Origin of the sequence: Streptomyces seoulensis (assembly GCF_004328625.1) — a bacterium.
Taxonomy (GTDB): domain Bacteria; phylum Actinomycetota; class Actinomycetes; order Streptomycetales; family Streptomycetaceae; genus Streptomyces; species Streptomyces seoulensis.
On the sequence record NZ_CP032229.1, the window covers coordinates 4,241,401 to 4,297,795 of the forward strand.

57 protein-coding genes and 1 tRNA gene (2 of these 58 running past the window's edge) are annotated in these 56,395 nt (G+C 71.5%); 42 read left to right on the plus strand and 16 right to left on the minus strand.

Annotated elements, in window-relative coordinates; translation table 11 throughout:
• The 5 genes in view from D0Z67_RS19820 to D0Z67_RS19840 are tightly spaced (at most 30 nt apart) and all read left to right on the plus strand, a layout consistent with a single transcriptional unit that may run on beyond the window.
• Positions 1-566, plus strand: the 3' portion of a protein-coding gene (locus D0Z67_RS19820; RefSeq protein WP_031181187.1) for a sensor histidine kinase. The gene continues 2,173 nt to the left of window position 1, outside the view; only the last 566 of its 2,739 coding nucleotides appear in the window; the start codon falls outside the window, past its left edge; its stop codon occupies positions 564-566.
• Positions 563-1,063 carry a roadblock/LC7 domain-containing protein gene (locus tag D0Z67_RS19825; RefSeq protein WP_031181188.1) on the plus strand — a complete coding sequence of 167 codons (501 nt, stop codon included), beginning with the start codon at positions 563-565 and terminating at the stop codon, positions 1,061-1,063. The genes D0Z67_RS19820 and D0Z67_RS19825 overlap by 4 nt, the downstream gene beginning before the upstream one ends.
• On the plus strand, positions 1,060-1,482 hold the full coding sequence (locus D0Z67_RS19830; RefSeq protein WP_031181189.1) for a DUF742 domain-containing protein: 423 nt from the start codon (positions 1,060-1,062) through the stop codon (positions 1,480-1,482). The genes D0Z67_RS19825 and D0Z67_RS19830 overlap by 4 nt, the downstream gene beginning before the upstream one ends.
• A complete protein-coding gene (locus tag D0Z67_RS19835; protein ID WP_031181190.1) occupies positions 1,463-2,119 on the plus strand; it encodes a GTP-binding protein in 657 nt (218 codons plus the stop codon). Before D0Z67_RS19830 ends, D0Z67_RS19835 begins: the two co-directional genes overlap by 20 nt.
• 30 nt (positions 2,120-2,149) lie before the next feature.
• Positions 2,150-3,406, plus strand: coding sequence for a styrene monooxygenase/indole monooxygenase family protein (locus D0Z67_RS19840; RefSeq protein ID WP_031181191.1), 1,257 nt, complete (start codon positions 2,150-2,152; stop codon positions 3,404-3,406).
• A 35-nt stretch (positions 3,407-3,441) separates the two neighbouring features.
• On the opposite strand, the gene D0Z67_RS19845 is transcribed toward D0Z67_RS19840, so the two are convergent.
• The 8 genes from D0Z67_RS19845 to ligD form a co-directional block, all read right to left on the minus strand.
• Positions 3,442-4,488, minus strand: a complete 1,047-nt coding sequence (locus D0Z67_RS19845; protein ID WP_031181192.1) for a C40 family peptidase — start codon at positions 4,486-4,488, stop codon at positions 3,442-3,444.
• A 114-nt stretch (positions 4,489-4,602) separates the two neighbouring features.
• Positions 4,603-4,914 (minus strand): hypothetical protein, encoded by a 312-nt coding sequence (locus D0Z67_RS19850; RefSeq protein WP_031181193.1) that lies wholly within the window; start codon positions 4,912-4,914, stop codon positions 4,603-4,605.
• A gap of 5 nt (positions 4,915-4,919) precedes the next feature.
• Positions 4,920-5,579 carry a TetR/AcrR family transcriptional regulator gene (locus D0Z67_RS19855; protein ID WP_031181194.1) on the minus strand — a complete coding sequence of 220 codons (660 nt, stop codon included), beginning with the start codon at positions 5,577-5,579 and terminating at the stop codon, positions 4,920-4,922.
• Between the two features lie 45 nt (positions 5,580-5,624).
• Positions 5,625-6,563, minus strand: a complete 939-nt coding sequence (locus D0Z67_RS19860; protein WP_031181195.1) for an AurF N-oxygenase family protein — start codon at positions 6,561-6,563, stop codon at positions 5,625-5,627.
• A gap of 120 nt (positions 6,564-6,683) precedes the next feature.
• Entirely contained in the window at positions 6,684-8,135 is a 1,452-nt protein-coding gene (locus D0Z67_RS19865) for a penicillin-binding transpeptidase domain-containing protein (protein ID WP_031181196.1), read from the minus strand.
• A 32-nt stretch (positions 8,136-8,167) separates the two neighbouring features.
• A complete protein-coding gene (locus D0Z67_RS19870) occupies positions 8,168-9,529 on the minus strand; it encodes an FtsW/RodA/SpoVE family cell cycle protein (RefSeq protein WP_031181197.1) in 1,362 nt (453 codons plus the stop codon).
• Between the two features lie 25 nt (positions 9,530-9,554).
• Positions 9,555-9,962 carry a hypothetical protein gene (locus D0Z67_RS19875; protein WP_031181198.1) on the minus strand — a complete coding sequence of 136 codons (408 nt, stop codon included), beginning with the start codon at positions 9,960-9,962 and terminating at the stop codon, positions 9,555-9,557.
• Between the two features lie 104 nt (positions 9,963-10,066).
• Entirely contained in the window at positions 10,067-10,948 is an 882-nt protein-coding gene (gene ligD, locus D0Z67_RS19880) for a non-homologous end-joining DNA ligase (protein ID WP_031181199.1), read from the minus strand.
• Between the two features lie 85 nt (positions 10,949-11,033).
• Here ligD and ku point away from each other — a divergent pair, with 85 nt between their 5' ends.
• From ku to D0Z67_RS19895, 3 genes are all read left to right on the plus strand, one after another.
• Complete coding sequence (gene ku, locus D0Z67_RS19885; protein ID WP_031181200.1) at positions 11,034-12,089, plus strand: non-homologous end joining protein Ku; 1,056 nt, start codon at positions 11,034-11,036, stop codon at positions 12,087-12,089.
• Between the two features lie 195 nt (positions 12,090-12,284).
• Positions 12,285-13,352 carry a hypothetical protein gene (locus tag D0Z67_RS19890; protein WP_037774949.1) on the plus strand — a complete coding sequence of 356 codons (1,068 nt, stop codon included), beginning with the start codon at positions 12,285-12,287 and terminating at the stop codon, positions 13,350-13,352.
• Positions 13,353-13,482: 130 nt separating this feature from the next.
• Entirely contained in the window at positions 13,483-13,977 is a 495-nt protein-coding gene (locus D0Z67_RS19895) for a DUF3761 domain-containing protein (protein WP_078873296.1), read from the plus strand.
• Between the two features lie 116 nt (positions 13,978-14,093).
• On the opposite strand, the gene D0Z67_RS19900 is transcribed toward D0Z67_RS19895, so the two are convergent.
• A tRNA-Arg gene (locus tag D0Z67_RS19900) sits at positions 14,094-14,165 on the minus strand.
• A gap of 290 nt (positions 14,166-14,455) precedes the next feature.
• Between D0Z67_RS19900 and D0Z67_RS19905 the strand changes: the two genes are divergently transcribed.
• From D0Z67_RS19905 to D0Z67_RS20025, 25 genes are all read left to right on the plus strand, one after another.
• On the plus strand, positions 14,456-14,863 hold the full coding sequence (locus D0Z67_RS19905; protein ID WP_078873298.1) for a response regulator: 408 nt from the start codon (positions 14,456-14,458) through the stop codon (positions 14,861-14,863).
• Between the two features lie 146 nt (positions 14,864-15,009).
• On the plus strand, positions 15,010-15,987 hold the full coding sequence (gene nrtL, locus D0Z67_RS19910) for an ArgS-related anticodon-binding protein NrtL (RefSeq protein WP_031181204.1): 978 nt from the start codon (positions 15,010-15,012) through the stop codon (positions 15,985-15,987).
• A gap of 16 nt (positions 15,988-16,003) precedes the next feature.
• Positions 16,004-17,395 (plus strand): diaminopimelate decarboxylase, encoded by a 1,392-nt coding sequence (gene lysA / locus D0Z67_RS19915; protein ID WP_031181205.1) that lies wholly within the window; start codon positions 16,004-16,006, stop codon positions 17,393-17,395.
• A gap of 133 nt (positions 17,396-17,528) precedes the next feature.
• Positions 17,529-18,878, plus strand: coding sequence for a homoserine dehydrogenase (locus tag D0Z67_RS19920; RefSeq protein ID WP_031181206.1), 1,350 nt, complete (start codon positions 17,529-17,531; stop codon positions 18,876-18,878).
• 6 nt (positions 18,879-18,884) lie between these two features.
• Entirely contained in the window at positions 18,885-19,943 is a 1,059-nt protein-coding gene (gene thrC / locus D0Z67_RS19925; RefSeq protein ID WP_031181207.1) for a threonine synthase, read from the plus strand.
• A 261-nt stretch (positions 19,944-20,204) separates the two neighbouring features.
• Positions 20,205-21,122 (plus strand): homoserine kinase, encoded by a 918-nt coding sequence (gene thrB, locus D0Z67_RS19930; protein WP_031181208.1) that lies wholly within the window; start codon positions 20,205-20,207, stop codon positions 21,120-21,122.
• Between the two features lie 405 nt (positions 21,123-21,527).
• Positions 21,528-23,528, plus strand: a complete 2,001-nt coding sequence (gene rho / locus D0Z67_RS19935) for a transcription termination factor Rho (protein WP_031181209.1) — start codon at positions 21,528-21,530, stop codon at positions 23,526-23,528.
• A 370-nt stretch (positions 23,529-23,898) separates the two neighbouring features.
• Positions 23,899-25,029 (plus strand): LCP family protein, encoded by a 1,131-nt coding sequence (locus D0Z67_RS19940; RefSeq protein WP_031181210.1) that lies wholly within the window; start codon positions 23,899-23,901, stop codon positions 25,027-25,029.
• A 160-nt stretch (positions 25,030-25,189) separates the two neighbouring features.
• Positions 25,190-25,408, plus strand: coding sequence for a 50S ribosomal protein L31 (rpmE, locus tag D0Z67_RS19945; RefSeq protein ID WP_030815934.1), 219 nt, complete (start codon positions 25,190-25,192; stop codon positions 25,406-25,408).
• Between the two features lie 108 nt (positions 25,409-25,516).
• Entirely contained in the window at positions 25,517-26,593 is a 1,077-nt protein-coding gene (gene prfA, locus D0Z67_RS19950; protein WP_031181211.1) for a peptide chain release factor 1, read from the plus strand.
• Between the two features lie 84 nt (positions 26,594-26,677).
• A complete protein-coding gene (prmC, locus tag D0Z67_RS19955) occupies positions 26,678-27,517 on the plus strand; it encodes a peptide chain release factor N(5)-glutamine methyltransferase (protein WP_030815940.1) in 840 nt (279 codons plus the stop codon).
• A gap of 52 nt (positions 27,518-27,569) precedes the next feature.
• Complete coding sequence (locus tag D0Z67_RS19960) at positions 27,570-28,217, plus strand: L-threonylcarbamoyladenylate synthase (protein WP_031181212.1); 648 nt, start codon at positions 27,570-27,572, stop codon at positions 28,215-28,217.
• 52 nt (positions 28,218-28,269) lie between these two features.
• A complete protein-coding gene (locus tag D0Z67_RS19965) occupies positions 28,270-28,929 on the plus strand; it encodes an arsenate reductase/protein-tyrosine-phosphatase family protein (protein ID WP_031181213.1) in 660 nt (219 codons plus the stop codon).
• Between the two features lie 115 nt (positions 28,930-29,044).
• A complete protein-coding gene (locus tag D0Z67_RS19970; protein ID WP_031181214.1) occupies positions 29,045-30,283 on the plus strand; it encodes a serine hydroxymethyltransferase in 1,239 nt (412 codons plus the stop codon).
• A 141-nt stretch (positions 30,284-30,424) separates the two neighbouring features.
• Positions 30,425-31,777 carry an MraY family glycosyltransferase gene (locus tag D0Z67_RS19975; RefSeq protein WP_031181215.1) on the plus strand — a complete coding sequence of 451 codons (1,353 nt, stop codon included), beginning with the start codon at positions 30,425-30,427 and terminating at the stop codon, positions 31,775-31,777.
• 277 nt (positions 31,778-32,054) lie between these two features.
• Complete coding sequence (locus D0Z67_RS19980; protein ID WP_031181216.1) at positions 32,055-32,495, plus strand: Cg1360 family ATP-synthase-associated protein; 441 nt, start codon at positions 32,055-32,057, stop codon at positions 32,493-32,495.
• Positions 32,496-32,705: 210 nt separating this feature from the next.
• A complete protein-coding gene (atpB, locus tag D0Z67_RS19985) occupies positions 32,706-33,542 on the plus strand; it encodes a F0F1 ATP synthase subunit A (RefSeq protein WP_031181217.1) in 837 nt (278 codons plus the stop codon).
• Positions 33,543-33,616: 74 nt separating this feature from the next.
• Complete coding sequence (atpE, locus tag D0Z67_RS19990; RefSeq protein ID WP_031181218.1) at positions 33,617-33,850, plus strand: ATP synthase F0 subunit C; 234 nt, start codon at positions 33,617-33,619, stop codon at positions 33,848-33,850.
• A 41-nt stretch (positions 33,851-33,891) separates the two neighbouring features.
• Positions 33,892-34,437: a F0F1 ATP synthase subunit B gene (locus D0Z67_RS19995; protein WP_031181219.1), complete on the plus strand. Its 546-nt coding sequence runs from the start codon at positions 33,892-33,894 to the stop codon at positions 34,435-34,437.
• On the plus strand, positions 34,434-35,249 hold the full coding sequence (locus tag D0Z67_RS20000; protein ID WP_031181220.1) for a F0F1 ATP synthase subunit delta: 816 nt from the start codon (positions 34,434-34,436) through the stop codon (positions 35,247-35,249). The genes D0Z67_RS19995 and D0Z67_RS20000 overlap by 4 nt, the downstream gene beginning before the upstream one ends.
• A gap of 134 nt (positions 35,250-35,383) precedes the next feature.
• Positions 35,384-36,976: a F0F1 ATP synthase subunit alpha gene (gene atpA, locus D0Z67_RS20005; protein WP_031181221.1), complete on the plus strand. Its 1,593-nt coding sequence runs from the start codon at positions 35,384-35,386 to the stop codon at positions 36,974-36,976.
• Between the two features lie 21 nt (positions 36,977-36,997).
• Positions 36,998-37,915: a F0F1 ATP synthase subunit gamma gene (locus D0Z67_RS20010; protein ID WP_031181222.1), complete on the plus strand. Its 918-nt coding sequence runs from the start codon at positions 36,998-37,000 to the stop codon at positions 37,913-37,915.
• Positions 37,916-39,352 carry a F0F1 ATP synthase subunit beta gene (gene atpD / locus D0Z67_RS20015; RefSeq protein WP_031181223.1) on the plus strand — a complete coding sequence of 479 codons (1,437 nt, stop codon included), beginning with the start codon at positions 37,916-37,918 and terminating at the stop codon, positions 39,350-39,352.
• A gap of 111 nt (positions 39,353-39,463) precedes the next feature.
• Positions 39,464-39,841 carry a F0F1 ATP synthase subunit epsilon gene (locus D0Z67_RS20020; protein ID WP_030815967.1) on the plus strand — a complete coding sequence of 126 codons (378 nt, stop codon included), beginning with the start codon at positions 39,464-39,466 and terminating at the stop codon, positions 39,839-39,841.
• A gap of 171 nt (positions 39,842-40,012) precedes the next feature.
• Positions 40,013-40,459, plus strand: coding sequence for a DUF2550 domain-containing protein (locus tag D0Z67_RS20025; RefSeq protein WP_031181224.1), 447 nt, complete (start codon positions 40,013-40,015; stop codon positions 40,457-40,459).
• Between the two features lie 87 nt (positions 40,460-40,546).
• Here D0Z67_RS20025 and D0Z67_RS20030 read toward each other — a convergent pair whose 3' ends face one another.
• The gene (locus D0Z67_RS20030) at positions 40,547-42,373 is read right to left on the minus strand and encodes a glycoside hydrolase family 18 chitinase (protein ID WP_031181225.1); all 1,827 of its coding nucleotides are present in this window, start codon (positions 42,371-42,373) and stop codon (positions 40,547-40,549) included.
• 195 nt (positions 42,374-42,568) lie between these two features.
• Between D0Z67_RS20030 and D0Z67_RS20035 the strand changes: the two genes are divergently transcribed.
• Genes D0Z67_RS20035 through D0Z67_RS20050 form a run of 4 tightly spaced genes read left to right on the plus strand, consistent with a single transcriptional unit; the run spans position 42,569 to position 45,387 of the window.
• A complete protein-coding gene (locus tag D0Z67_RS20035) occupies positions 42,569-43,264 on the plus strand; it encodes a response regulator transcription factor (protein ID WP_031181226.1) in 696 nt (231 codons plus the stop codon).
• Complete coding sequence (locus D0Z67_RS20040; protein ID WP_031181227.1) at positions 43,261-44,709, plus strand: sensor histidine kinase; 1,449 nt, start codon at positions 43,261-43,263, stop codon at positions 44,707-44,709. The genes D0Z67_RS20035 and D0Z67_RS20040 overlap by 4 nt, the downstream gene beginning before the upstream one ends.
• A gap of 55 nt (positions 44,710-44,764) precedes the next feature.
• Positions 44,765-45,181, plus strand: coding sequence for a hypothetical protein (locus D0Z67_RS20045; RefSeq protein ID WP_031181228.1), 417 nt, complete (start codon positions 44,765-44,767; stop codon positions 45,179-45,181).
• On the plus strand, positions 45,178-45,387 hold the full coding sequence (locus tag D0Z67_RS20050; RefSeq protein ID WP_031181229.1) for a hypothetical protein: 210 nt from the start codon (positions 45,178-45,180) through the stop codon (positions 45,385-45,387). The genes D0Z67_RS20045 and D0Z67_RS20050 overlap by 4 nt, the downstream gene beginning before the upstream one ends.
• A gap of 56 nt (positions 45,388-45,443) precedes the next feature.
• Here D0Z67_RS20050 and D0Z67_RS20055 read toward each other — a convergent pair whose 3' ends face one another.
• Complete coding sequence (locus D0Z67_RS20055; RefSeq protein WP_031181230.1) at positions 45,444-46,016, minus strand: cob(I)yrinic acid a,c-diamide adenosyltransferase; 573 nt, start codon at positions 46,014-46,016, stop codon at positions 45,444-45,446.
• 189 nt (positions 46,017-46,205) lie between these two features.
• On the opposite strand from D0Z67_RS20055, the gene D0Z67_RS20060 reads away from it, so the two are divergent.
• The 3 genes from D0Z67_RS20060 (at position 46,206) to D0Z67_RS20070 (ending at position 50,329) form a co-directional block, all read left to right on the plus strand.
• Positions 46,206-47,054 carry a 3-hydroxyacyl-CoA dehydrogenase family protein gene (locus D0Z67_RS20060; RefSeq protein WP_031181231.1) on the plus strand — a complete coding sequence of 283 codons (849 nt, stop codon included), beginning with the start codon at positions 46,206-46,208 and terminating at the stop codon, positions 47,052-47,054.
• A 179-nt stretch (positions 47,055-47,233) separates the two neighbouring features.
• A complete protein-coding gene (locus tag D0Z67_RS20065; RefSeq protein ID WP_031181232.1) occupies positions 47,234-47,557 on the plus strand; it encodes an STAS domain-containing protein in 324 nt (107 codons plus the stop codon).
• Positions 47,558-47,815: 258 nt separating this feature from the next.
• The gene (locus D0Z67_RS20070) at positions 47,816-50,329 is read left to right on the plus strand and encodes an ATP-binding protein (RefSeq protein ID WP_037774955.1); all 2,514 of its coding nucleotides are present in this window, start codon (positions 47,816-47,818) and stop codon (positions 50,327-50,329) included.
• 22 nt (positions 50,330-50,351) lie between these two features.
• Here the strand turns inward: D0Z67_RS20070 and nucS are convergent, their stop codons facing one another.
• Entirely contained in the window at positions 50,352-51,023 is a 672-nt protein-coding gene (gene nucS, locus D0Z67_RS20075; protein WP_031181234.1) for an endonuclease NucS, read from the minus strand.
• A 298-nt stretch (positions 51,024-51,321) separates the two neighbouring features.
• Between nucS and D0Z67_RS20080 the strand changes: the two genes are divergently transcribed.
• Positions 51,322-51,714 (plus strand): SCO5389 family protein, encoded by a 393-nt coding sequence (locus D0Z67_RS20080; RefSeq protein WP_031181235.1) that lies wholly within the window; start codon positions 51,322-51,324, stop codon positions 51,712-51,714.
• Positions 51,715-51,742: 28 nt separating this feature from the next.
• Here the strand turns inward: D0Z67_RS20080 and D0Z67_RS20085 are convergent, their stop codons facing one another.
• Positions 51,743-52,771: an LLM class flavin-dependent oxidoreductase gene (locus tag D0Z67_RS20085; protein ID WP_031181236.1), complete on the minus strand. Its 1,029-nt coding sequence runs from the start codon at positions 52,769-52,771 to the stop codon at positions 51,743-51,745.
• A gap of 243 nt (positions 52,772-53,014) precedes the next feature.
• Here D0Z67_RS20085 and D0Z67_RS20090 point away from each other — a divergent pair, with 243 nt between their 5' ends.
• Positions 53,015-53,347, plus strand: a complete 333-nt coding sequence (locus tag D0Z67_RS20090) for a hypothetical protein (protein WP_031181237.1) — start codon at positions 53,015-53,017, stop codon at positions 53,345-53,347.
• Between the two features lie 12 nt (positions 53,348-53,359).
• Here the strand turns inward: D0Z67_RS20090 and D0Z67_RS20095 are convergent, their stop codons facing one another.
• The 3 genes from D0Z67_RS20095 to D0Z67_RS20105 form a co-directional block, all read right to left on the minus strand.
• A complete protein-coding gene (locus D0Z67_RS20095) occupies positions 53,360-54,214 on the minus strand; it encodes an ABC transporter permease (protein WP_031181238.1) in 855 nt (284 codons plus the stop codon).
• On the minus strand, positions 54,211-55,338 hold the full coding sequence (locus D0Z67_RS20100; RefSeq protein ID WP_031181239.1) for an ABC transporter ATP-binding protein: 1,128 nt from the start codon (positions 55,336-55,338) through the stop codon (positions 54,211-54,213). The genes D0Z67_RS20095 and D0Z67_RS20100 overlap by 4 nt, the downstream gene beginning before the upstream one ends.
• 208 nt (positions 55,339-55,546) lie before the next feature.
• Positions 55,547-56,395, minus strand: partial view of a coiled-coil domain-containing protein gene (locus tag D0Z67_RS20105; protein ID WP_031181240.1) — the 3' portion only. The gene runs 87 nt beyond the window's last position; 849 of the gene's 936 nt are visible here — the last part of the coding sequence; the start codon falls outside the window, past its right edge — the gene reads right to left on this strand; the stop codon is at positions 55,547-55,549.

The following is a 56,395-nucleotide window of genomic DNA, read 5'->3' on the forward strand; positions in this document are numbered from 1 at the left end:
TGCTGCGCGGCCGTCCCAAGGGCGCCGACCCGCTGGTGGCCCTCGCCGAGAAGGCCGTGGCGGACAGCGAGAGCGCCGAGAAGGCCGCCCCCGCCGACGCGGTGATCCCGCGTCAGGCCACCCGTGAACTGCCGCCCGAGCCGGCGCCCGCCGCGCCGCCGGCCCCCGAGACCACGATGGAGCTGCTGCTCCCGCCGGCCGCCCCCGCCGACGGGAACACGGCCGCCACCCCTGAGGCCGTCACTCCCGAGCCCGCCGCCCCTCTCCCCGCCGAGGCCACGCACGACCGCGCCCCGGACGAGACGGAGGAGAAGCTGACGAGCAAGGGCCTGCCCAAGCGCACCCCGAGGATCACCGCGCCCGAGGCCCCGGTCCGCCCGCGCGCCACCGGTGTCGACGCCGAGGCCCTGCGCCGCAGGCTCGGCGGCTTCCGCCAGGGCGCACAGGCCGGGTACCGCGACGTCGAGGCGGAGATCGCCCAGCACACCGCGCAGAACCAGCGGCCCGCCACCAGCGCGAACGCCGAAGAGTCCACGGGGGGACACGCCGAGGAGGCAAGCAGTTGACCACGCCCAGTACCTACGGACTGAGCAGTGAAGCCCGCAACCTGCATTGGCTGCTGACCAACCTGGTCGAGGAAGTACCCGGTATCCAGTCGGTCGCGGTCGTCTCCTCCGACGGCCTGCTCCTGCTGTCGTCCGACCCGCACCGCGCCGAGGCGGACCGGCAGAACCGGCCGGTCACGAAGGGCCCCCGCGGCTCGGCCGCCGACCTCGCCACCATCGTCTCCGGCATCGGCAGTCTCACCGTGGGCGCCGCCAAGCTGATGGACTTCGGCTCGGTCAAGCACACCATGGTCGCCATGGACGAGGGCAGCCTCTTCGTCATGTCGATCAGCGACGGCTCGCTGCTCGGCGTGCACGGCTCCGCCGAGTGCGACATGAGTGTGATCTCGTACCACATGGCGCTCTTCGTCGGCCGGGCCGGGCATGTGCTCACCCCGGAACTCCGCAGCGAGCTGCGGAAATCCATGGAGTCCGAACCGAGCGGGAGCGTCCGATGAGCGCCATCGCCAAGAAGACGCAGCTCCCCACGCGCGGCGGCGACCGCAAGGCCGCCCGGGTGCGCCCCTACTCGCTCACCGGCGGCCGCACCCGCTTCGGCCACGTCCTCCTGGTGGAGACGTTCGTGGCCAGCACCGCGGCGCTGGACGCCCCGGAGGAGCGCAAGGAACTGGCGAACGGCACCGCTCCGCGCGTGATGCCGGAGATGGTCGCCATCGTCGAACTGTGCCGCCGTATGCGCACGGTGGCCGAGATCGCCGCGCTGCTGAGAATGCCGCTCGGCGTGGTCCGGGTGCTCCTGAGCGACCTCGCGGACCAGGGAAAGATCCGTGTTTACGGCACCGGGACCGGTCACGGCACCGGCCGTCCGGACCGCGCGCTGCTGGAAAGGGTGCTGAGTGGACTCCGCCGTCTCTGACGCGACCGCCCCCGTCGGGAACGCTCCCCTCGTCGACGGCCTGGCCGAGCCTGTCGAGGAACTGAAGTCCTGGCAGCAGGACCGCAGCCGGGCACCCGTCGCCACGAAGATCGTGGTGGCGGGCGGCTTCGGCGTCGGCAAGACCACCCTGGTCACCGCGGTCTCGGAGATCACCCCGCTCCAGACCGAGGCGCTGATGACCCAGGCGAGCGAGGAGACCGACGACCTCACCGCCACGCCGGGCAAGACCTCCACGACCGTGGCCATGGACTTCGGCCGCATCACGCTCGACGACGACCTGGTGCTCTACCTGTTCGGCACACCGGGCCAGCAGCGGTTCTGGTTCATGTGGGACGACCTGGTGCGCGGCGCGATAGGCGCCGTGGTGCTGGCCGACACCCGCCGGCTCAAGGACTGCTTCCCGGCGCTGGACTACTTCGAGAGCTGCGGCCTGCCCTACGTCGTCGCGGTCAACCACTTCGACGGCAGCGAGATGTTCGGGCCGGAGGACGTGCGGGAGGCACTGACCATACCGGCGCACATCCCTGTCATGATCATGGATGCGCGGCGCCGGATCTCAGCGATCGAGACCCTCCTGGCCCTGGTGGGCCACGCGCTCGACGTAACCCCCGAGTAGCCCGAAGCCCCCCGTAGGAGACACCCCCGCATGCGGAAGATACTCGTCGTCGGAGCCGGCCAGTCCGGTCTCCAGCTCGCCCTCGGCCTCCAGTCGCACGGCTACGAGGTCACCCTGATGTCCAACCGGACGGCGGACGAGATCCGTTCCGGCCGGGTCATGTCGACACAGTGCATGTTCGACACCGCGCTCCAGCACGAGCGCGACCTCCAGCTCAACTTCTGGGAGTCCCAGGCCCCGAAGATCGAGGGGCTCGGCGTCTCGGTCGCCGCCCCCGGCTCCTTCGACCCCGGCCCCTCCCAGCGGGCCATCGACTGGGTCGGCAAGCTGGACGGCTACGCCCAGTCGGTGGACCAGCGGGTCAAGATGGCCGGCTGGATGGAGACCTTCGCCCAGCGCGGCGGCCAGCTCGTCATCCACGGCGCGGCCGTCGGCGACCTGGACTACTTCTCCCGCACCTACGACCTGGTGCTGGTCTCGGCCGGCAAGGGCGAGCTGGTGTCGATGTTCGCCCGCGACCCGGAGCGCTCCCCGTACACCGAGCCGCAGCGCGCGCTCGCGGTGGCCTACGTGCACGGGCTCGGCCCGCGCCCCGAGCACCCGGAGTTCGACGCGGTCCGCTGCAACCTGGTGCCCGGCGTCGGCGAGATGTTCGTGATGCCGACCCTGACCACCTCCGGCCGCGCCGACATCCTGTTCTGGGAGGGCATACCCGGCGGCCCGCTCGACGTGTTCAACGGCGTCAAGGACCCCGCCGAGCACCTCTCCCTGACCCTGGAACTGATGGAGAAGTTCCTGCCCTGGGAGTACGCGCGCGCCACCAAGGTCGAACTCACCGACGCCGGCGCCACCCTGGCGGGCCGCTACGCGCCGACCGTGCGCAACCCCATCGGCCGGCTCCCCGGCGGCGGCCTGGTGCTCGGCGTGGCCGACGTGGTCGTGGCCAACGACCCGATCACCGGCCAGGGCTCCAACTCGGCGTCCAAGTGCGCGGCCGCCTACCTCGCCTCCATCCTGGAGCGCGGCGACCAGCCGTTCGACGAGGAGTGGATGAAGGCCACCTTCGACCGCTACTGGGACACCGCCCAGCACGTCACCAAGTGGACCAACGCCATGCTGGCCCCGCCGCCGGAGCACATCCTCAACCTCATCGGCGCCGCCGGCCAGCTCCAGCCGGTCGCCGACCGCTTCGCCAACGGCTTCGACAACCCGGCCGACTTCGAGAACTTCTTCTACGACCCCGCGAAGGCGGAGGCGTACGTCGGCTCGGTGGCCGCCGGCGCCTGACGCACGCCTGCTCCTCCCGGCCCCGTGCCCGCCTCTCACAGGCGGCGCGGGGCCGCGTCGGGTCGTACGGCGCCCAGCACCGGGTTGGCCGCGATGGGCGAGATCTTGACCGTGTCGCCGGTGCGGGGGGCCTGGACTACCTTGCCGTCGCCCAGGTAGAGGGCGACATGGGTGGCCTCGGGGAAGTAGATCACCAGGTCGCCGGGGCGCAGGGCGTTCAGCGGGACGTGGGGGAGCCGTGCCCACTGCTCCTGGCTGGTGCGGGGGATCGGGGTGCCCGCGCGGGCCCAGGCGCGGGAGGTCAGGCCCGAGCAGTCGAAGGAGGCCGGGCCCACGGCGCCCCAGCGGTACGGCTTGCCGAGCTGGTCCAGGGCGTAGCGGATGGCCCGGCCGCCCTCCGCCGAGGCGGGCCGGTCGTCGTCGCCGAGCGCGCCGGAGCCGGTGAGGCGCCGCTGCGCCTCCGCCACCCCGTCCTGCTCCAGCTGGGACACCTCGCCCCGCTGCTCGGGGGTGAGGGAGGCCAGCAGCCGCTCCACGTCGGAGAGGCGCCGGGTGACGTCGTCGCGCTGCTTCTTCTGCTTCCCGGCCAGGGTGAGCTGGGTGTCCAGCGCCTTGCGGGCCGACGTGGCGAGGGCGTCCGCCCGCTTTTCGGCGCCGGTCAGCCGGTCCAGGGTGGCGGCGCGCTCACCGGCGACACGGCCGATGACATGGCCCTCGTCGAGCGCCTGCTGCGGGTCGCGGGCGAGGAACACGCGGACGTAGACGGAGAAGTCCGAGCTGTTCTGGTACTGCTCGCGGGCGAGGCGCCCGGCGTCCCCCTGGCTGCCCTTCAACGCCAGCCTGGCCTTGGCCAGTTCACCGTCCAGCCGCTTCACCTCGGCGCGCTGGGCGGTGAGCTTCTCGGCAGTGGCGTTGTAGGTCTCGGTGGCCTGCTCGGCCTGCCGGTACAGCTGCTGAAGGTCCGTCAGCAGCTCGGCCATCGGCCGCTGGGGTTCCGGCGCGGCCAGGGCGGGCGCGGGCGCGAGGGCGACCTGGGCCGCGATCGTGGCCGTACAGGCCAGGCGCAGCAGAATTCCTGACACGACATCACCTCCGGTGCGCGGGGCGGGCGGACGTTCCGCGCGCCTCCGTACCGCGAGCTTGTGCCGCGCTTCGCCGGTCCGCGCGCCGAACGTGCGCGGACCGGCGCAACGAAGTCACCCGGTCGGGTCGTCCGGCTTGCCGTGCGGCGTGTTGTCCCGCCTCGGCCGGGACCAGGGCCAGCGCAGCCGGTCGGCGTCGCCGAGGCCCTCGGGGTCGTGCACGTACTTCCACCCCCGCACCAGCCCCAGCCTCCGGGTGTGCCCGCGCGGGGTGCGCCGGTAGACCAGCACGGTGGGCGGGCCGCCGGCCGCGTCGGGGACCGGGATGCGATACGTCTTCGGGGGGTGGCCGGTCGGGCCGAGCAGCACGGGCAGCACCCGGCCGTCCATCGGTCCGCCCTCGAAGGGGGTGTCCTGACTCTTCACGCCCTTCAGTCTCGTTCATCCCCGGCGAGCGCGGCGACGACGGCCGCCGTCTGCGGGTCGCGTCCGGCGGTCACCACCAGGACGGCGGTGAACTGCTCGACCAGCCAGTCCCGCAGCTCGTCCCGGGGCGGCCGCTTGTCCTCGTCCAGCCAGATCAGCGACGACGCCTCGACCGCCGCGATCCACATCCGCACCGTCATCCGCAGCCGGGGACCCGGCTCATCGACCCCAAGGTGGCGGTAGAGGTGCTCGGCGGCGTCCCGGCGCACCCCGTCCACGATGGCCGTGGTCCGGGAGGTCTCCACCACGCTGCCGCCCTGGAGCAGGGCGCTGAAGCCGGTGTCGTGCTCGTCCACGAAGGCCAGATAGCGGTCGAGGGCCCGCCCGAGCCGGGGCACGGTCGGCCCCTCGCGGGGCTCGTCGAAGCAGAGCCGGAGCGCCTCGGCGGCCGAGGTCAGCGCCGCCTCGTACAGCTGCTGCTTGCCGCCGGGGAAGTAGCGGTAGACCAGTGGGCGGGAGACCCCGGCCGCCTCCGCCACGTCGTCCAGCGAGACGTCCTCGGGGGCGCGGTGCGCGAAGAGGGCCAGCGCCGATTCCAGGAGCTGGCTGCGGCGCTGTTCCACACTGAGGCGTCGGTAGGCGGGGGTGGCGGCCTGCGGGGTCATGCCCCGCAGCGTAATCGCCCGCCCCGTTCCGCGCGTCGGCCCCCGCTAGGCCAGCAGCCCCGACGCCTTCCACAGCCGGCGCCCCGCGCCGCGCAGGACGCCGATCTCGTCCAGGAACTCGGTGAGGCGGCCCGCGCCGGTCTGCATCACCTCGCGCCGGTGCCCGCTGGCCTTCACCTGGGCCAGTGCCTCGCGCTTGTCGAGGCCGACGTTGGTGTACACGTCAGGGTTGATGAAGGCGATGGAGAAGACCCGCGCGAACTCGCCGGAGGTGACGCGGGTGAACTCCCGCGACCACTTCGGCGCCGTCACCATCTGGCGGCGCAGCTCCTCACGGGCATACCGGACGTGCCGGGCCTCCTCCACCACGTGGATGCGCGTGACGCCCCTGATCAGGGGCTGCACCCGCTCGTCGGGGAAGGTGAGCCGCTGCATCCAGTCCAGCACCTCCTCGCCGAGCAGGGTGGCGGTGAAGGAGCCCGGGGTGGTGGAGATGGTCTTGAACAGGCGCCCGAGGTTCTGGTGGGCCCGGCTCACCGGGTAGTACGGGGTGCCGCCGCGGGTGATCACGCGGGCGAACATCTTGGAGTGCCGGCACTCGTCCTCGATCTCGGTGAGCGCGTACCGGACGTGGGCGCTGGTGGCCGGCTTGTCGTAGATGTGCCGGACCAGCAGCTGCATCAGGATCAGCTCGAACCAGATGCCCAGCGAGGCCAGCGCGGCCGCCTCGTGCCGGGACAGGTCGATGCGCTGCTCCTCGCTCATCCTGTGCCACAGCGGCGTGCCGTACAGGGACACCAGCTCCGGGGGCCAGAACCACTTGCCCTCCTCGAAGGGGGCGTCCCAGTCCAGCTCCTTGTCCGGGTCGAAGGAGTGCTTGGCGGAGGAGACGAGCAGTCGCTCGGCCACCTGCTCCCGGTCCTTGAGCGCGCCCAGCGCGTCGCGCAGCCCGTCGAGCGCGTCCGCTTCCGTCAGGGTCGTCATGGCCTTAAGTCACCTCGTCCAGCCGGGGTACGTCGTCGTCCGCCTCTTATGAGACTGCGTGTCAGCAAGGGCGTCAATCCCCCGCGCACGACTTTTCCCGACGACGGGTCACCTCCGGCCTCAGGAACCGAGCACCGCCCGCATCACATCCCGGGCGATCGGCGCCGCGTCCCCGCCCCCGCTGATCTCCCCCCGGTCCGCCGAGGCGTCCTCCACCACCACCGCGACCGCCACCGCCGGCTCCGGCGCCCCGTCCGCCTGCGCCCAGGACACGAACCAGGCGTACGGCAGCCCGGTGTTGCCGACCCCGTGCTGCGCGGTGCCCGTCTTGCCGCCGACCGTGGCACCCCGGATCGCCCCGTTGCCCCCGGTACCGCGCTCCACCGCGTCCCGCATCAGCTCCCTCAGCCGGGACGCCGTCGACGCCCGCATGACCTGCGTCAGCGGATGCGCGCCGCCGCCCGCGACCGTCTCGCCCCCGGCGCGGGTGGTCCGTTCCACGAGGTACGGCGCCCGCGCCTGCCCGCCGTTCGCCACCGCCGCCGACACCATCGCCATCTGGAGCGGGGTGGCGCGGGTGTTGTACTGCCCGATGGAGGACAGCCCGAGCTGCGCCCGGTCCACCACCGTGTCGAAGGTGGACTCCGCCACCGCGAACGGCACCTTCAGCTTGGTGTCGTTGAAGCCGAAGGCCCCCGCCGTCGCCGCCATGTCCTTCAGCCCCACGTCCACGCCCAGCTTGGCGAACACCGTGTTGCAGGACCACGCGAACGCCTCCCGCAGCGAGGCGTCCCGGCACCCGTCGGCCTCGTTGGTCAGCCGGGTCGTGGTACCCGGCAGCCGGTACGGGTCGGGGGAGTCGGTCGGCGCGTCCACGTCCGTGATCACCCCGGAGTCCAGCGCGGCCGCCGCCGTGACCACCTTGAACGTGGACCCCGGCGGATACGTCTGCCGCACCGCCCGGTTCAGCATCGGCTTGTCCGGATCGGCGTTCAGCCGCTCCCACGCGGCCGAGGCGTCCGTACCGTTCCCCGACAGCCGCGCCGGGTCGTACGACGGGGTCGACACCAGCGCCAGCACCTTGCCGGTGGCCGGCTCGATCGCGGCGACCGCCCCCTTGCGGCCCCCCAGCCCCCGGTAGGCGGCCTGCTGGGCCCTGGCGTTCAGCGTGGTGACGACGTTCCCGCCGGGCGCGCTCGCGGTGTCGTGCCACACCGGGAACCCCGACAGCAGCGGATCGGTGCCGGACAGCAGCCGGTCCTCCGCGTGCTCCAGGAAGGTCGAGCCGAACCGCTGCGAGGCGAAGCCGGTCACCGGGGCGTACAACGGGCCGTCCAGGTAGGTGCGTTCGAAGCGCAGCTGCTCCCCGGTGTCCCGGGAGCCGGTCACCGGGGCGCCGCCGACCAGGATGTTCCCGCGCGGCTGCTGGTAGCGGGCGATGGACGAGCGCCGGTTGGCCGGGTTGTCGCCGTACGCGCCCGCCTCGACCACCTGCACCCGGGCCGCGTTCGCCAGCAGCGCCAGCAGCAGGAGCCCGCAGAAGACCAGGGCGTGCCGGATGTACGGGGCCATGGGGCGGTTGGCCGGAGTGTCGCCGGGTCCGCTCACGGGGCCTCCTCGCCGTCGTACTGGCTGCGCGCCGAGTCGCTCACCCGGATCAGCAGGGCCACGATCGCCCAGTTGGTGACCACCGAGGAACCGCCCTGGGCGAGGAACGGCATCGCCATGCCGGTCAGCGGGATCAGCCCGGTCACCCCGCCCGCGATCACGAACACCTGGAGCGCCAGGATCGACGCCAGCCCCACCGCCAGCAGCCGCCCGAACGGCTCCCGCAGGGCGAGCGCCGCCCGGAAACCCCGCTCCACCAGCAGGGCGTACAGCAGGAAGATGGCCGCGAGTCCGGCGAGGCCCAGTTCCTCGCCGGCCGTCGCCAGGATGAAGTCCGACTTGGTGGCGAAGCCGATCAGCGTGGAGTGGCCGAGCCCCAGGCCGGTGCCGGTCATGCCGCCCGCCGCGAAGGCGAACAGCGACTGCGCGAGCTGGTTGGGGCCCTGACCCGCGTCGATGGTGCCGAAGGGGTGCAGCCAGTCCTCGATCCGGCCGTGCACGTGCGGCTCCAGATGCCCCACCGCCCACGCGCCGAGCACCGCCAGCACCAGCCCCACCGCGATCCAGCCGGTCCGCCCGGTCGCCACGTACAGCAGCACCACGAACAGGCCGAAGAACAGCAGCGAGGTGCCCAGGTCCCGCTCCAGCACCAGCACCCCGACGCTCAGCAGCCAGATCGTCACGATCGGCCCGAGCACCCGCCCGGTCGGGAACTGCAGCCGCCAGATCCGGCGCCCGGTGTACGCCAGCGCGCTGCGGTTCGCGGCCAGGTACGCGGCGAAGAACACCGCGAGGAGCACCTTGGCGAACTCGCCCGGCTGGATGGAGAACCCCGCGATCCTGATCCAGATGCGGGCGCCGTTGACCGCCGGGAACAGGATCGGCAGCAGCAACAGCACCAGCGCCGCCGCCACGCACACGTACGCGTACCGCTGGAGCACCCGGTGGTCGCGCAGCACCAGCACCACCACGATGAACAGCCCCACCCCGAGCGTCGACCACACCAGCTGCGCCGGGGCCGCCCGGTCGGCCGGGGTCTGGAGGTCGAGGCGGTAGATCAGCACAAGCCCGAGCCCGTTCAGCAGCACCGCGATCGGCAGCGGCAGCGGATCGGCGTACGGCGCCCGCAGCCGCACCGCGAGGTGCGCGAGCAGCGCCAGCGCGCCGAGCCCGGCCCCGTACCCCGCCGCGCCCGGCGGGAGGGAACCGGTGCGGGCCAGGCCGACCGCGCAGTAGCCGTACACCGACAGCAGCACGGCCAGCACGATCAGGGCCAGCTCGATCCCGCGCCGCCGGGGCAGCCGGGGGCGTGGGGCGGCGGTACGGGAGGCGGGCGGCGCGGTCCCGGCCTGGGTCATCGGCGGGAGTTCCGCTGGCGGGAGGTCAGCACCAGCGGGGGACTGCGCCCACGTTGCCGATGTACCGGGCCGACGCCCACGCCCAGGTGCCGTCGGTCAGCAGGTACCAGAGCGGGTTGGTGCCCACCCGGTCGCCGTTCACCTTGCAGTAGATGGACACGTGCTCGCCCTGCTCCGCGAAGCGGACGCGGCGGGTGCCGCGGTCCGGGCGGTCGTGCAGCCAGATGCCGCCCTTGGCGGTCACCACACCCTCGTACCGGCGCGGGTCGCGGTCGCCGCGCCCGCCCGCGTGCCCGTCGGGGCCGCCCTCCTGAGCGGCCGGCGCACCCCCGGCCGGGCCGTCCGCCGCGCCGGCGGGCACGGCCCCGCCGAGCAGCACGCCCGTCACGGCCGCCAGAGCCAGGCCGTGGAAGAGGACGGAACGCAGGGACATGGAAGACCTCCGAAAACGGATGGAACTGACTAACCGCCACATTAGGAGCCGCGGAGTGCGGTTGCGCGCCGCAGTGGGCCATCGGGGAGGGGGTGCTTGCTCCCTCAGGGGAGTGGTGCCGCCCGCTCCGGGTCCAGCAGGCCCGCCAGCAGGTCCCCGTACCGCTCCAGCCTCGGCGGGACGTCCCCGGCGAGGAACGTCAGCTCGGCCGGGTCGCGGCAGCGCTCGACCTCGTCCCAGGTGACGGGGGTGGAGACGGTCGGGGTGCTGCGGGCGCGCACGGTGTAGGGGGCGGCGGTGGTCTTGCGGGCCGCGTTCTGACTCCAGTCGACGAACACCTTGCCCGGCCTCAGGCTCCGGGTCATCCGGTGCAGCACCAGCCCCGGCATCGCCCGCTCCGCCTCCTTCGCGAGCGCCTTGGCGTAGTCGCTCGCCTCGGCCGAGGACGCGCCCCGCACCGAGGCCAGCAGATGCAGCCCCTTGGACCCGGCGGTCTTGGCGTACGCCTCGATCCCGTCCGCCGCGAGCCGCTCCCGCAGCCACAGGGCGACCTCGCAGCAGTGGACGACCGTCGCGGGCGCGCCGGGATCGAGGTCGAACACCAGCCGGTCGGCCTCGTCCGGGATCTGGACCAGCCACTGGTGGGTGTGGAACTCGGTCACCAGGTTCGCCGCCCACATCAGGCTCGGCAGGTCCTGCACCACCACCATCCGGGCCGCGCCCGCCGAACGGGGGACCTCGGCCGTGGTGACCCAGTCGGGCGTACCCGGCGGCACGTTCTTGGTGAAGAACGCCTCCCCGCCGGCGCCGTCCGGATACCGCAGGAAGGACACCGCCCGGTCCCGCAGATGCGGCAGCAGCGCCCCGGCGGCGGTGGCGTAGTAGTGCAGCAGCTCGCCCTTGGTGAAGCCGGTCTCCGGGTACAGCACCTTCTCCAGGTTGCTGAGCGAGACCCGCCGCCCCTCCACCTCCGTCACTGGCGTCATAGGATGACAATCCCAGAAATGGGACGAATCGGATAAAACGACACTGTGTAGAACTGTGCAGAACTGCGTGGAAGGGACCCGGCACGTGCGATCCATCTGGAACGGCGCCATCTCCTTCGGCCTCGTCAGCATCCCCGTCAAGCTGGTGAACGCCACCGAGAGCCACGCGGTCTCCTTCCGCCAGGTCCACACCGAGGACAACGGCCGCATCCGCTACCGCAAGGTCTGCGAACTGGAGGACCGCGAGGTCACCCAGTCCGAGATCGGCAAGGCGTACGAGGGCGCCGACGGCGAGATGATCCCGATCACCGAGGACGACCTCTCCCACCTCCCGCTGCCCACCGCCCGCACGATCGAGATCGTCGCCTTCGTCCCGGCCGAACGCATCGACCCGCTCCAGATGGACACGGCGTACTACATCGGCGCCGCCGGAGCGCCGGCCGCCAAGCCGTACACCCTGCTGCGCGAGGCCCTCAAGCGCAGCCACAAGGTCGCCATCGCCAAGTTCGCGCTGCGCGGGCGGGAGCGGCTGGGCATGCTGCGCGTGGTCGACGACGTGATCGTCCTGCACGGCCTGCTCTGGCCCGACGAGGTACGCGCCCCCGAGGGCGTCGCCCCCGACGTGGACGTCACCGTGCGCGACCAGGAGCTGGACCTCGCCGACGCCCTCATGGACACCCTCGGCGAGGTCGACCTCGACGACCTCCACGACGAGTACCGCGAGGCCGTCGAGGAGGTCATCGCCGCCAAGGCCGCCGGCGAGACCCCGCCCGAGGCCCCCGCACCGGCCGACGGCGGCAAGGTCCTCGACCTCATGGCCGCGCTGGAGAAGAGCGTCCGCGAGGCCCGCGAGTCGCGGGGCGGGGAGGGCGAGGCGGAGGTACGGAACCTGCGCGGGCGGGGGACGCCGAAGGAGACGGGGGCGCGCAAGTCCACCTCCAAGGCTGCGGCGAAGAAGACGGCGAGCGCGCGCAAGTCGACGTCCAAGGCGGGGGAGTCGAAGGGGGCCGCGAAGAAGACGGCGGCCAAGTCGACGTCGAAGGCGACGTCGAAAGCGACGTCGAAGGCGACGGAGAAGAAGGCCGCGGCGAAGAAAGCACCTGCGAGGAAGCGGGCGGCTTCGGGGAAGCGGTCTGCCTGAGCCGCGTGCTGTGTGCCGCGTGCCGTGTGAGTCGTAGCACCCGGGCGCCGGTCCCGTTCGGCGGTCCGGACCCGGGCGCCCGAGGCCCCGCACCGGCCTCAGCCCCGTACCCGGGGTCGCCGCCCGCGCGCGCCCCCGCGTCCCGTACCTCGGATTCACCTCCCCGAACGGCGCGCCCTCAGGCACGATGAAGGTGTGACATACGTGGTGACCGTGGCGATGGCCCCGCCCCAGGGGGCTCCGGAACTCGACGCGCTGCGCCGGGAGGGAGTGGTCTTCCTGCTGCGCAAGGGCTTCGACTCGCTGGAGGCGGTCGAGGGCCCGGACGGCATGGAGGTCGACCTGCTGGACGACGTGATCGCCGCCCATCCCGGCGGGGCCCTGCTGAAGCTGTTCGTGGACGCCCCGGCGCTGGAGTTCGCGGAGGACGCGGCGCGGGAGGTGGTGACGGAGCTGATGGAACGTACCGAGGCGCTGTCCGACTGGCGCCTGACCCGTTGCGCGGTGGAACTCAACTCCGAGCTGCTCCAGGAGAGCCTGGACGCGGCGGACGGCCCGGACGCCCCGCCCGCCGACCCGGCGGAACGCGCCAGGCGCCATGCGGCGGGCACGACCCCCGCGCCCCCCGACAGCCCCGGCCACTCCGAGAGCCGGGCGATGCGTACGAGGCTGCGCGAACTGGCCCCGACGCTCACGGCGTTCACGCTGGAGGCGTTCGGCCACCACGAGTCGGCACCGGAGTGCGAGGTGAGCAGAGAGGCGGCGGAGATAGCGGCGGGCGCCGTGGTCTACGCGATCGACCTCCTGGTGGACGAACTCTTCACCGACCTGGCCGCCCTGGAGGACGACGGCCCCACGGTCGCCCGCAGCAACGCGACGTTCATGATCCTGGACGACCTGCCCCCGCACCTCGCGGACGCGTACACCGTCCTCTTCACCCGCCGCCTGACGGTCACCGCGATCACCCTCACGGGCCGCCTCACCCGCCCCCCGTTCGACCACCCCACCTGCCTGGCCGAGGAACTCCTCCTCAAGTCCCTGCTGAACCAGGCGGAGGTGACGGCCGACCTCTACAGCCTCCTGTCCGACGAGGTCAGCCTGGCCCTGGAGACCTTCGCCACGACTCTCCACCCCCCGACTTCCCCCCACCCCGCGACCCCCGAGGACCCGGACACCTGGTTCACCGCGTACACCCCGGTCTCCCCGGTGCATCCGTACGCGGCGAACGAGAACGAGGAGACGGTGGTGGAGTTGCCGGAGTGAGGGTGCCGGCGGGCGGTAGTTGACATTTGAATTGTCACAACTGCGTCACCGTCTACACGAGTTCCTCACATCTGACGCACCGGCATAGATAGGTTCACCCCTCACGTACTCGCCCTCGGGGGGACCTCTCATGACCTACTACCAGCCCCAGCCGCCACCCGCGCCGGCGCCCCGCCCGGCCCCGAAGTGGGCCCGCAAACGCTTCGTACTCCCCGCCCTGGGCCTCACCTTCCTCCTCGGCATCGGCAGCGCCGGCGCCGACGACACCCCGAACACGACCAAGTCGGTCGCCAACACCAAGCCCGCCCCGACCCCCACGACCACGGTCACCGCGACGGCCACGGCAACGGAGACGGCGAAGCCGGAGCCTGCGCCGACGGTGACCGAGACGGTGAAGGTGAAGGTCCGGGTCACGGTCACGGCGCGTGCGGCGGCGGGGTCCGGGTCGGGCAGTTCGACGTCGGGCGGCTCCTCGTCCACCAGCGGCGGCTCCAGCTCCTCAGGAGGCTCAACCTCGGCAGGCGGCGGCGCGACGGCCAAGTGCAACGACGGCTCGTACTCGTACGCGGCCCACCATCAGGGGGCTTGCTCCCACCACGGCGGGGTTGCCGTCTTCTACCGGTAGCCGACAAGGGACGGGCGCCTGAACGCCCGTCCCGGTCCACACCTGCCTCGCATACGCGAAGACCCCGTCCTCAGCGTTCTCGCTGATGGCGGGGTCTTTGGGCACCTAATTCAAGGTGCCCCCGGCAGGATTCGAACCTGCGCACACGGCTCCGGAGGCCGTTGCTCTATCCCCTGAGCTACGGGGGCGTGTCGGGCGTTGCGCTGGGCGCTTGCGGCGACGGGTAGAACCCTAGCAGGTCTCGCGGGGTGATCAGGAACGGGTTTGCCCAGGCGGGGTCGGCTGGTGCGGGCCACCGTGGGGAGGGCTCTGTTCCGGGGCTCGGCCGGAGGCCGTTCGAGGCTCACTGTGTCCTCCCGCCCCGTACCCCTTCCACAGCGGAGCGACAACTCGTCCACCCAAATCCCCCCACCACCCGTCAGAGCGAGAACTCGGGAAAACCGGGACGCGGCCCCCCGCCCCGACCTACTCTCGAGTTGTGTCAGGCGCGTCCGGCCGGGTGCTTGTTGTGGATGACAGCAAGGGCATCCGGCAGCTGATCAAGGTCAATCTCGAGCTGGAAGGGCTTGAGGTGGTGACCGCGGTCGATGGTGCCGAGTGTCTTGATGTGGTGCACCACGTGCGCCCGGACGTCATCACGCTCGACGTCGTCATGCCCCGTCTCGACGGGCTCAGTACCGCCGCCCGCCTCCGGGCCGACCCCCGTACCCGTGGCCTCCCGCTCGCCATCATCAGCGCGTGCACGCAGTACGAGGTGGAGAGCGGGCTCGACGCCGGCGTCGACGCGTTCCTGCCCAAGCCCTTCGAGCCGGACGAGCTGGTCCGGCTGGTCAAGGGGCTGCTGGAGCGGAGCGACCGGCGTGACGGGGTCTGCTCCGGCGGATAGACCCCGGCCCTCCGGAGACTGTCGGCCCCGGCGAAGCCAGCACGCACCCCCCGAGGCCCCACCACCCGTCTCCGCCCGCCCTCCCGCCCCCCCGAGGCCCCACCACCCGCCTCCGCCCGCCCTCCCGCCTCCCCTAGGCTTGTCCTGTGACCCCCGCCGAGCTGTCCCGTACCGTCCTGGACGCGGTGTGCCGTGCCGTGGACGCGGGGGAGCTGGACGTGGCTCCGCCCGAGCGGGTCACCCTCACCGAGCCCGGCCCCGGCGGCTGCGGCGACTTCGCCACCAACGTCGCCCTCCGCCTCGCCCGCCCCGCCGCCCGCACCCCCCTGTACGTCGCCGACATTCTGCGCGCGCGGCTGCTCGACGCGGACGGGGTGCGCGACGTCGTCGTCACCGGCCCGGGGTTCCTCAACATCAGCCTCCGCGCCCGCGACGACCTGCTCACCGGACTCGTCCGCGAGATCCGCGCGCGCGGTACGGAGTACGGGTACGGGGACGCCCTCGCCGGGCGGACCGTCGTACTGCGGGTGCCGTACGAGGTGCGCGCCGAGGTCGTCGCCGACGCGGTCGCGCGGATCGTCGCCACCCAGGGCGGCCGGGCGGAGATCGAGCACGGCGAGCCCGTCACGCTGCGGCCCGTCCCCGCGCCCGAGGACCCCGCGCCGCTCGGCCCCGACGCCGCCCGCTGGGCCCTGCTCCACCCCGCCCCGCACGACCGGCCCCGCATCACCGCCGACCACCTCGTCCAGCGCGAGATCAACCCCCTGTTCCGCGTCCGCTACGCCCACGCCCGCGTACGCGCGCTCACCCGCAACGCCCATGACCTGGGCTTCGCGGCGGAACCGGGGGAGCTGAACGGCACGGGCACCCCTCTCCAGACCCCCCTCGCCGACCACCCCCGCATCCTCCGCGCCGCCGCCACCCGGCACGCCCCCGACCGCCTCGCCCGGCATCTGCTCACCGTCGCGGACGCGCTGCTCCCGCTTCTGTCCGAGGTGCTGCCCGTAGGGGAGGAGAAACCCGGGGCCGCCCATCGTGCCCGGCTGGCGCTCGCCGAAGCCGCCGGGGCGGTGCTGGCCGGTGGCCTGTCCCTGCTCGGCATCGACGCACCCGAACACCTCTGAGAACAGAGAGCCACTCATGAGCCGTTCCGCCCACCCCGCCGGGCCCCGTCACGCCGATGTGCTGCCCGAGGGGCACTACTCGGCCCCGCCGGCCGACCTCAACGCCCTCGACCCCAAGGTGTGGGCCCACACCGTGCGCCGGGACGAGGACGGTGTCCTCACCGTCGGCGGCCGCCGGGTGACCGACCTGGCGGAGGAGTTCGGCACGCCCGCGTACATCCTCGACGAGGCCGACTTCCGGGACCGGGCCCGTGCCTGGCGCACCGCGTTCGGCACCGACGCCGACGTGTTCTACGCCGGCAAGGCGTTCCTCTCCCGCGCCGTCGTGCGCTGGCTCGACGAGGAGGGGCTCAACCTCGACGTCTGCTCCGGCGGCGAGCTGGCCACCGCGCTGTCCGCCGGGATGGACCCCGCGCGCATCGCCTTCCACGGCAACAACAAGTCCGTCGAGGAGATCACCCGCGCCGTCGAGGCCGGCGTCGGCCGGATCGTGCTCGACTCCTTCCAGGAGATCGCCCGCGTCGCGCACATCGCGCAGGGACTCGGCAAGCGGCAGAAGGCGCAGATCCGCATCACCGTCGGCGTCGAGGCGCACACCCACGAGTTCATCGCCACCGCGCACGAGGACCAGAAGTTCGGCATCCCGCTCGCGGGCGGCCAGGCGGCAGAGGCGGTACGGCGCGCGCTCACCCTCGACGGGCTCGAACTCATCGGCATCCACAGCCACATCGGCTCGCAGATCTTCGACATGTCCGGCTTCGAGGTCGCCGCCCACCGGGTGGTCGGCCTGCTGAAGGACATCCGCGACGAGCACGGCGTCGAGCTGCCCGAGATCGACCTCGGCGGCGGCCTCGGCATCGCCTACACCAGCTCCGACGACCCCCGCGAGCCGCACGAGATCGCCAAGGCGCTCACCGAGATCGTCACCCGCGAGTGCGAGGCGGCCCGGCTGCGCGTCCCCCGTATCTCCGTCGAGCCCGGCCGCGCCATCGTCGGGCCGACCGCGTTCACGCTGTACGAGGTCGGGACCGTCAAGCGGCTCGACGGGCTGCGGACGTACGTCTCCGTGGACGGCGGGATGTCGGACAACATCCGCACCGCGCTGTACGACGCCGAGTACAGCGTCGCCCTCGTCTCGCGGACCAGCGACGCCGAGCCGATGCTCACCCGCGTCGTCGGCAAGCACTGCGAGAGCGGGGACATCGTGGTCAAGGACGCGTTCCTGCCCGCCGACCTGGCGCCGGGCGACCTGATCGCCGTCCCCGCCACGGGCGCGTACTGCCGGTCCATGGCGAGCAACTACAACCACGTCCTGCGTCCGCCGGTCGTCGCGGTCGGCGACGGCGAGGCGCGGGTGATCGTCCGGCGTGAGACGGAGGAGGACCTGCTCCGGCTGGACGTCGGCTGAGGCCCCGGGGGCCACCCGGGGCCCCGTTCCGGGAACGCGAAACAGATGTCTCACGATCCGGACGAAAGGCGGAAAGCGCCATCCGGTGAGTGAGACTGGTCGGACCGTAGACGGTGAGAGGAAACGAGGTCGGATGATGCGTACGCGTCCGCTGAAGGTGGCGCTGCTGGGCTGTGGAGTGGTCGGCTCCGAGGTGGCGCGCATCATGACGACGCACGCCGACGACCTCGCCGCCCGCATCGGGGCCCCGGTCGAACTGGCCGGGGTCGCCGTACGGCGGCCCTCGAAGGTGCGCGCCGGGATCGATCCCGCGCTCGTCACCACCGACGCGACCGCCCTGGTCAAGCGCGGTGACATCGACGTGGTGGTGGAGGTCATCGGCGGCATCGAGCCCGCCCGCTCCCTGATCACCACCGCGCTGGAGCACGGCGCGTCCGTCGTCTCGGCCAACAAGGCCCTGCTCGCCCAGGACGGCGCCGCCCTGCATGCCGCCGCCGAGGAGCACGGCCGAGACCTCTACTACGAGGCGGCCGTCGCCGGTGCCATCCCGCTGATCCGCCCGCTGCGCGAGTCCCTCGCCGGCGACAAGGTCAACCGGGTGCTCGGCATCGTCAACGGCACCACCAACTTCATCCTCGACAAGATGGACTCCACCGGCGCCGGCTACCAGGAGGCCCTGGACGAGGCCACCGCGCTCGGGTACGCCGAGGCCGACCCCACCGCCGACGTCGAGGGCTTCGACGCCGCCGCCAAGGCCGCCATCCTGGCCGGGATCGCCTTCCACACCCGCGTCCGCCTCGACGACGTGCACCGCGAGGGCATGACCGAGGTGACCGCGGCCGACTTCCGCTCGGCGCGGGAGATGGGCTGCACCATCAAGCTGCTCGCCATCTGCGAGCGGGCCAAGGACGGCGCCTCGGTCACCGCCCGCGTCCACCCGGCGATGATCCCGCTGAGCCACCCGCTGGCCTCGGTGCGCGGCGCGTACAACGCGGTGTTCGTGGAGTCCGACGCGGCCGGGCAGCTGATGTTCTACGGCCCCGGCGCCGGCGGCGCGCCCACCGCCTCGGCGGTCCTCGGCGACCTCGTCGCCGTCTGCCGCAACCGCTTGGGCGGTTCGACCGGGCCCGGCGAATCGGCGTACGCGGCGCTGCCCGTCTCGCCGATGGGGGACGTCGTCACGCGGTACCACATCAGCCTCGACGTCGCCGACAAACCGGGCGTACTCGCCCAGGTGGCCACGGTGTTCGCCGAGCACGGGGTGTCGATCGACACCGTCCGGCAGCAGGGTAAAAATCAGGGCAGCGGCGACGCAGTCGCCGTCGAGCAGGGTGGCGGCGGGCGACGGGAGGGCGGCGAGGCGTCCCTCGTCGTCGTCACGCACCGCGCCTCCGACGCGTCCCTCACCGGGACCGTGGAGGCGCTGCGCGAGCTCGACACCGTGCGGGGTGTCGCCAGCATCATGCGGGTTGAAGGGGAGTAAGCGGCAATGACCCACCAGTGGCGCGGAATCATCGAGGAGTACCGGGACAGGCTGCCGGTCACCGACAGCACGCCCGTCGTGTCGCTCCGCGAGGGCGGCACGCCTCTCGTGCCCGCACAGGTGCTCTCCGAGCGCACGGGCTGCTCGGTCCACCTCAAGGTGGAGGGGGCCAACCCCACCGGTTCCTTCAAGGACCGGGGCATGACCATGGCCATCACGCGGGCCAAGGAGGAGGGCGCCAAGGCGGTCATCTGCGCCTCCACCGGCAACACCTCCGCCTCGGCCGCCGCCTACGCGGTGCGCGCGGGCATGGTCTCGGCGGTGCTCGTCCCGCAGGGCAAGATCGCGCTCGGCAAGATGGGCCAGGCCCTCGTGCACGGCGCGAAGATCCTCCAGGTCGCCGGGAACTTCGACGACTGTCTCGACCTCGCGCGCGCCCTGAGCGACAACTACCCGGTGGCGCTGGTCAATTCGGTCAACCCGGTGCGTATCGAGGGCCAGAAGACGGCCGCCTTCGAGATCGTGGACATGCTGGGCGACGCCCCCGACATCCACGTCCTGCCGGTCGGCAACGCGGGCAACATCACGGCCTACTGGAAGGGCTACCGGGAGTACGCCGCCGACGGCCCGGCCACCCGCACCCCGCGCATGTGGGGCTACCAGGCGTCGGGCAGTGCGCCCATCGTGCGCGGTGAGATCGTCAAGGACCCCTCCACCGTGGCGACCGCCATCCGGATCGGCAACCCGGCCTCCTGGAGTTACGCCCTGGCCGCGCGGGACGAGTCCGGCGGTCACATCGACGAGGTGACGGACCGTGAGATCCTGCGCGCCTACCGGCTGTTGGCCGCGCAGGAGGGTGTCTTCGTGGAGCCCGCCTCCGCCGCCTCGGTGGCCGGACTGCTCAAGGCCGCCGAGCAGGGGAAGGTCGATCCGGGCCAGACCATCGTGTGCACCGTCACCGGCAACGGCCTGAAGGACCCCGACTGGGCCGTGGCCGGCGCCCCGCAGCCGGTCACCGTGCCGGTCGACTCGGCCGTCGCGGCCGAGCGGCTCGGCCTCGCCTGACACCGGGCCCGAGAGGGTGCACAGGGGGCTTGCGACACGCATCGTGCGCCTCCTGTGCGCCCTATGTCGCGGCTGAACCTTCCTTCGATAGGCTGGGGGCAACCCGCCCACCGCACATGCCCGTCGCGTGTGGCACGGCGCCGCCGCCCCAAGCGGCCCGACGGGTTTCCCTACGTCATCGAGTGTCCGCACCGGATGCCCCGCCACGGGCCGTCCGGCAGTCACGTCCCGTCAACGCAGCTCAAGGAGAGTCTTCGAGCGATGGCCGGTCCCGCCTTCCGCGCCGCCGCCGTCCGGGTGCGCACCCCCGCCACCAGCGCCAACCTCGGTCCGGGCTTCGACGCCCTGGGCCTCGCGCTGGGGCTGTACGACGACGTGGTCGTCCGGGTCGCCGACTCCGGGCTGCACATCGACATCGCCGGTGAGGGCGGTGACACCCTCCCGCGCGACGAGCGCCATCTGCTCGTACGCGCCCTGCGCACCGCCTTCGACCTGCTGGGCGGGCAGCCGCGCGGGCTGGAGATCGTCTGCGCCAACCGCATCCCGCACGGCCGCGGTCTCGGCTCGTCGTCCGCCGCCATCTGCGCGGGGATCGTCGCCGCGCGCGCGGTGACCATAGGCGGCGAGTCCCGCCTCGACGACACCGCGCTGCTGGAACTGGCCACGGAGATCGAGGGCCACCCGGACAACGTCGCGGCCTGTCTCCTCGGCGGATTCACCTTGTCCTGGCTGGAGTCGGGCGCCGCCCGCGCCGTACGGACCGAGCCGGACCCCTCCATCGTGCCGGTGGTCTTCGTGCCCGCGAAGCCCGTACTCACCGAGACCGCGCGCGGACTGCTCCCGCGCACCGTCCCGCACGTCGACGCCGCCGCCAACGCGGGCCGTGCCGCACTGCTCGTCGAGGCGCTCACCCGGCGCCCCGAACTGCTGCTGCCCGCCACCGAGGACCGGCTGCACCAGGAGTACCGCGCCCCCGCCATGCCGGAGAGCGCGGCACTGGTGGAAAGGCTGCGCGCGGACGGCGTGGCGGCCGTCATCTCCGGTGCCGGACCCACCGTCATGGCGCTCACCGACGAGGCCACCGCCGACAAGGTGCAGGCCCTCGCGGGCGCCGACTGGGCGGCCAACCGGCTGAGCGTCGACACGCGGGGAGCGAGCGTGCTGCCGCTTGCGTCCTGACACCCGGTTGCCGGATTTGGAGAGGGGGAATGTTTGTTGCATCCGGTAGTGTTAATCTCAAGTCTGCACCCGACCCCACCATGGCGAGGTGCTTCGTGTCCCCGTCAGGGACAGACATTCTTCCGGGAGCCTCCCAAGCCACTCCGTGTTCCGTGCGCCGTACCTGGGCAGTACGTCGTGTGGCAGCACTGAGCGAGTCAGCGGGCACGCTCCGGAATCGGCGCCGCCGCGCCATGTGACACCGGGTGTCACGGCTCGCGGGAGCGTCATCACCAGAAATTCTCTTCCGCCGCTTCATGGCGGACCACCGCCCCGGCTCGGTACTTCCGAATGGCACCGATGCCGGACAGCACAACCGGTCGCCGAGCCAGACAGGCCGACGTCCGCTCCAGGGAAGGACCCTTCGTGAGCGACACCACCGATCTGATGGGCGCACGTGTCGAGGAGACCGCTGCCGCGCCCGCCACGGACTCCGCGCCTGCCACCGGTGCCGGCTCCCGGCGGCGCCGTGGTACCGGCCTCGAGGGCATGGTGCTGGCCGAGCTCCAGCAGGTCGCCTCGGGCCTCGGCATCAGGGGCACCGCGCGGATGCGCAAGAGCCAGCTGATCGAGGTCATCAAGGAGGCCCAGGCCGGGGGAAGCGCCCCCAAGGCCGAGGCCGCCGAGGAGACCAAGCCCAAGCGCCGCGCCACCTCCAAGGCCCGTACGGGTGAGGCCGCCGGTGAGGCGAAGGCCGAGAAGGCCGCGCAGCCGGCCGCCGACAAGGCCGCCCAGATCGACATCCCCGGCCAGCCGGCCGGCGGTCCCGCCCGCGCGGGCGAGGCCGAGCGCGAGGACGCGCCCAACGAGCGCCGCCGCCGTCGTGCCACCGCCGACGCGGGCAGCCCGGCCGCCGCCGAGTCCACCGAGACCAGGGGCGACAAGGGCGAGCCGAAGGGCGACACCCAGCAGCAGCCGCAGGCCGACGGCAAGGCCGACGACGGCGAGGGCCGTGGCCGCCGCGACCGCCGGGACCGTGACCGCGACCGGGGCGGCCGGGACCGCGACCGCCGCGGCAAGGGCGACGACCAGCAGGGCGGCGGCCGTCAGGACCGCCAGCAGGGCCAGCAGCAGGGCGGCGGCCGCCAGGACCGTCAGGACCGCGATCGCCAGCAGCAGGACGACGACGACTTCGAGGGCGGCCGCCGTGGCCGCCGGGGCCGCTACCGCGACCGCCGTGGCCGTCGTGGCCGCGACGAGATCGCCGAGCCGCAGGTCAACGAGGACGACGTCCTGATCCCCGTCGCGGGCATCCTGGACATCCTCGACAACTACGCGTTCATCCGTACCTCCGGCTACCTGCCGGGCCCGAACGACGTGTACGTCTCCCTCGCCCAGGTCCGCAAGAACGGTCTGCGCAAGGGCGACCACATCACCGGCGCGGTCCGCCAGCCGAAGGAGGGCGAGCGCCGCGAGAAGTTCAACGCGCTGGTCCGCCTCGACTCCGTCAACGGCATGGCGCCCGAACACGGCCGTGGGCGGCCGGAGTTCAACAAGCTGACGCCGTTGTACCCGCAGGACCGGCTCCGTCTGGAGTCCGAGTCCAATGTGCTGACGACCCGGATCATCGACCTCGTGTCGCCGATCGGCAAGGGCCAGCGCGGTCTGATCGTGGCCCCGCCGAAGACCGGCAAGACCATGATCATGCAGGCGATCGCCAACGCGATCACGCACAACAACCCCGAGTGCCACCTGATGGTCGTCCTGGTCGACGAGCGTCCGGAAGAGGTCACGGACATGCAGCGGTCGGTGAAGGGCGAGGTCATCTCCTCGACCTTCGACCGCCCGGCCGAGGACCACACCACGGTCGCCGAGCTGGCCATCGAGCGCGCCAAGCGTCTGGTGGAGCTGGGTCACGACGTGGTCGTGCTGCTCGACTCGATCACGCGTCTGGGCCGTGCGTACAACCTCGCCGCCCCGGCGTCGGGCCGCATCCTCTCCGGTGGTGTCGACTCCACCGCCCTGTACCCGCCGAAGCGCTTCTTCGGTGCCGCGCGCAACATCGAGGACGGCGGCTCGCTGACCATCCTCGCCACCGCGCTCGTCGACACCGGGTCCCGCATGGACGAGGTGATCTTCGAGGAGTTCAAGGGCACCGGCAACATGGAGCTCAAGCTCGACCGGAAGCTCGCCGACAAGCGCATCTTCCCGGCGGTGGACGTCGACGCGTCCGGTACCCGCAAGGAAGAGATCCTGCTCGGCAGCGAGGAGCTGGCCATCACCTGGAAGCTGCGTCGCGTGCTGCACGCGCTCGACCAGCAGCAGGCGATCGAGCTGCTGCTCGACAAGATGAAGCAGACCAAGTCGAACATCGAGTTCCTCACCCAGATCCAGAAGACGACGCCGGCTCCCGGCAACAGTGACTGAGCCCCGCTGAGTCACCCGCTTCGGACCTGAGGGAACCTGAAGGGCCGCCCCCGCCGCGCACGCGCCGGGGGCGGCCCTTTTCGCGCGCCGATTGCGCGCCGCGCGCTCCCGCGAGACCTTTGCCACAGGTGTGACGTTCGGTACCGACTTGGCGCGGTACGGCCCCTTACGAGAAAGCGCAGGTGAGCGGGGAGACGGTCCGAGGTTCCGGGCACGGAGGGTCACCACTGCCGCACCGGGCGCCGCAGCGCTTTGTGCGAGCCTGTCCCGAGTTTCCCTGTTCCCCCAGGTGGAGCGACGATGGAGTGGTGATGACCGCTCCCGACCCTGATCGCAGGGGGTAACCGAACGGACGAGACCTAGGAGCGCAGTGTCCACCGAGAGCACGCCGGAGCCCGGCATACCGGAGCCCGGAGACGGCCCCCGCCGCCGGGGCAAGGGGCGCCGCCGCAAGCGCCGCAGCACGGGCCGCAAGGCCCTGCTCGCCACGGCATGGACAGCGGCCGGCGTGGTCGTGCTGGCCGGTGCCGGCGCCGGGTACGTCTACTTCAAGCTGAACGGCAACATCCACAGCGTCGACATCAACCAGATGCTCGGCCGCGACAGGCCCGCCAAGGCCGACAACGGCTCCCAGAACATCCTGGTCCTCGGCTCCGACACCCGTGACGGCGCCAACCGGAGGATCGGCGGGGGAGCGGCCGACAGCGGCGCCCGCTCCGACACCGCGATGATCGTCCACATCTACAAGGGCCACAAGAAGGCGTCCGTGGTGTCCATCCCGCGCGACACCCTCATCGACCGTCCCGCCTGCACCGACACCAAGGGCCACACGTACCCGGCGGCGAAGGACGTCATGTTCAACTCGGCCTACGCCACCGGCGGCGCGCCCTGCGCGGTCCGGACCGTCGAGTCGCTCAGCGGTATCCGCATGGACCACTACCTGGAGGTCGACTTCGCCGGCTTCCAGCGCCTGGTCGACGACCTCGGGGGCGTACGCGTCACCACCACCCGCGCCATCGAGGACCCGGACAGCCACCTGGACCTGGCGGCCGGCACGCACACCCTCGACGGCGCGCAGGCGCTCGGCCTGGTGCGCACCCGGCACGGCGTCGGCGACGGCTCCGACCTCGGCCGCATCCAGCTCCAGCAGGCGTTCGTGAAGGCCCTCATCGCCCAGACCAAGCAGGTCGGCGTGCTGAGCAACCCCAAGAAGCTGTACGACCTCGCCGACACCGCGACCCGGACCGTCACCACCGACTCCGACCTCGGCTCGGTCAACTCCCTCGCGGACTTCGCGGGCGGCCTCAAGGGCATCAGCGCCTCCGGGATGCACATGGTCACCGTGCCGGTCCAGTACGACCCCGCCGATCCCAACCGGGTGCTGCTGGAGCCGGCCAAGGCCCGGCAGATCTGGACCGCGCTGAGGAACGACCAGCCGGTACCGGACTCCGCGACCGCGGGCTCGGCCACCGGCGGCGCCAAGGGCGTCGTCACCCCCTGACCGGCCTCCCGGGGGCCGCGCGGCCCCCGGGAATAGAACAGCCCCACCCCCGGTTTTGGGGGATGGCGCCAGTCCTGGCAGACTGGTACGTCGGCTCCGGTTCACGCACCCGCATTCCCGCGGTGGCGACCCGGCGCCCTCCCGGAACCTAGGAGACACCTTGAAGCGCGACATCCACCCCGAGTACTTCGAGACCCAGGTCAGCTGCACCTGTGGCGCCTCGTTCACCACCCGGAGCACCATCGACGGCACCATCCGTGCCGAGGTCTGCTCCGAGTGCCACCCGTTCTACACGGGCAAGCAGAAGATCCTCGACACCGGTGGCCGCGTGGCCCGCTTCGAGGCCCGCTTCGGCAAGGCTTCCGGCTCCAAGAAGTAGCGAGCCCCCGAACCGCCGGTCCACGGTCGCGCCCCGCGAGGGGCGTGACCACGGACCGGCGTTTTTGGTCGCCCGCCAGCCCTTCACCCGCAGTACAGGAGCCGAAAGATGTTCGAGGCAGTCGAGGAACTCGTCGCCGAGCACGCCGATCTGGAGCGCAAGCTCGCCGACCCGTCGGTCCACGCCGACCAGGCGAACGCGCGCAAGCTGAACAAGCGCTACGCCGAGCTGACCCCGATCGTGGCCACCTTCCGCTCCTGGAAGCAGTCCGGGGACGACATCGTGACCGCCCGCGAGCTGGCGGCCGACGACCCGGACTTCGCCGCCGAGGTCAAGGACCTGGAGAAGCAGCGCGAGGAGCTGACCGACAAGCTCCGCCTGCTCCTGGTCCCGCGCGACCCGAGCGACGACAAGGACGTCATCCTGGAGATCAAGGCCGGCGCCGGCGGCGACGAGTCCGCCCTGTTCGCCGGTGACCTCCTGCGCATGTACCTGCGCTACGCCGAGCGGGTCGGCTGGAAGACCGAGATCATCGACGCCACCGAGTCCGAGCTGGGCGGCTACAAGGACGTCCAGGTCGCGGTGAAGACCAAGGGCGGCCAGGGTGCCACCGAGCCCGGCCAGGGCGTGTGGGCCAAGCTGAAGTACGAGGGCGGGGTGCACCGCGTGCAGCGCGTGCCCGCCACCGAGTCCCAGGGCCGCATCCACACCTCCGCCGCCGGTGTCCTCGTCACCCCCGAGGCCGAGGAGGTGGACGTCGAGATCAACCCCAGCGACCTGCGGATCGACGTGTACCGGTCCTCCGGCCCCGGCGGCCAGTCGGTCAACACCACCGACTCCGCCGTGCGCATCACCCACCTGCCCACCGGTGTGGTCGCCTCCTGCCAGAACGAGAAGAGCCAGCTCCAGAACAAGGAGCAGGCCCTGCGCATCCTGCGTTCCCGGCTGCTCGCCGCCGCCCAGGAGAAGGCCGAGGCGGAGGCCGCCGACGCCCGCCGCAGCCAGGTCCGCACCGTGGACCGCTCCGAGAAGATCCGCACGTACAACTTCCCGGAGAACCGCATCTCCGACCACCGCGTGGGCTTCAAGGCGTACAACTTGGACCAGGTGCTCGACGGCGAGCTGGGCGCGCTGATCCAGGCGTGCGTCGACGCCGACTCGGCGGCGAAGCTCGCGAACGCCTGAGAAACGCCCGGCAGGACCACGCACGAGGACCGGAGGAGAAGCGTGCAGCAAGACTTCGGGGGGCGACCCCCGAGCCCCCGCAGCGTGCTGCTCGCGGAGGTGGCCCAGGCCACCCAGCGGCTGGCCGACGCCGGAGTGCCCTCCCCGCGCACCGACGCCGAGGAGCTGGCCGCCTTCGTGCACGCCGTCAAGCGCGGCGCCCTGCACACCGTGAAGGACTCCGACTTCGACGCCCGGTACTGGGAGGTCATCGCCCGCCGCGAGCAGCGCGAGCCGCTCCAGCACATCACCGGGCGGGCCTACTTCCGTTATCTGGAACTCCAGGTCGGCCCCGGCGTCTTCGTGCCCAGGCCGGAGACCGAGTCGGTGGTCGGCTGGGCGATAGACGCGGTACGCGCCATGGACGTCGTCGAACCCAGCATCGTCGACCTGTGCACCGGCTCCGGCGCCATCGCGCTGGCCCTCGCCCAGGAGGTGCCGCGCTCCCGGGTGCACGCCGTCGAGCTGTCCGAGGACGCGCTGCGGTGGACCCGTAAGAACGTCGAGGGCTCGCGCGTCGACCTGCGCCAGGGGGACGCCCTGTCCGCCTTCCCGGACCTCGACGGCCAGGTCGACCTGGTCATCTCCAACCCGCCGTACATCCCGCTCACCGAGTGGGAGTACGTCGCCCCCGAGGCCCGGGACTACGACCCCGAGCTGGCCCTGTTCTCCGGCGAGGACGGGCTCGACCTGATCCGGGGCATCGAGCGCACCGCGCACCGGCTGCTGCGCCCCGGAGGTGTCGTCGTCATCGAGCACGCCGACACCCAGGGCGGCCAGGTGCCGTGGATCTTCACCGAGGAGCGGGGCTGGGCCGACGCGGCCGACCACCCCGACCTCAACAACCGCCCCCGGTTCGCCACGGCCCGCAAGGCGACGCTGTGACCACCGAGCAGCACCACTTCCAGAGTTACGTGTACGAGGAGGCCCGCTAGACATGGCACGGCGATACGACACCCACGACGCCACCGACCGCGTGACGGGCCTGCGCGAGGCAGCCGCCGCCGTACGCCGGGGCGAACTGGTGGTGCTGCCGACCGACACGGTCTACGGCATCGGCGCCGACGCGTTCTCCTCGGAAGCCGTCGCCGACCTGCTCGCCGCCAAGGGCCGGGGCCGCAACATGCCCACCCCCGTGCTCATCGGCTCCCCGAACACCCTGCACGGCCTGGTCACCGACTTCTCCGAGCTGGCCTGGGAACTCGTCGACGCCTTCTGGCCCGGCGCGCTCACCCTGGTCGCCCGGCACCAGCCGTCCCTCCAGTGGGACCTCGGCGACACCCGCGGCACCGTCGCCGTGCGCATGCCGCTGCACCCGGTCGCCATCGAGCTGCTCACCGAGGTCGGCCCGATGGCCGTCTCCTCCGGCAACCTCACCGGCCACCCCGCCCCGGAGACCTGCGACGACGCCCAGCGCATGCTCGGCGACTCCGTCTCCGTCTACCTCGACGGCGGCCCCACCCCGGGCAACGTGCCCTCGTCCATCGTGGACGTCTCCGGCCCGGTGCCGACGCTGCTGCGCCAGGGCGCGATCTCCCCGGAGGAGCTGCGCAAGGTCGTACCCGACCTCGAGGTGGCGAATTGACGGCCCCCCAGCGGTACGTCCCGCCCGAGCGCTCCGGGCAGGGGGTCCCCCCATGCGCGGCATAGGCGGCGCGGACCGCCCGGCGGAGCAGACCACCACCTTCGGGTTTCCGTGCGACACCTTCCGCATCCTCCACGTCAGCACCGGAAACGTCTGCCGCTCGCCCATCACCGAGCGGCTGACCCGGCATTTCGTGTCGGAACGGCTCGGTGTGCTCGGCGGCGGCCTGATCGTGGAGAGCGCCGGCACCTGGGGCCACGAGGGTGCCCGGATGGAGGAGAACGCGGAGACCGTGCTCTCCGAGTTCGGCGCGGACGCGGCCGGGTTCACCGGCCGGGAGCTGCTGGACGAGCACGTCATCATGGCCGACCTGGTGCTGACCGCCACCCGCGACCACCGCGCCCAGGTCATCTCCATGGGCCACTCGGCGGGCCTGCGCACCTTCACGCTGAAGGAGTTCACCCGCCTGGTCCGCGCGATAGACCCGGCCACCCTGCCGCCCCTGGAGGACGGCGTGGTGCTGCGCGCCCGCGCCCTGGTCCGCGCGGCCGCCGCGCTGCGCGGCTGGCTGCTCGCCCCCACCGCCGAGGCGGACGAGGTGTACGACCCCTACGGGGCCCCGCTGCCCTTCTTCCGCTCCATCGGCGACGAGATACGCGACGCCCTCGACCCGGTCGTCACCGCGCTGACGGGCGTGCCCGCCCGCATGTGACGCGCGCCGGGCTCCGGCGCCGGGACTCCTCCGGCGGCCGAGCGGCCGTCCCCGGCACGGCCTACATTGGAGACCTGGGGTCTCGCCCCACGTCGTCGACCGCCCGGAGCCCGTCATGTCGGTCACACCCGTGCTGGAAGCGGACACCCTGAGCCGGCAGGACCCGGAGCTGGCCGAGATCCTGCGCGGGGAGCTGGACCGGCAGTCGACGACCCTCCAGCTCACCGCGGCCGAGAACTTCGCCTCGCCCGCCGTGCTCGCCACCCTCGGCTCCGCGCTGGCCAACAAGTACGCCGAGGGCTACCCCGGCTCCCGGTACCACGGGGGCTGCGCGCTGGCCGACACCGCCGAGCGGATCGCCGTGGAGCGCGCCGAGGCGCTCTTCGGCGCCGAGCACGCCAACGTGCAGCCCACCACCGGCTCCTCGGCCATCCTGGCGGCCTACGCGGCCGTGCTGCGCCCCGGGGACAGCGTCCTCGCCCTCGGCCTGGACGACGGCGGCCACCTCACCCACGGCTCGCCCGCGAACTTCTCCGGCCGCTGGTTCGACTTCACCGGCTACCGACTGGACCCGGAGACCGGGCGGGTCGACCACGACGAGGTGCGCCGGCTGGCCCGCGAGCACCGGCCCAAGGCGATCGTGTGCGGCTCCACCGCCTACCCCCGCCACTTCGACTACGCCTTCTTCCGCGAGGTCGCCGACGAGGTCGGGGCGTATCTCATCGTGACCCTCACGCACTCCGCCGGGCTGGTCGCCGGGGGAGCGGCGCCCAGTCCGGTGCCGTACGCGGATCTGGTGTGCGTCAGCACGCACAAGACGCTGCGCGGGCCGCGCGGCGGGCTCATCCTGTGCGGCGCCGGACTGGCGCGGCGGGTCGACCGGGCCGTCTTCCCCTTCACCCAGGGGGGCGCGGAGATGAACAGCGTCGCCGCCAAGGCCGTCGCGTTCGGCGAGGCGGCCACCCCGGCCTTCGCGGCCTACGCCCAGCAGACGGTCGCCAACGCGCACACGCTCGCCGGGTACCTGGCCGAGGCCGGGTTCACGATCGCCACCGGCGGCACCGACACCGCCCTCGTCGTGGCCGACCCCACCCCGCTCGGCATGGACGGCCGCACCGCGCGCGGGCGGCTCGCTGCCGCCGGACTGGTGCTGGACTGCTGTGCGCTTGCGCACACCGGCGGCCGGGCGCTGCGGCTCGGCACCGCCGCCGTCACCACCCAGGGCATGGGGGAGCCGGCCATGGCCCGGATCGCCGCGCTGCTGGCAGACGTGGTCGGCGGCGCCCAAGACCCGGCCGCGGCACGGGCGGAGGTACGCGAGCTGACCGCGGGCTTCCCGCCGTACCCGGATTGAGGACCTGGGTTCCCAAGGGGTGCCATACGGGTACGGAACGACCCCGTCGGAACCAAGGGCGTCCCCCGCTGGTCCTCACCCTTACACGTCCCTCGCTAGGGTGTGGGGCTGTGATGGCCAGCGAACTCTGTGGGGATGCCCGTGCGTGAATACCTGCTGACGCTTCTCATCACGGCCGCGGTGACGTACCTGCTGACAGGGCCGGTGCGGAAATTCGCGATCGTGGCGGGAGCGATGCCGGAGATCCGGGCACGGGACGTGCACCGGGAGCCCACTCCGCGGCTCGGCGGTATCGCCATGTTCTTCGGACTGTGCGCGGGGCTGCTCGTCGCGGACCACCTGCAGAACCTCAACGAGGTCTTCGCCAAGTCCAACGAGCCCCGCGCCCTGCTGTCCGGGGCCGCGCTGATCTGGCTGATCGGCGTGCTGGACGACAAGTTCGAGATCGACGCGCTGATCAAACTGGGCGGCCAGATGATCGCCGCCGGTGTGATGGTGGTGCAGGGTCTGACGATCCTGTGGCTGCCGGTGCCCGGTGTGGGCCTGGTCGCGGTCACCCAGTGGCAGGGCACCCTGCTGACCGTCGCCCTGGTCGTCATCACCATCAACGCGGTCAACTTCGTCGACGGCCTCGACGGTCTCGCCGCCGGCATGGTCTGCATCGCCACCGCCGCGTTCTTCATGTACGCCTACCGCATCTGGTACGGCTACGGCATCGAGGCCGCCGCTCCCGCGACGCTGTTCGCGGCGATCCTGATGGGCATGTGTCTGGGCTTCCTGCCGCACAACATGCATCCGGCGCGCATCTTCATGGGCGACTCCGGTTCGATGCTGATCGGCCTGGTGCTGGCGGGCAGCGCCATCTCCGTCACCGGGCAGATCGACCCGGACCGGCTGAACCTGTTCTCCGGGTCCGAGCGCAGCACCGTGCACCAGATGGTGCCCGCCTACATCCCGCTGCTGCTGCCGCTGTCGATCATCGCCATCCCGGCCGCCGACCTCGTACTGGCGATCGTCCGGCGCACCTGGCGCGGCCAGTCGCCCTTCGCGGCCGACCGGGGGCATCTGCACCACCGCCTGCTGGAGATCGGCCACTCGCACAGCCGGGCCGTCCTCATCATGTACTTCTGGTCGGCCCTCATCGGCTTCGGCGTCCTCGCCTACTCGGTCAACTCGGCCTCGATGTGGATCGTCCTCGGCGTGGTCTTCCTGAGCGCCATCGGCCTCGTGATGCTCCTCCTGCCCCGCTTCACCCCCCACGCCCCCCGCTGGGCCCAGCACTTCGTCCCCCCGCGCTACCGCCGCTATCCGGAACCGGCGGAGGCGGATGCCAACAGCGAGGAGAGCGAGGGCGAATCGGGAGAGGCGTCCACCGACGCGGTCACCGGGGAGGCCCCCGAGCCGGCCGCCGTGGCAGCGGTGCCGGGCGTCAACGGGGCGACCGCGATCGGCGCCAGTACGCGTTCCACCAAGAATCGCAAGGTAAGAATCTGACTAGAGCATTGCCAAGTCGTGGGGGAGCAAAGCGCCCTAATACCAGACAAGCTCACCCGGTTCTTGCACCTGTGCGCGTCGTCACTCTCATGTGTGACAAACGATGCGCCCCCAGGTAAAGACCTCATCAAATAGTTTGTGATACGGTTCACGAGAACCCAGGACAGAGCCCGAGACCGTCAAGCGACGGTCCTACGGCGTAAGAGTTTCCGTACTCGGTCCGGGACTACGCTCGTCCATGACGACACCTGCCCCCTGTGAAAGCGGAGTTGCCGCCATGCCGTCCAATGACGTCCGGATTCTTGCCCAGGCCGCCGTGCCCACGGCTGCCGTCGGCGCGATCGCCGCCGTCGTCAGCGGTGTGGTCGCCGGTGGCAAGGGTGCGATCGGGGCCGTCGTGGGCACACTGATCGTCATCCTCTTCATGGGGATCGGTCTTTACGTCCTGCAACGCACCGCCAGGTCGTTCCCGCAGCTGTTCCAGATGATGGGTCTGCTGCTCTACGCGGCCCAACTCCTGCTGCTGGTCGTCTTCGTGGGGCTGTTCAAGAACACCACCCTGTTCAACCCCCGTGCCTTCGCCGTCGTTCTGGTGGTGGCCACCCTCACGTGGATCGTCGCCCAGGCGCGGGCCCACATGAGGGCGAAGATCCTCTACGTCGATCCCGACGCTTCGGCCAAGGGCGACAAGTCCCAGAAGACGGACCGTTCGTCGTGAGGGGTAGGGCCGGGATAAAGGCACGGGAAAGATCCTGCTATCGTCCGGTGCCAACTGCGGCATCGCGGGCGCGGGCATCCGAGCTGACGCCTGTTCCACTGCGAGGCTAGATGCCCCCCAGCCGCCCCCACATCCGTAACACCAGTCCCGTGCCGAACCGCGGCCGTACGCCGCGCCGACACAACGAGGTTGCCGTACCTATGCGCCACGATGAAGGAGCCCGCGGTGAGTGCTGATCCGACGCAGACGCTCGCTTTCGACACGAGCTGTCACCTGTTCTCCGGGTGCGGCTTCCCGGCTCCGGGTCTGCACTCGTTCCTGTTCAAGCCGCTCTGGGGCGACGCGGACAGCAACCTGTACTTCAACAAGCCGATGCTCCTGGCGCTGCTCGGGTCGATCATCGTCGTGGTCTTCTTCTGGGCCGCCTTCGCCCGTCCGAAGGTCGTCCCGGGCAAGCTCCAGATGATCGCCGAGAGCGGCTACGACTTCATCCGGCGCGGTGTCGTCTACGAGACGATCGGAAAGAAGGAAGGCGAGAAGTACGTACCCCTGGTCGTCTCGCTGTTCTTCTTCGTCTGGATGATGAACCTCTGGTCGATCATCCCGGTCGCCCAGTTCCCGGTGACGTCGATCATCGCGTACCCGATCGTCCTGGCCGCCATCGTCTACGTCCTGTGGGTCTCGCTGACCTTCAAGCGACACGGCTTTGTCGGCGCCTTCAAGAACTTCACCGGCTACGACAAGTCGCTCGGCGCGGTACTGCCACTGGCCATGCTCATCGAGCTGTTCTCGAACCTCCTGGTACGGCCCTTCACCCACGCCGTCCGACTCTTCGCGAACATGTTCGCCGGCCACACGCTGCTGCTGCTCTTCACCATCGCCAGCTGGTACATGCTCAACGGCATCGGTATCGCCTACGCCGGCGTGTCCTTCATCATGACCATCGTGATGACGGCCTTCGAGCTCTTCATCCAGGCGCTGCAGGCGTACGTCTTCGTACTGCTGACTTGCAGCTTCATCCAGGGCGCGCTGGCCGAGCACCACTGAGCGTTCCCTCCCTCGATCCCTCATTCGTCCGGTGGCCAACCCCCACCGGTCCGTAAAGAAAAGGAAGAACGGGCATGTCCCAGACTCTTGCTGCTGCTGTTTCCGGCTCGCTCGGCTCGATCGGTTACGGCCTCGCGGCCATCGGCCCCGGCGTCGGCGTCGGCATCATCTTCGGTAACGGCACCCAGGCGCTCGCCCGTCAGCCCGAGGCTGCCGGCCTGATCCGCGCCAACCAGATCCTGGGCTTCGCCTTCTGTGAGGCGCTCGCCCTGATCGGTCTGGTCATGCCGTTCGTCTACGGCAAGTAATCGTCGGATTCACGACAGCCCATTAGACGAAAGGCACTGATATGAGCCCCCTGGTTCAGCTTGCGGCTGAGGAGGCCGAGAACCCCCTCATCCCGCCGATCCCAGAGCTCGTCATCGGCCTGATCGCCTTTGTGATCGTCTTCGGCTTCCTCGCCTGGAAGCTCCTCCCGAACATCAACAAGGTTCTGGAGGAGCGCCGCGAAGCGATCGAGGGCGGGATCGAGAAGGCCGAGGCCGCGCAGACCGAGGCTCAGAGCGTCCTCGAGCAGTACAAGGCCCAGCTCGCCGAGGCTCGTCACGAGGCCGCCAGGCTTCGCCAGGAGGCTCAGGAGCAGGGTGCGACGCTCATCGCGGAGATGCGGGCCGAGGGCCAGCGTCAGCGCGAGGAGATCGTCGCCGCCGGTCACGCCCAGATCGCGGCCGACCGCAAGGCCGCTTCGGCCTCGCTCCGCCAGGACGTCGGCAGGCTTGCCACCGAACTGGCCGGCAAGCTCGTCGGTGAGTCCCTTGAGGACCACGCCCGGCAGAGCCGTGTGATCGACCGCTTCCTCGACGAGCTCGACGAGAAGGCCGAGGCCACGCGATGAACGGAGCGAGCCGCGAGGCCCTGGCAGCCGCACGGGAGCGTCTCGACGCGCTGACGGACTCCACCCCCGTGGACGCCGCGCAGCTCGCCGACGAGCTGGCGGCCGTCACCGCGCTGCTCGACCGCGAGGCCGGCCTGCGCCGGGTCCTCACCGACCCGGCGCAGCCCGCCGAGGCCAAGGCCGAGCTGGTGCACCGCCTGATCGGCGGCCAGGTGAGCGGTCCGACCGCCGACCTGGTGGCCGGGCTCGCCCGGTCCCGCTGGTCGCAGTCCCGCGACCTGGTGGACACGCTGGAGGAACTGGCGGACATCGCCGACCTCACCGCGGCGGAGAAGTCGGGCACGCTGGACGACGTCGAGGACGAGCTGTTCCGGTTCGGCCGGATCGTCGCCTCCGACCCGGCCCTGCGGGCCGCGCTGACCGACCGGTCGGCGTCCACCGCGGCCAAGGCCGAGCTGGTGCACCGGCTGCTGGGCGGACGGGCCAAGCCCGTCACCGAGCGTCTGGTCACCCGACTGGTCACCGCGCCGCGTGGACGTAGCCTGGAAGCGGGACTCGAGTCCCTGTCCAAGCTGGCCGCGGAGCGCCGGGACCGGCTGGTGGCGACCGTCACGTCGGCGGTGCCGCTGAGCGAGACCCAGAAGCGTCGCCTGGGCGACGCCCTGGCCAAGCTCTACGGCCGCCGGATGCACCTCAACCTGGACGTGGACCCCGAGGTCATCGGCGGTATCCGGGTGCAGGTCGGTGACGAGGTCATCAACGGTTCCCTGGCGGACCGGCTGGACGACGCCGCCCGCCGTATGGCGAGCTAGAAGCAAACAAGCAGTACGTAATTGCGGCCCTGGTTGGGCCGTGCAGAGGATTCACCTCGTTCAGGGGGGAGTCCGGAGTCAGACATCCCCCCAAAGTGAAACTTCGGGCCCAACAAGGAGAGCAGGGAACCCAGATGGCGGAGCTCACGATCCGGCCGGAGGAGATCCGGGACGCACTGGAGAACTTCGTCCAGTCGTACAAGCCGGACGCGGCCTCGCGCGAGGAGGTCGGTACGGTCACCGTCGCCGGCGACGGCGTCGCGAAGATCGAGGGTCTTCCCTCGGCCATGGCCAACGAGCTGCTGAAGTTCGAGGACGGCACCCTCGGTCTCGCCCTCAACCTCGAGGAGCGCGAGATCGGCGCGATCGTCCTCGGTGAGTTCAGCGGCATCGAGGAGGGCCAGCCGGTGCACCGCACCGGAGAGGTCCTCTCGGTCGCCGTCGGCGACGGCTACCTCGGCCGTGTCGTCGACCCGCTGGGCCAGCCGATCGACGGCCTCGGCGAGGTCGAGACCGACGGTCGCCGCGCCCTCGAGCTGCAGGCCCCCACGGTCATGGAGCGCCAGTCGGTGCACCAGCCGATGGAGACGGGCTACATGGCGGTCGACGCCATGACCCCGATCGGCCGCGGTCAGCGCCAGCTCATCATCGGTGACCGTCAGACCGGCAAGACCGCCCTGGCCGTCGACACGATCATCAACCAGCGCGACAACTGGCGCACCGGCGACCCGAACAAGCAGGTCCGCTGCATCTACGTCGCCATCGGCCAGAAGGGCTCCACCATCGCCGGCGTACGCCGCGCGCTGGAGGAGAACGGCGCGCTGGAGTACACGACCATCGTCGCCGCCCCGGCGTCCGACCCGGCCGGCTTCAAGTACCTGGCGCCGTACACCGGTTCCGCCATCGGTCAGCACTGGATGTACCAGGGCAAGCACGTCCTGATCGTCTTCGACGACCTGTCGAAGCAGGCCGACGCCTACCGCGCCGTGTCCCTGCTGCTGCGCCGTCCGCCGGGCCGCGAGGCGTACCCCGGTGACGTCTTCTACCTGCACTCCCGTCTGCTGGAGCGCTGCGCGAAGCTCTCCGACGACATGGGCGCCGGCTCGATGACCGGTCTGCCGATCGTCGAGACGAAGGCCAACGACGTCTCGGCGTTCATCCCGACCAACGTCATCTCCATCACCGACGGCCAGTGCTTCCTGGAGTCGGACCTCTTCAACGCCGGTCAGCGTCCCGCGCTGAACGTCGGTATCTCCGTCTCCCGAGTCGGTGGTTCCGCCCAGCACAAGGCGATGAAGCAGGTCTCCGGCCGACTGCGCGTGGACCTCGCCCAGTTCCGTGAGCTGGAGGCGTTCGCCGCCTTCGGTTCCGACCTGGACCAGGCCTCCAAGAACCAGCTCGACCGCGGTCAGCGGATGACCGAGCTGCTGAAGCAGAACCAGTACCAGCCGATGTCCACCGAGGACCAGGTCGTCTCGATCTGGGCCGGTGGTACGGGCCGCATGGACGACGTGCCGGTCGACGACGTCCGCCGCTTCGACAAGGAGCTGCTGGAGTACCTGCACCGTTCGCACCAGGGCCTGATGACCTCCATCCGGGAGGGCGGCAAGATGTCGGACGACACCCTTCAGGGCATCGGTGACGCGATCGCGGAGTTCAAGAAGCAGTTCGAGACCTCGGACGGCAAGCTCCTCGGTGACGACACCCCGGCCTCTCCCGCCAAGTGACGTAAGGAAGGGACCTGACTCATGGGAGCCCAGCTCCGGGTCTACAAGCGTCGCATCCGATCCGTCACCGCGACCAAGAAGATCACCAAGGCGATGGAGATGATCGCCGCCTCGCGTGTCGTCAAGGCGCAGCGCAAGGTGGCGGCCTCCAAGCCGTACGCGGACGAGCTGACCCGCGCGGTCAAGGCTGTCGCCACCGGGTCGAACACCAAGCACCCGCTCACCACGGAGGCCGAGAACCCGACCCGTGCCGCGGTCCTGCTCCTCACGAGCGACCGCGGTCTGGCCGGCGCCTTCAACTCCAACGCCATCAAGGCGGGCGAGAAGCTCACCGAGCGCCTCGAGCGCGAGGGCAAGCAGGTGGAGACGTTCATCGTCGGCCGCCGCGGTGCCGCGCACTACAACTTCCGTGAGCGCAAGATCGCGGAGCTGTGGACGGGCTTCACCGACGAGCCGACGTACGCGGACGCCAAGAAGGTCGCGGCGCCCCTGATCGAGGCCATCGAGACGCCCGACGCGGACGGCGGCGTGGACGAGCTCTACATCGTCTTCACGGAGTTCGTGTCGATGATGACGCAGAACGCGGTCGCCGAGCAGTTGCTGCCGCTGAGCCTCGACGAGGTCGCGGAGGAGAACACCGGCGACGGTGAGATCCTCCCGCTGTACGACTTCGAGCCCTCGGCGGAGGACGTCCTCGACGCCCTCCTGCCGCGGTATGTGGAGAGCCGTATCTACAACGCGATGCTCCAGTCGGCCGCTTCGAAGCACGCTGCCACGCGGCGCGCGATGAAGTCGGCCACCGACAACGCGGGCGAGCTGATCAACACGCTCTCCCGTCTTGCCAACGCGGCCCGCCAGGCCGAAATCACCCAGGAAATCAGCGAGATCGTCGGTGGCGCCAGCGCCCTGGCCGACGCGACCGCGGGGAGTGACCGATAAATGACCACCACTGTTGAGACCGCGGCGGCCACGGGTCGCGTCGCCCGCGTCATCGGCCCGGTCGTCGACGTGGAGTTCCCCGTCGACGCGATGCCGGACATCTACAACGCTCTGACCGTCGAGGTCGCCGACCCGGCGCGGGACGGCGAGAAGAAGACGCTGACCCTGGAAGTCGCCCAGCACCTGGGCGGCGGCCTGGTCCGCGCCATCTCCATGCAGCCCACCGACGGTCTGGTCCGCCAGTCCGTCGTGACGGACAGCGGCGACGCCATCTCCGTCCCGGTCGGCGACTTCACCAAGGGCAAGGTGTTCAACACCCTCGGCGAGGTGCTGAACGTCGACGAGAAGCACACCGGTGAGCGCTGGCCGATCCACCGCAAGGCGCCGAACTTCGACGAGCTCGAGTCGAAGACCGAGATGTTCGAGACCGGCGTCAAGGTCATCGACCTGCTGACCCCGTACGTCAAGGGCGGCAAGATCGGTCTGTTCGGTGGTGCCGGTGTCGGCAAGACGGTGCTCATCCAGGAGATGATCTACCGCGTCGCCAACAACCACGACGGTGTCTCCGTGTTCGCCGGTGTCGGTGAGCGCACGCGTGAGGGCAACGACCTCATCGCGGAGATGACCGAGTCGGGCGTCATCGACAAGACCGCGCTCGTCTTCGGTCAGATGGACGAGCCGCCGGGCACCCGTCTGCGCGTCGCGCTGGCCGGCCTCACCATGGCCGAGTACTTCCGTGACGTCCAGAAGCAGGATGTGCTGTTCTTCATCGACAACATCTTCCGCTTCACGCAGGCCGGTTCCGAGGTCTCCACGCTGCTCGGCCGCATGCCGTCCGCCGTGGGTTACCAGCCGAACCTGGCCGACGAGATGGGTCTCCTCCAGGAGCGCATCACGTCGACCCGCGGTCACTCGATCACCTCGATGCAGGCGATCTACGTCCCCGCGGACGACCTGACCGACCCGGCCCCGGCCACCACGTTCGCCCACCTCGACGCGACGACGGTTCTCTCCCGTCCGATCTCGGAGAAGGGCATCTACCCGGCCGTGGACCCGCTGGACTCCGTGTCCCGCATCCTGGACCCGCGTTACATCGCGCAGGACCACTACGACTGCGCCATGCGCGTCAAGAGCATCCTGCAGAAGTACAAGGACCTCCAGGACATCATCGCGATCCTCGGTATCGACGAGCTGGGCGAGGAGGACAAGCTCGTCGTCCACCGTGCCCGTCGCGTGGAGCGCTTCCTGTCCCAGAACACCCACGTCGCCAAGCAGTTCACCGGCGTGGACGGTTCGGACGTTCCGGTGGACGAGACCATCGCCGCGTTCAACGCGATCTGCGACGGTGAGTACGACCACTTCCCGGAGCAGGCGTTCTTCATGTGCGGTGGCATCGAGGACCTCAAGAAGAACGCGAAGGAGCTGGGCGTCTCCTGACACCCGCGCTCCTGACCGGGGGGCGGGCCCGCCCCGCCCCCTCGGTCACGCCCCCTAGAATTGACCCCAACACCCGGCACAACGGCCGGGTGGTGATCCGAGGAGCCAACCTTGGCTGCTGAGCTGCACGTCGAGCTGGTCGCCGCCGACCGCCAGGTCTGGTCCGGCGAGGCCACCCTGGTCGTCGCGCGCACCACGTCCGGCGACATCGGCGTCATGCCCGGTCACCAGCCGCTGCTCGGTGTGCTGGAGTCGGGCCCGGTGACCATCCGCACCAGTGACGGCGGCACCGTCGTCGCCGCGGTGCACGGCGGTTTCATCTCGTTCGCGGACGACAAGCTGTCGCTGCTGGCCGAGATCGCCGAGCTGGCGGAGGAGATCGACGTCCAGCGCGTCGAGCGCGAGCTGGAGCGAGCGAAGGCGGAGGACGACGAGGACGCTCAGCGTCGCGCCGACGTCCGTCTGCGGGCGGCGACCTCCGCGCGCTGATCATCGCGCCGTGTGACCATCATTCAGCCGCGGCCGGCCCGGAACATTCCGGTGCCGGTCGCGGCTGAGGTGAATCCGGGTGTTTTTCCGGTTCCATTACCTGGCTCTGCGGTTTCATTACCCTGAGCCGAAAGCAGTTCCACTACCTGGGAGACGAGGAGGTCGGTGCCGATGGTCCTCGCTCTGACTGTGTGCGGAATCGTGGTCGCGCTCGTGGTGGTGGGTCTGTTCCTGTTCGGCCTGCGCCGCAGGCTCATCCAGCGTTCCGGCGGCACCTTCGACTGTTCGCTGCGCTGGGACGTGGCGGAGCAGAGCGAGGTGAACGGCAAGGGCTGGAGCTACGGCATCGCCCGCTACAACGGGGACCGCATCGAGTGGTTCCGGGTGTTCTCCTACGCCCTGCGCCCGCGCCGGGTGCTGGAGCGCTCGCGGATCGAGGTGGCCGGACGCCGGCTGCCCGAGGGCGAGGAGGAGCTGGCGCTGCTGTCCGACGCGGTGGTCCTCGCCTGCGTCCACCAGGGCACCCGGCTCGAACTCGCCATGAGCGAAGACGCGCTGACCGGATTTCTCGCGTGGCTGGAAGCAGCCCCGCCCGGACAGCGAGTGAATGTGGCGTAGCCACATTCACTCGCTGGGTGGGGGTCCCCCCGGACGAAGTCCGGGGGAGCGTCAACGTCGCTTAGGGGGCTCGGCCCCCGAACTCATCTACGACAGGCCGTTGCTGAGGGCCGTCACCAGTTCACCGTTGCTGGTGTCCCCGGTGAAGTCCCAGAAGAACGCGCCGCCCAAGCCCTGGCTCTTGGCCCAGCTCATCTTGCCGGCGATGGTCGACGGGGTGTCGTACGACCACCAGTTGCTGCCGCAGTGGGCGTACGCGGTGCCCGCGATGGTGCCGGTGACCGGGCAGGAGCCCTTGAGAACCTTGTAGTCCTCGATGCCGGCCTCGTAGGTGCCCGGAGCGGCTCCGGTGGCGGTGCCGCCGGGGGCGTCCTGGGTGACACCGGTCCAGCCGCGGCCGTAGAAGCCGATGCCGATGAGCAGCTTGCTCGCCGGCACCCCGACCGCCTTGTACTTGGCCATCGCGTCGGCGGTGGTGAAGCCCGCCTTCGGGATGCCGCTGTAGGAGGTGAGCGGGGAGTGCGGGGCCGTCGGACCCTTGGCGTCGAAGGCGCCGAAGAAGTCGTACGTCATCACGTTGTACCAGTTGAGGTACTGCGACGCGCCCGCGTAGTCGGCGGCCTCGATCTTGCCGCCGCTGGAGCCGTCCGCGGTGACCGCGGCGGTGACCAGGTAATTGGCGCCGAACTTGGAGCGGAGCGCGGAGACCACGTTCTTGAAGGCCGCCGAGCCGCTGGTGTCGCAGGACAGACCGCAGGCGTTGGGGTACTCCCAGTCGATGTCGATGCCGTCGAAGACATCGGCCCAGCGGGGGTCCTCCACCAGGTCGTAGCAGGACTGGGCGAACGCGGCCGGGTTCTTGGCCGCCTCACCGAAGCCGCCGGACCAGGTCCAGCCACCGAAGGACCACAGCACCTTGATGTTCGGGTACTTGGCCTTGAGCTGACGGAGCTGGTTGAAGTTGCCGCGCAGCGGCTGGTCCCAGGTGTCGGCGGCGCCGCTGACCGACTGGTCGGCGGTGAACGCCTTGTCGTAGTCGGCGTAGGAGTCGCCGATCGCGCACTTGCCGCCGGTGACGTTGCCGAAGGCGTAGTTGATGTGCGTGATCTTGGACGCGGAACCGGACGTCACGATGTTCTTGACGTTGTAGTTCCGGCCGTAGATGCCCCACTCGGTGAAGTAGCCGAGCTTGACCTTGTCACCGGTGGCGGGCGGCGGGTTGGTGCCGCCGCCGGTGGTGCGCACGGCCGTCGCGGAGCTGGCCGGACCGGTCTGGTCGGCGGTGTCCCTGGCGCGGACGCTGTAGGAGTAGTCGGTGCCGGCGGTGAGACCGGTGTCCGTGTACGAGGTGGTGGTGACGGTGGCGACCTTGGCCCCGTCGCGCAGCACGTCGTAGTTCTTGACGCCCTTGTCGTCGGTGGCGGCCGACCAGCTCAGCTTGACCGAGGTGTCGGTCACGGCGGAGGCGGTGGGCTTGCCGGGGGCGGAGGGCGCCGCGTCGCCGGGCACCGTGGTGCCGTCACAACTGTCGCCGTTCAGCTTGCAGTTGCTCGGCGAACCGGTGCCCGCGCCGTTGAAGGCGAAGGAGATGGAGGAGCCGGGCGCCACCGAGCCGTTGTACGACTTGTTCTTCGCCGTCCAGTGGGTGCCGGACGAGGTGACGTCGGCGTCCCAGGCGGAGGAGACGGACGTGCCCGAGGGGAAGTCCCACTCGATCGTCCAGGAGCTGATGGCGGTGGTGCCGGTGTTCTTGACGGTCCACTTTCCTTCGAAACCGCTGCCCCAGTCCTGGGACTTCACATAGCTCGCGGTGACGTTGGTGGCCGCTTCGGCGGGGGCGGCCAGGCCGACCAGGCCGGCCAGGGGGAGCAGCAGGGTCACGGCACCCGCCGCGACTCTGTGTCTGAAGCGCATGTGCGACTCCCTCGATGTCGGGGGGAACTTCACGAGGCATGGGGGGCATGACTGAGCCTTCACGCCCATGCTGTGCCGCGACAATAGGAAAGGTCTGGACCATAGGTCAATAGGTCTGGACCATTTGTTCCGCAATTCGACTTAACCTCAACTCCTCTGCTGCTGTGGGGGTTTGAAAGCCCGCGAGGAGGAAGCGTGAGTGACTCGGCAAGCCCCGGAACCGTCCTGGTGGTGGACGACGACGCAGCGATCCGCCGCTCCCTGGAGCGCGGCCTCAGGCTGAACGGCTTCACCGTGCGCACCGCCGCCGACGGCACCGAGGCGCTCGCCGCCGTCGGACGGGAACAGCCGGACGTGCTGGTACTGGACGTGTCGATGCCCGGCCTGACCGGCATCCAGGTCTGCGCCCGGCTCCGCGACGAGGGCCGCGAACTGCCCGTGCTGATGCTGTCCGCGCTGGACGAGACCGCCGACCGGATCGCCGGGCTCCAGGCGGGCGGCGACGACTACCTCGTCAAGCCCTTCGCCCTCCAGGAACTCGTGCTCCGGCTGCGCGCCCTGCTGCGCCGCAGCCCGCCGAGCACCCGGGAGGTGCTGCGCGAGGCCGGGATCGAGATCGACCCCGGCGCCCGCACCGCCGAGCGCGACGGCCGCGTACTCGACCTGACCCGGCGGGAGTTCGAGCTGCTGGAGGTGCTGATGCGCAACGCCGGGCTCGTCCTCACCCGCGACCAGCTCCTCGAACGCGTCTGGGGCTACGACTTCGAGGTCCGCACCGACGCCGTCGACACCTTCGTCAGCTATCTGCGCCGAAAGCTGGAGGCCGACGGCGCCCCGAGGCTGGTGCACACCGTGCGCGGGGTCGGCTTCGTGTTCCGGGAGGCGCGGTGAGGCTCTCCACCCGGGTCGGCCTCGCCGTCGGCTGCACCGTCCCGCTGCTGGTGCTGGCCTCCGGCTGGCTGCTGACCCAGCTGGTCGCCCGCGACCTGCACCGGGCCGGCGACCAGCACCTGCGCCAACGCGCCGCCGCTCTCGCCCCGGACGCCCGCGCCCTGCTGCGCGCCTCGGCCGACGACCGCCCCCGCGCCGCCGGCCAGCGCGAGCGGCACCTGTTCAGCACCGCCCTCGACGTCGGCGTACGCGTCCAGGGACCGGACGGCGTCTTCAGCGGCGGCCCCCAGCCCGGCGCCTCGGCCCGGCTGCCCGAGCGGACCGGGGTGCCGGTGACCGTCCGCGACGGCGCCCGGAGCTGGCGCGGGCTGGCCCGGCCGGTGCGTGGCGGCACCCTGTGGGTGTTCGCCCCCGACACCGCCGACCGGGCCCAGGTCCTGCTGGTCCGGCGCCGGGTGGTGTTCACCGCGCTGCTCGCCGCGCCCGCCTCCGGCGCCCTCGCCTGGGCCCTGGCCGCCGGCGCGAGCGCCCCGCTGCGCCGCCTCACCCGGCGCACGGCGGGCCTTGATCCGCGCACCAGCGGCGAACGGCCGGAGCCGGAGCGGACCGGCGTCACCGAGGTCGACGAACTCGGGTCCACCCTGCGCACGGTGCTCGCCCGCTACGACGAACAGGCCGCCCGGACCGCCGAGGCGCTCGACACCGCCCGCTCCTTCTCCTCGGCCGCCGCGCACGAACTGCGCACCCCGCTGATGAGCATGGGCACCAACCTCGACGTCCTCGGCATCCGCGGCCTGCCCGACCCGGACCGCGACGAGGCGCTGACCGACCTGCGCCTCGAACACGCCCGGCTGCTGCACCTGCTGGTGATGCTCCGGGAGCTGGGCCGGGGCGATCTGGTGGAGGCCGAGACCTTCGCCGCCGTCGACCTGGCGGACCTCGCCGACACCGCCGTGGCCGAGGTACGGCGCCGGGACCGGGGCGCGGAGGTCGTGCTGGACGCCGAGCCGGGGGTCGTCGTGCCGGGCTGGGAGCCGGGGCTGCGGCTGCTGCTGGACAACCTGCTGGCCAACGCGCTCGCCCACGGCCGTGATCCGGCGGGCGTCGCGCGCATACGGGTGGCCGTGGGGCGGGCCGGGGAGCAGGCGGTGGTGGCCGTGGCCGACCAGGGGCCCGGCATACCGGCCGCGTCCCGGCAGCGGCTCTTCGAGCGGTTCCAGCGGGGCCCCGACAGCACCGGCTCCGGTCTCGGGCTCACCCTCGTCGCCCAGCAGACCGCGCTGCACCGGGGGAGCGTCGGCGTCACCGACGGCCCCGAGGGCACCGGGGCCCGCTTCGAGGTACGGCTGCCGCTGGACGGCACCGGGGCGCCGGGACGCCGGGACTGGCTGATCGGGACGGCCGGGGCGGAGCGGTCACAAGGTTTCCCCAAAGAGACCTCCTAGCCTCCGGGGCGACGGACGGCACCACAGCCCGTCCCGGACGTGAACGGAGACGCACATGGACGCACGACGGAGCACCCGGACCCTCCTCGCGGGCCTCGCCACCGCGGCGCTGCTGGCGGGCTCGGCCGGTGCCGCGTCCGCCGCCGACGCCTCGCCCGGCGCCAAGCCCGCCGCCAAGGGGGCCCACGACGGCGCGCGGGCCCTGTGCAAGCGCGAGCCGAAGATCGACAAGCGCATCGACCGCGCCCTGAAGCGGCTGGACGCCGGCAAGGGCCGGCGCGGCTCGGTGGCCCGGCTCCAGCAGCGCGTCGACAACGCCAAGAAGGCCGGCCACACCGAGATCGCCACCTTCCTCCAGGGCCGCCTGGACACCCGCGAGTCGCTGAAGAAGGACCTTCACGACCGCAAGAAGGACCTCGCCGGGGTCAAGACCTGGTGCGCGAAGAACGACGCCGGCAAGGCGGAGAAGTGAGGCGCGGCTCCCGGCGCGCGGCGGCGGCCGTCACCCTGGCCGCCCTCGCCGCGCTCACCACGGGCTGCGGCCACGACGACGCCGCCACCCCGTCCTCCGGCACCGCCACCCCTTCGGGCTACGCGGACATGAAGAAGAAGGTGGACGCGGCCGAATCGGCGGCCGCCGCGGCCGACCGCGACGCCACGAGCGACGCGGACCGGTAGGGGGCGCGGTCGGAAAGGGGGGCGTCTCGCGGAGGCGCCCCCCCTCGCCGTACCCCCTAGCGCTCGCCGCCCGGCACCCACAGCACGTCGCCGGTCTCCTTGTTGGCCGTGCGGGCCAGGATGAACAGGAGGTCGGAGAGGCGGTTGAGGTAGGTCGCGGTGAGCGGGTTCATCGTCTCGCCGTGCGCCTCCAGCGCCGCCCAGGTGGAGCGTTCGGCCCGCCGGACCACCGTGCACGCCTGGTGCAGCAGGGCCGCGCCGGGGGTGCCGCCGGGCAGGATGAACGAGCGCAGCTTCTCCAGCCGCTCGTTGAACCGGTCGCAGTCCTGCTCCAGTCGGTCCACGTAGAACTGCTCGACCCTGAGCGGCGGGTACTCCGGGTTCTCCACCACCGGTGTCGACAGGTCGGCGCCCACGTCGAACAGGTCGTTCTGCACCCGGGTGAGGACCGTGACGACCTCCTGGTCCAGCCCGCCCAGCGCGACGGCGGTACCGATCACCGCGTTCGCCTCGTTGGCGTCCGCGTACGCGGAGATCCTGAGGTCGGTCTTGGCGGTGCGGCTCATGTCGCCGAGGGCGGTGGTGCCCTGGTCGCCGGTCCTGGTGTAGATGCGCGTCAGATTGACCATACGGTCAGCGTAGTTGCCCCAAAGGGCGCGAAGCGGTGCGGATTTGACGGACCGGAGCGGCACAACCGGAACGTGACGGGTGTCTCACGCCCTGAGACCGTGACACGCGTTACTTACGGTCCTCAAGGCGTCGCCCGAACGCTAATGTCCGCCGAGAGGAACCATAAACAGCGCGTAAGGGGAGTCGGAGTGGCAGGGAAGCTCGCCGTCATCGGGGCCGGTCTCATGGGGTCCGGTATCGCCCAGGTCGCCGCACAGGCCGGCTGGGACGTGGTTCTGCGCGACGTCACCGACGAGGCGCTGAAGCGCGGCACCGACGGTATCCGGGCCTCCTACGAGAAGTTCGTGGCCAAGGGCAAGCTGGACGCGGCGGACGCCGAGGCGGCCCTCGCCCGGATCACCCCGACCACCGACCTGGACGACGTCGCGGACGCCGACATCGTGATCGAGGCGGTCTTCGAGAAGCTGGAGGTCAAGCACGAGATCTTCCGCGCGCTCGACAAGATCGTGCGCCCGGACGCCGTGCTGGCCTCCAACACCTCCGCCATCCCGATCACCAAGATCGCGGCCGCCACCGAGCACCCCGAGCGCGTGGTCGGCGTCCACTTCTTCTCGCCGGTGCCGATGATGCGGCTCGTCGAGCTGGTCCGGGGTTACAAGACCAGCGACGAAACCCTCGCCACCGCGCGGGAGTTCGCCGAGTCGGTCGGCAAGACCTGCATCGTCGTCAACCGCGATGTCGCCGGGTTCGTCACCACCCGCCTCATCTCGGCCCTCGTGGTCGAGGCCACCAAGCTCTACGAGTCGGGCGTGGCCACCGCCGAGGACATCGACCTCGCCTGCAAGCTGGGCTTCGGGCACGCCATGGGCCCGCTGGCCACCGCCGACCTCACCGGGGTCGACATCCTGCTGCACGCCACCGGCAACATCTACATCGAGAGCCAGGACGAGAAGTTCGCCCCGCCGGAGCTGATGCGCCGGATGGTGGACGCCGGTGACATCGGCCGCAAGAGCGGGCAGGGCTTCTACACGTACTGACCGCGTCCGGATCACCAGCCGATCCCGTGCGCGTCCGTACAACCGCTCAGGGGGATCACCCCAGCGGGTGAATTCGGTATCGGTTCGCTTACAACCAGCAACCGCATCGACACCCACACAGTCAGACGTTGCACAGCACCGTCACGGAGAACGCCACTCGCACTCAACGGGGAGCGCATATGTACATCAGGGGCGACCACGCCGAGCTGGTCGTCGGGGGGCGCCTCGACGTCCGCAGCGCGGCGGACGCCCGTACGGCCCTCCACGCGGCGTTGGACGACGGGATCGGCGATCTGGTGCTTGACCTGTCCGAGCTGGACTCCTGGGACGCCACCGGACTCGGCGTCATCATGGGCGCACACCGGCGCGCGGGCCGCTGCGGCCGGCGTCTGGTGCTGCGCCGGGTGCCGCCGCAGATGCAGCGGCTGCTCGTGGCCACCCGGCTGCACCGCATTCTGGCCATCGAGGGCGGAGTCGGCGTGGAGTCGCTGCCCCGCGTGTGAGGTGTCGTGAGCGGGGCAGGTTCCAAGTCGTCCCGAACGGCGCGTCGCGCGCATTCCTCACCGGAAGGTGATCTCCCGGATCTCTCGGGCCGTCCGGCACCCCGCCCTGTCGGGGACCCCGGTCGACGGTTTAGGGTTCGGTCGCCCGCCGCCTCGTGTAATCCGCGAGCGGGCCCGGACCAGAAGCGACAGCGCGATGTGCGGCAGGCCGGGAGGGGCCGAGATCGGCACACGACGCTTTTTGGGGGCTTTGAACCCATGGACCCGAACTTTCCGGGAACCGAGGACCACGGTCAGGCACCGAGCCGCCGTCCGCCCCGGGACCCCCTCACCGCCGACTTCGCCCCGAGCGGCCCCGTACCCGCCCGCACCACCCGGCTGGTCTGCGGCGACTTCCTGCTCACCGTCAACCCGGTCGACGGCAGCGAGATAGAACCCTGCCCGCCGCACGAGCGCCCGGAAGCCCCCGCCAAGCGCACCCCGGCCGCCCGCGCCGAGTACGAACGGGCCGCCCTGCCGCCCGCCCCGCCCGGACACCGGCTCGCCACCCCTGAGTTGCTGGAGCGTCAGGAGATACGCGAGCGGCTGGTCCGGCTGCTCACCCGTGGCCGTACCGTCCGCCTCACCGGCCCCGGCGGCTCCGGCCGCACCGCCCTGCTCGACCTCGTCGCCGAGGACTGCGCCGACCTCGCCCCCGACGGCGTGGTCCGGCTCGACGGCCTCCACCGCACCCCCGACGACCTGCTGCGCGACCTCTTCCACACCGTCTACGACGCCCCCCGGCACCGCCTGGAGCCGGACGAACTGCGCGAGACCGTCAAGGAGGTCGGCGCCGTCGTCCTCATCGACGACCTGGAGTTCGGCGGCACCGCCCTCACCGAGCTGCTGGACGCCGCCCCCGAGTGCGCCTTCCTCCTCGCCGCCACCCCGGACACCCCCGCGGCCACCGGTGACGTCGAGGAGGTGGACCTGCCCGGCCTCGACCGCGCCGCCGGGGTGGAGATCCTCCAGCGGTCGGTGGGCCGGGACCTCACCGAGGAGGAGGCCGTCTGGGCCGGCGACCTCTGGTTCGAGTCCGAGGGGCTGCCGCTGCGCTTCGTCCAGGCCGGCGCCCTGCTCCGCCAGCGCGAGCAACTGCGCGCCAGCGGAGGCGTGGTGGACGAGTACGGCGTCTTCGAGGACGTACGCGGCCCCGCCGACGCCGTGCTCGACCTGCCGCTGGAGGACGAGGAGGCCGAGGAGGTGCCGCTGCCCTCGCTCGCGGAGGCCGCCGCGCCCGCCCCGCTGCTCGCCTCCCGGCTCAGCACCTCCGCCCGCGCCGCCCTGCGCTTCGCGGTCGCCCTGGACGGCGAGCTGCCGCACCCGGCGCATCTGCCGGCCCTGGTCGGCGACACCCACGCCGACGCCGCGCTCGGCGAACTCCTCGGCTGCGGCCTGGTCTCCCCGGCCGGCCCCCGCTACCGCCTCGCGGCCGGGGTGCGCGCGCAGCTGGAGGCCGCCGGATACGACGAGGACGCCCCCGCCGAGGCCCGTACCGCGGCCCGGCACTACGCCTGGTGGGCCGCCCACCCCTCGGTCACCCCGGAGCGGGTGTGCGCGGAGGCGGCGGCCGTGCTGACCGCGCTGGAGACCGTCCTGCCCGGCACCGAGCCGGCCGACGAGGGCGAGGACGAGCAGGCGACCGCCGTCCGGCTCGCCCACGCGGCCGCCGCCGCCTTCGCCGCCGGACTGCACTGGACCGCGTGGGAACAGGCCCTGCACGCCGGGTCCGAGGCCGCCCGCCTCGCCCAGGACGTCCCGGAGCGCGCCTACTTCCACCACGAGCTGGGCATCCTCGCCCTGGTCGACGGCCAACTGGACCGCGCGCGCTCGGAGTTGGAGGTCTCGCACGGGATGCGCACGGCGCTCTCCGACATGCGGGGCACCGTCGCGGGCCGCCGCGCGCTCGCCCTGGTCGCGGACCGCAGCGGCGATCTGCCGGGCCTGGCCGCCCTGATGGCCGCCGAGGAGCCCGCCCCCGCCCGCACCGCGCCGCTCACCCCGGCGCCGGCCGCGTTCACCCCGTCGTACGGCTACGGGCAGGAGACCGTCGTCGCCCGGCAGCCCGGCGCGGCGAAGGAGCGCGGCGGGGTACGGGCCATCGCCCGGCGGAATCTGGTGGCCGCCGGGTCCGGCGCGCTGCTGGTCGCCGTGCTCGGCACCGTCGTCACCCTCGGCATGACCTCCGGCGAGGGCGCCGGAGGCGACCCGGCGAGCACCGTGGGCGGCAACCCGACCGCGACCCAGGACCTGGACGACGGCACGCTGGGCGCGGTCCCCAAGCGGGACGAACCCACGCCCGCCGGCGCCGTCACCACCCGCCCGGCCGGCCCCGGCCCGGACGGCACCCCCGGCACCTCGGACGACCCCTCGCCGTCCGCCACCACGGGCAGCCCCACGGCCGATCCCACGGGAACGCAGAGCGCCGGCGGGACGAGCCCCGAGCCGACGCACGGCGGCGGCTCCAGCGGGCCCACGGGCAAGCCGACCAAGACCGGCAAGCCGTCGACCTCCCCGACCGGGCCCACCGACGAGCCGACCACGGAGGAGCCGACCGACCCCGGCGGCCCCAGCACGCCCGACGACCCCACCACGCCCCCGACCACCTCGACCTCGGCCAGCCGCCCGGCCGACAGCGCCACCGCGTCCGCACCCGCCTCCACAGCGGCGACGGACGCCACGGATGCCACCGGGACCCCGGTGACCGCGAGCACCGAGCCGCCGGTGATCTGAGGGCCTCAAGGGCCGGGGCGGCTCAGAACAGGCGGAGCTTGTCGTCCTCGATGCCGCGCATGGCGTTGTAGTCGAGGACCTGGCAGCCGATGCCCCGGTCCGTGGCCAGCACGCGGGCCTGCGGCTTGATCTCCTGGGCCGCGAACACCCCGCGCACCGGGGCGAGATGGGGATCGCGGTTGAGCAGCTCCAGATAACGGGTGAGCTGCTCCACGCCGTCGATCTCGCCGCGCCGCTTGATCTCGACGGCGACCGTGCCGCCGTTGGCGTCCCGGCACAGGATGTCGACCGGGCCGATCGCCGTCATGTACTCGCGGCGGATCAGGGTGTAGCCCTCGCCGAGGGTCTCGATGCGGTCGGCGAGCAGCTCCTGGAGGTGCGCTTCCACGCCGTCCTTGATCAGACCGGGGTCCACGCCCAGCTCGTGGGACGAGTCGTGGAGGACTTCCTCCATCGTGATGATCAGTTTCTCGCCCGCTTTGTTGATGACGGTCCACACGCCCGCCTCGTCGCCCGTGCCCTCCTTCAGGGTGCAGGGCGGCGACATCCAGTTGAGGGGCTTGTAGGCCCGGTCGTCCGCGTGGATGGAGACGCTGCCGTCCGCCTTGACCAGGATCAGGCGGGGGGCCGAGGGCAGGTGGGCGGTGAGCCGGCCGGCGTAGTCGACCGAGCACCGGGCAATGACGAGACGCATGGTCGGCAACGCTACTCGACGCGCACCCGTGCACGCGATTCGCCCGCTCCCCACCAGCGGCCCGGCGTCCCGCCCGTCCGACGGGCCACCCCAATTGTCCCTGATAACTCTTGTTCATCCCTGGCCGATTGTGACCGCAGGACGACCGTTCCATATACGCATTCTGCTGGTGTCGTCACCGACGGTTGCCTACCGTAGGAGCAGGGAGGCCGCGTGGGGGTACGGAGCGTCTCCGGTTTCGCGCCCTCCCTTTTCTGTCCGGCAACCCCTGTCCATCGGGGGTGCGAGAGGAGAACCCATGTCGCTCGACGTCTCACCGGCCCTACTGGAACAGGCCGAGCGAGGCGAGGTCGACGAAGCAGAATTCGTCGACTGCGTCCGGACCTCCCTGCCCTTTGCGTGGGAGATGATCAGCTCCCTGGTGGCCCAGCTGAAGGTGGACGGCGGACCCTTCGCCGACAACCAGACGCCCCCGCCGGACGAGCAGGCGCGCGGCCAGCTGCTGCGCGCGCTCGCCAGTGACGCCATACGCGGCGCTCTCCAGCGCCACTTCGGCGTACGCCTGGCCTTCCAGAACTGTCACCGGGTGGCGGTGTTCCCACTGGACTCCTCGGTGGACGAGAGGCTGGCCCGCTTCACCTCGGTGCGCGCCCAGCTCCTCAACCAGTCCGCGGAGCTGCGCGACTGCTGACGCACACGTGCGACACCGGCTCCGGCGGTCAGCGCAGGCGGGGCAGCACCTCGGCGCCCAGGCGCCGCAGGTTCTCCTCGGTCGCGTCCAGATCGCCGGAGCCCTCGACGAGCAGGGCGAAGCGGGAGATCCCGGTGCGCTCCGCGGTGGCCGCGAGGCGGTCCGCGGCGAGCCGGGGCGTACCCACCGGGTGCAGCCCGCAGAGCAGTTCGGTGTAGGCGTACGGGTCGCGCATCGCGCGCGCCCGGCCGTCCACCGTCACATGGGCCTCCAGGCCCTGTTTCAGCCAGCCCGGCATCGCCTTCAGCAGCGTCTCCACCGCGTCGGAGCGGCTGTCCGCGAGCTGGCAGACCCCGGCCGAGACATGGCCGGCGGCCGCGATCTCCTCGGGGGAGCGGCCCGCGTCGCGGGCGTGGCGCCGCCAGAGGGCGACCATCTCGGCCTTCTCCTCGTCCCCGACGTGCATCCCCAGCAGCATCGCCAGACCCCGCTCCGCCGCCAGCCGCACGCTCTTCGGCGAGGTGCACGCCACCACCACCTCCGGCCCCGGGGTCTCGGCCAGTGCGTCCGCCGGGCGCGGCACCACCGGCACCTCGCGGAACGCGTACCGCTCGCCCGAGGCGCCGGCCGACGGTTCGCGCAGCCAGCGCAGCAGCAGGTCCAGCGACTCCGGGAAGCCCCGCTCGTACGCCGCGAGCCCGGCGCCGAACACCTCCAGGTCGACCCAGGGCCCGCCCCGGCCGACGCCCAGGACGAACCGGCCGCCGCTGGTGACGTGCAGCAGCGCGGCCTGCTCGCCGAGGGCCACCGGGTGGACGGTGGGCAGCACGCTGACCGCGGTGCCGACCCGGATACGGCGGGTGCGGCCCAGCAGCAGGGCGGCCAGCGTGACGGCCGACGGGCAGGTGCCGTACGGCACGAAGTGGTGCTCGGCCAGCCACACCGTGTCCAGCCCGGCCTCGTCGGCCACCTCGGCGGAGCGCACCGCCCGGTGCAGGGCCTCTCCGGCGCCCTGGCCCGGATACTGGGCCGCCAGCACAAAACTTCCAACGCGCATCGCATTTCCCGCTTCCTTGGCTCCGACCGGGAGCTCCCCCGACCGGCATAACCACATGACACGTGCCCAGGACACGGCTTCGTGGAGGGATTTGCGGATTGTCTGCAGAATGGTCGCTTCTCTGCTGGAATGGATCGGCCCGGAGGGGGACTTGTACGGGTTGGCGCCCTACGCGAACCCCCGGCGGCCGCCGCGTAGGCTGGACGCGGCCCGTGCTCCCTGTATAGCCCCAAGAGGTGTCCCGTGTCCCCGCGTCGCAACCGACCCAAGGCGGCAGACTCGTCCGGCCGAGGCGCCGAGGACGACCGGTCGGGCCGGTACGGCGGCTGGCAGTCCACCGAGTCCTGGCAGGGCGAGGAGTGGAGCGTCCGCCATGTCGCCGGGGCGAGCGCCGACGGCAAGACCTACCGCTGCCCCGGCTGCGACCAGCTGATCCCCTCCGGTGTCCCGCACGTGGTGGCCTGGCCCGAGCACGCGGGCGTCGACGACCGGCGGCACTGGCACAAGGCGTGCTGGAACGCACGGGACCGCCGCACCACACGGGTACGGCGGTCCGGAAACTCGCCCAGGTTCTGAGGGGGCTCGGGGCTACACGTCCCGGCTCTCCAGCAGCGCGTACGCCCCGGCGAAGGCCGCCGCCGTCACGCCCAGCATGATCCACAGCGGCTCCCAGCCGGTGGGCCCGGTGTGGCTGAGGGTGTTGTCGTAGAACACGCCCATCTGGCTCGGGATCGAGTACTCCAGCAGCGCCTGCTGCACCTTCTCCAGCGAGCCGGCGTTCATGAACAGCGCGATCACCAGCGGGGCCAGCACGGCGCCGATCATGATGGTGATGGCCCCGGCGGAGTGCCGGATCATCGAGCCGACCAGCAGCGACAGCAGACCGAGCAGCGCGATGTACAGGCTGATGCCGAGCGTGGCCTTCAGCCATTCCGAGCCCGACGGGGTCCGGGTGCCGTTGCCCTCCAGCATCGAGGTCTGGATCAGCGCCACCAGGGACACCGTCGCCAGCGTCACCACGAAGGCGACCACGAAGAACACGATCGACTTGGCCGCCAGCACCCGGCCCCGGCTCGGGCACGCGGTCATCGTCGTACGGATCATGCCCGTGCCGTACTCGGACGCCGTGGTCAGCACGCCCAGCGTCATCACGCACATCATGCCGAGCAGCAGCCCGAAGAAGCCCAGCGTCAGCGGGTTCTGGCCGTCCAGCTCACCGGCGCCCCGGACCGCGACCGCGGCCAGCAGGCCGATGCCGACGACCAGGGCCACGAACACGCCGAGCGTCCACACCGTGGAGCGCACCGACTTCATCTTCGTCCACTCCGAGGCCAGCGCGTGCCCGAGGTGCGTGGGCGTGACCGGGATCGGTGAGCTGTAGCCGGACTGGAGACCGCCGGACGTGTGCGGCGCCTCGGGCATCGGGGGCTGCTGGGTGCTCATCGGGGGTCCTCGGGCTTCGTCGGTTCGGCGGGCGCGGCGTACGGGTTCGGCGTCTCGGGGCCGGGAGCGGCCGGCGCCGGCGGGGCGTACGGGACGCCCGGCTGGGGCGGCGGCGGGGCGTACCAGCCCGGCTGGCCCTGGCCCGGCACCGGCATCGGGGGCTGCACACCGGGCGGCAGCGGCTGCTGGAGCCCGGAACGCTGGTCCACCGTGGAGCGGTAGTCGACGGCGCTCTGCGTCATCCGCATGTACGCCTCCTCCAGCGACGCCTGGTGCGGCGACAGCTCCCACAGCCGTACGTCCGCCTCGTGCGCCAGGTCGCTGATGCGGGGGAGCGCCAGCCCGGTCACCCGGAGCGCGCCGTCCAGCTCGGGCAGCACATGGCCGCCCGCCTCGGTCAGCGCCGAGGTCAGCTTCTCCCGCTGCTGCGGCTCGCTGTCCGGGGTGCGCACCCGCGCGAAGTCGGCGGAGTTGGCCGAGATGAAGTCGGTCACGCTCATGTCGGCGAGCAGCTGACCCCGCCCGATCACGATCAGCTGGTCGGCGGTCAGCGCCATCTCGCTCATCAGATGCGAGGAGACGAAGACCGTACGGCCCTCCGCGGCGAGCGCCTTCATCAGGTTGCGGACCCAGAGGATGCCCTCGGGGTCGAGACCGTTGACCGGCTCGTCGAACAGCAGCACCTGCGGGTCGCCCAGCAGGGCGGCCGCGATGCCGAGGCGCTGGCCCATACCGAGCGAGAAGCCCTTGGAGCGCTTGCGGGCCACTTCCTGGAGCCCGACGACGCCGAGCACCTCGTCCACCCGGCGGGCCGGGATGCCGGAGAGCTGGGCGAGGCTCAGCAGATGGGCACGGGCGCTGCGGCCGCCGTGCACCGCCTTGGCGTCGAGCAGCGCGCCGACCTGACGGGGCGCGTTGGGCAGCTTGCGGTACGGGAAGCCGCCGATGGTCACCGAGCCGGCGGTGGGGTTGTCCAGCCCGAGGATCATCCGCATGGTCGTCGACTTGCCGGAGCCGTTGGGCCCGAGGAAACCGGTCACCGCGCCGGGACGTACCTGGAAGGAGAGGTCGTGCACGGCGGTCTTGTCGCCGTACCGCTTGGTCAGGCCAACAGCCTCGATCATGCTCCGCACCCATCGGAAGGTTCAGGACAGCGGGGCGCGTGCCCCCGTAAGGGTTAGGAGGATAACCGGGCCGGAGCGGTTCCGCCCAAGAGAAAGTAAAGCCAAAGGCTCACAGCGCGTGGCTGAACACCGCCGAGAGCGGCCGAAGCCCCCTGCCGCGCCGGCGGCAGAGGGCTTCGCCCGCGCTCAGCGGGAACGCGCCCGGTCCTTACCGGGTCTGCTGGGCCGGCACCCCGCGGGTGGCCGACTCGTCCTCCACCGGCGAACCGGCGGCGGCGACGGCGGCACCCGTCAGCGTGGCGAGCATCTCGCGCACGTTGGTGAGCTGGGCGTTGATGCTGTCGCGGCGGTTGGTCAGCGCCGCCAGCTCCCGCTCGGACTCCGAACGGATGCGGTCCGCCTTGGCGTTGGCGTCCGCCACGATGTCCTCGGCCTGACGCTGCGCCGTCTCCACCGTCTGGCGCGCACGGCGGTCGGCGTCGGTGCGCAGCTTCTCCGCCTCCAGGCGGAGCTGCTCGGCACGGTGCTCGATCTCCGCGAGGCGCTTCTCCGCCTTCTGCTGACGCGACGCCAGGTCCCGCTCGGACTGCTCGCGGCGCTTGGCGAGATTCGTCTCGAAGTCGGCGGCGGCCTGCGCGGCCTTGGCGCGGGTCTCCTCGAAGAGAGCGTCGGCCTCCTCGCGCTTGGACTGCGCGTCCTTCTGCGCGTCGGAGCGGAGCTGGGCCGCCTCGCCCTTGGCCTTCTCGACGATCCGGACGCCCTCGTCCTCGGACTTCGCCTTGCGCTCGGCGGCGAAGGACTCCGCGTCGTTGCGCACCTGCTGGGCGGCCGACTCGGCCAGCTCACGGTGCTGTTCGGAGGCGCGCCGGGCCTCCTCGCGCAGGTCCTTCGCCTCCTCCTCGGCGAGGCGCAGGATCTTCTCGACCCGCGCGCCCAGACCCGCGTACGACGGTTCCGCGTCGGTGATCTGGGCCTGGGCGTTCTGCGTTTCGAGGTGGAGCTCCTCGATGCGCTTCTCCAGTGCGGTGATCCGGGAGAGCGCGCTGTCACGGTCGGA

Bases quoted from the DNA above. Each gene is read 5' to 3' on its own strand.
- D0Z67_RS19895 (WP_078873296.1), top strand. From the start codon at position 13,483: ATGACCTACTACCAGCCCCAGCCGCCACCCGCGCCGGCGCCCCGCCCG.
- atpB (WP_031181217.1), top strand. From the start codon at position 32,706: ATGAAGGAGCCCGCGGTGAGTGCTGATCCGACGCAGACGCTCGCTTTC.
- D0Z67_RS20100 (WP_031181239.1), bottom strand. From the start codon at position 55,338: ATGATCGAGGCTGTTGGCCTGACCAAGCGGTACGGCGACAAGACCGCC.
- D0Z67_RS19855 (WP_031181194.1), bottom strand. From the start codon at position 5,579: ATGACCCCGCAGGCCGCCACCCCCGCCTACCGACGCCTCAGTGTGGAA.
- D0Z67_RS20095 (WP_031181238.1), bottom strand. From the start codon at position 54,214: ATGAGCACCCAGCAGCCCCCGATGCCCGAGGCGCCGCACACGTCCGGC.
- D0Z67_RS19830 (WP_031181189.1), top strand. From the start codon at position 1,060: ATGAGCGCCATCGCCAAGAAGACGCAGCTCCCCACGCGCGGCGGCGAC.
- thrB (WP_031181208.1), top strand. From the start codon at position 20,205: ATGGCCGGTCCCGCCTTCCGCGCCGCCGCCGTCCGGGTGCGCACCCCC.
- lysA (WP_031181205.1), top strand. From the start codon at position 16,004: ATGAGCCGTTCCGCCCACCCCGCCGGGCCCCGTCACGCCGATGTGCTG.
- D0Z67_RS19920 (WP_031181206.1), top strand. From the start codon at position 17,529: ATGATGCGTACGCGTCCGCTGAAGGTGGCGCTGCTGGGCTGTGGAGTG.
- D0Z67_RS20080 (WP_031181235.1), top strand. From the start codon at position 51,322: ATGTCGCTCGACGTCTCACCGGCCCTACTGGAACAGGCCGAGCGAGGC.
- D0Z67_RS19875 (WP_031181198.1), bottom strand. From the start codon at position 9,962: ATGTCCCTGCGTTCCGTCCTCTTCCACGGCCTGGCTCTGGCGGCCGTG.
- D0Z67_RS20045 (WP_031181228.1), top strand. From the start codon at position 44,765: ATGGACGCACGACGGAGCACCCGGACCCTCCTCGCGGGCCTCGCCACC.
- D0Z67_RS19970 (WP_031181214.1), top strand. From the start codon at position 29,045: ATGTCGGTCACACCCGTGCTGGAAGCGGACACCCTGAGCCGGCAGGAC.
- D0Z67_RS20025 (WP_031181224.1), top strand. From the start codon at position 40,013: ATGGTCCTCGCTCTGACTGTGTGCGGAATCGTGGTCGCGCTCGTGGTG.
- D0Z67_RS19980 (WP_031181216.1), top strand. From the start codon at position 32,055: ATGCCGTCCAATGACGTCCGGATTCTTGCCCAGGCCGCCGTGCCCACG.
- nucS (WP_031181234.1), bottom strand. From the start codon at position 51,023: ATGCGTCTCGTCATTGCCCGGTGCTCGGTCGACTACGCCGGCCGGCTC.
- D0Z67_RS20070 (WP_037774955.1), top strand. From the start codon at position 47,816: ATGGACCCGAACTTTCCGGGAACCGAGGACCACGGTCAGGCACCGAGC.
- D0Z67_RS19860 (WP_031181195.1), bottom strand. From the start codon at position 6,563: ATGACGACCCTGACGGAAGCGGACGCGCTCGACGGGCTGCGCGACGCG.
- D0Z67_RS20010 (WP_031181222.1), top strand. From the start codon at position 36,998: ATGGGAGCCCAGCTCCGGGTCTACAAGCGTCGCATCCGATCCGTCACC.
- D0Z67_RS20085 (WP_031181236.1), bottom strand. From the start codon at position 52,771: ATGCGCGTTGGAAGTTTTGTGCTGGCGGCCCAGTATCCGGGCCAGGGC.
- ligD (WP_031181199.1), bottom strand. From the start codon at position 10,948: ATGACGCCAGTGACGGAGGTGGAGGGGCGGCGGGTCTCGCTCAGCAAC.
- atpA (WP_031181221.1), top strand. From the start codon at position 35,384: ATGGCGGAGCTCACGATCCGGCCGGAGGAGATCCGGGACGCACTGGAG.
- D0Z67_RS20055 (WP_031181230.1), bottom strand. From the start codon at position 46,016: ATGGTCAATCTGACGCGCATCTACACCAGGACCGGCGACCAGGGCACC.
- D0Z67_RS20000 (WP_031181220.1), top strand. From the start codon at position 34,434: ATGAACGGAGCGAGCCGCGAGGCCCTGGCAGCCGCACGGGAGCGTCTC.
- atpD (WP_031181223.1), top strand. From the start codon at position 37,916: ATGACCACCACTGTTGAGACCGCGGCGGCCACGGGTCGCGTCGCCCGC.
- D0Z67_RS19865 (WP_031181196.1), bottom strand. From the start codon at position 8,135: ATGGCCCCGTACATCCGGCACGCCCTGGTCTTCTGCGGGCTCCTGCTG.
- D0Z67_RS19995 (WP_031181219.1), top strand. From the start codon at position 33,892: ATGAGCCCCCTGGTTCAGCTTGCGGCTGAGGAGGCCGAGAACCCCCTC.
- D0Z67_RS19840 (WP_031181191.1), top strand. From the start codon at position 2,150: ATGCGGAAGATACTCGTCGTCGGAGCCGGCCAGTCCGGTCTCCAGCTC.
- D0Z67_RS19960 (WP_031181212.1), top strand. From the start codon at position 27,570: ATGGCACGGCGATACGACACCCACGACGCCACCGACCGCGTGACGGGC.
- prfA (WP_031181211.1), top strand. From the start codon at position 25,517: ATGTTCGAGGCAGTCGAGGAACTCGTCGCCGAGCACGCCGATCTGGAG.
- D0Z67_RS20030 (WP_031181225.1), bottom strand. From the start codon at position 42,373: ATGCGCTTCAGACACAGAGTCGCGGCGGGTGCCGTGACCCTGCTGCTC.
- D0Z67_RS19965 (WP_031181213.1), top strand. From the start codon at position 28,270: ATGCGCGGCATAGGCGGCGCGGACCGCCCGGCGGAGCAGACCACCACC.
- D0Z67_RS19870 (WP_031181197.1), bottom strand. From the start codon at position 9,529: ATGACCCAGGCCGGGACCGCGCCGCCCGCCTCCCGTACCGCCGCCCCA.
- D0Z67_RS20065 (WP_031181232.1), top strand. From the start codon at position 47,234: ATGTACATCAGGGGCGACCACGCCGAGCTGGTCGTCGGGGGGCGCCTC.
- thrC (WP_031181207.1), top strand. From the start codon at position 18,885: ATGACCCACCAGTGGCGCGGAATCATCGAGGAGTACCGGGACAGGCTG.
- atpE (WP_031181218.1), top strand. From the start codon at position 33,617: ATGTCCCAGACTCTTGCTGCTGCTGTTTCCGGCTCGCTCGGCTCGATC.